Here is a 55,149-nt window from a genome sequence, read left to right as displayed (position 1 = left end):
TGCTCGTGGAGGGCACCGTCGAGCAGGCCCGGACCGCTGGCCTGCTGCATCCGGGGTGTGGGCACAACCTGGGCGCGTACCTGCCGGGCGCGACCAAGCGCCCCCTTGTGCGCAAGCATCCGGCCGACTACGGCGACTCACAGAAGATGCGCCGCATGGAGCGCGACTTACGTGCTGCTCGGCGGCAGGCGTCGGTGGCGCTGGAGAAGAAGGATCGGGACAGAGCTGATCGTCGGGCCAAGGCCCTGACGGAGCAGATCCGTGAGCACGCCAAGGAATCCGGCCTGCCGATCCGCAGCGATCGGCAGCGAGCCAAGGTGCTGCCGAAGAACCTGAAGAAGCGGTCGGATGAGGAGTTGGCCGCGCTGCTCGGACAGCGCGGCGACGACCCTGGGGCAGTCGCACGGATCTCGCAAGTGCTGGAGCAGCGCGACGTCGACCGGGAGCAGCAGCGCAGCGAGCAGGTGCGCGCGGCCGTCCGCGAGCTGCCCGAGGACTTCACCCAGGTCACCGACGAGCAGGTTCTCGAGCTCGTGGAGCGCTTCTCGCAGGCCGGGGATGACGTGGCGCTGGAGCGGCTGCTGGCCGAGCTGGACCGTCGCGAGCAGAACCCGGACTGGCGCTACGACCTGGAGGAGACGCCCGAGGATCGCGCGGTCGCCGACATGATCGACGACGGCATGGACGAGTTTCAGGCGTACGCGCTGGTGTACGGGCTGGACCCGGACCTGCTGCGGCGGGAGGAGTCCCGCGCTCATGTCGAGTCGCAGCGCATGCTTGGCGAGACGGTCGACCAGGTGGTTCGTCGCCTGTTCGATGAGTGGATCGAGGTCCAGTACATCGCGGCCGAGAACTTCACCCGCGGGGTGATGGTGAACGCCGAGGGCCGGCGCCGTGGTGTTGACGGCCGGTCGCTGCTGTCGGGCAGGCAGGACGTCGCGTACAAGTGGGCTTCCGACGAGCTGAAGGCGTGGTGGGAGAAGCACCCGCGGATGACGCTGACGGAGTTCCGCGCCCAGTTGCTCGGCCGCGCCTCCGATATGAGAGCGGCACGGCGGACCAGGGAGGACCGCAGGTGACGCTATCCGAACTTGATCACAGGGCGGCCGTCACCACGGCGCGGTGGGCGGCGGTTCAGCGCCGCCCGGTTACCAAATGCCCGTACGACCCCGCAGGGGACGCCCGCAACAGGGCGCTTGCTGTGCTGTGGGTTCGTATCTACCGCAGGACTCAGTCAGCCGGGCGCTGACCTGGGGTTCTGTCCGTTCTGTAGGCCCGCCTGGCGCGGGCCTTTTCCATGTCCGGCTCCGGGAGGGCCAATGTTCAAGGTTCACACGCTGCCGACGACGCCTGGCGCGATCATCGGCTACCGCAAGGACGGCCGCCCCATCAGGGCGATCGCTGGCGGTGCTCCTGTTGAAGGCGAAGGACGCGAAGGCCAGCCGCAGGGCGATCCGCAGAGCGGTGGACCCGAGGCCGGGGTCACGCCGCCCGCTCAGCAGGCTCCGTCTGGCCCTGATCCTCTGGCTGCCGCCCGGCAGAAAGAGGAGCAGGTTAACCCGGACGCGCTCCGCGTGGACCAGCTTCCGGAGTGGGGTCAGAAGCTCTTCCAGAACCTGCGGAAGGAGGCGGGCGACTACCGCGCCGAGCTGCGTGATGTGCAGAAGGCGCTGGAGGAGGCCAAGCAGACGCAGGGGCCGTCCCGCGACGAGATCGCTCAGCAGGTGCAGGCCGATTTTGTGCAGCAGATCGGCAAGGCTCTCGGCCTGGTCGGCGATGAGCAGAAGGAGCTCACGCCGGAGCAGGTGATCGAGACGCTGACCGCTGAGCGGGATACGACTGCGAAGGAACGCGACGAGGAGAAGGACCGGCACCGTCGCGCACTGATGGAGCTGGCCGTGCACCGGCAGGGCCTGAAGCTCGGCGCTGATCCCGACGCTCTTCTCGATAGCCGCTCGTTCCTGAAGAAGGTCCGTGACCTGGATACCGACGCGCAGGACTTCGCCGCCAAGCTCGGCGAAGTGATCGAACTCGCGGTCACGGAAAACCCGAAGTTCAAGGCTGGCTCCCTGGCGGGGCCGCCCTCTCGCTCGGGGGGTGAGTTCGCCGGCGGGCCTGGCGGACGTACGCCCAGCTCCGAGCCGTCCATCGACGACTTCCGCAAGCAGAGGGCGAAGAGGTCGTCGCAGTAGCCGCCAGCGGTACCGCTGCCGGTTTCCCATGTCTGGAGATAAGGCCCGATGGCTAACACGTTTCTGACGCCGTCCGTGATCGCGCGGCAGGCGCTCGCCAACTTGTACGAAACCACCGTGATGTCCCAGCTCGTCTACCGCGACTATGAGGAGGAGTTTGTCTCGCGGATCGGCGACACGATCACGATCAGGAAGCCCGCGAAGTTCGAGGCAAAGAACTTCAACCGGACAACCGGGATCGAGATCCAGAACGCTACCGAAGGTTCGATTCCGATCACGCTGGATAAGTTCGCCGACGTCTCCTTCGCTGTGACCAGCGAGGAACTCACGTTGGACATCATCGACTTCAATCAGCAGCTCTTGGCCCCGGCGACCGAGGCGATCGCGCAGAAGATCGACCGGGACATCCTCAGTCTGCGGAACGACGTCGTGCAGAAGGTCGGCCTCAACGCCGACGCTGCCCCGTTCAAGTACGCCAACCCGCGCGTGGCCATCGCTGCGCGGCGCGTGCTCAACCAGAAGAACGTGCCTGCCACGGACAGGTACATCGTGGTCGGCCCGGAGCAGGAAGCGCTGTGGCTGTCCGACGAGCTGTTCCACAGGGCCGACGCGCGCGGCGACACCGAGGGCCTCCGCGAGGCCAACCTGGGTCGCAGGGTGTTCGGCTTCGACAGCTACCAGACGCAGAACATCCGCGAGCCGGAGTTCCTGCCTGCCGACCCGCCCGGCGCGACGCTGCCGGACCACGAGATCGGCGTCGCATTCCACCGGACGGCGTTCGCCCTGGTCACCAGACCCCTGGTCCTCCCGCAGGGCGCAGCAAACGCGCACGTGGAGAGCTACAAGGGCTTCGGGTTGCGCGTGGTCATGGACTACGACATCTCGAAGAAGCAAGACGTGATCAGCATCGACACCCTGTACGGGATCAAGACGCTCGACCCCGACCGCGCGGTGGTCATCACGACCGGCGCCACCAAGGCGAAGCCGTAGGCGGCCGCATGTCCTGGATCTACCACAACAGCAACACCGGGCAGACGGTGACGCTGCCGGAGCGGGACCTGATTCTGGAGTGCTGGCCGAACTGGGTAATCCTGTCTCGGCCCACCGATCCGGTTGCTCCGGCTGTACCGTCCGGGCCCGAGCCTGCCGTCGCGCAGGCTCCGGCCGGCCCGGCCCCCGTCCTTCCGCCTGGTCCTCCGCCTGAGGGTGCGAACAAGGCCACGTGGGTCATCTATGCGGTGTCGCGCGGTATGGCTGAGAAGGACGCGCGGGCCCTGTCGAAGGCAGCCCTCATCGAGGAGTTCGGCCAGGAGGAGAGCGATGGCTAGGGAAAACCTGGCGGTCACGGAGATGGGCCGCGCTGGCGTGAACCTCAATGCCGCGCTGACACCCGCGCACGCGGACGGGCACGCGTTTGGCTTCTCGGCCCGTCGTCAGGTCCGCCTCATCAACGCCGGGGCGTCGCCCCGGACAGTGACGGTGGTCATGCCTGGCCAGGTGGACGGACAGGAACTGCCTGACCGGCCGTACGTGCTGGCCGCTGGCGCTGACCTGCTCGTGCCGCCGTTCCCGCCGATCTACCGGCAGAGCAACGACAGCGTGTGGATGAACTACGACAACCCGGCTGACGTCCAGGTTGCGGTGTACGAGCTGCCCGCCTGATCTGAAACCCGTAATCGCCAGCGGTACCGCTGGCGATTACTCATGTCTGGGAGAGGAGGCCCGTGGTGGTGGTGTACGCGACGGCCGACGATTTCTCGACTTTCACGGGCAAGCCCGCCCCGGAGGGGATCGCTGCGTCGCTGGCCCGCGCCAGTGAGCGGGTCGACGAGCTGTTGATCGGCGCGGTCTACGACACCGACGAGGTGACGGAGATGCCGACCGATCCGAAGGAGCGGGACGCGGTGATGCGGGCGACGTGCGCGCAGGCCGCTTGGATGATCGCGACGGGCGACCCGTACGGTGTCGCTGCCACGTTCAAGGACGTGTCGATCGGCAGCGTGCGGCTGTCGCGCGCTGGTGGCGGTGGGTCTGGGCCGGCCCGGCACGCGCCGGACGCTGGCCGCATCCTGCACACCGCGGGCCTGTTGCCGGGGTACGCGTTCGACACGGCGGCGTGGTGATCGCGTGCTTCCTGACTGGCTGCTCAGGCATACCGCGTCTATCGAGCCGTTTCAGGGTGACGGCGCGTACGGTCCGCTCTACGGCGCTGCGGTGACAGTGAGGTGCCTCGTTGACGACGAGCGGCGTCTCGTCCGCGACGCCCAGGGCGCCGAGACCGTCTCCGACACGACGATCTTCTTCCCACCTGGTACTCGCTGCCCCGAGGGCAGCAGGGTCACCGTCAACGGCAGGGTCACCACCGTCATCGCGTCGTACGCGCGCGACGGCGGCGGGCTGCCCACTCCGGATCACGTTGAGGTGGTGTGCCGCTGATGGGCAAGGCGAGCGTGAAGGTGAAGATCGACGTTCGGCTCGACCTCAAGCTCGGGCCCGACATCATCGAGCACGAGCTGAACGAGGCGGCCGCGCGGGGCGTGTATCTGGCGTCAGAGCACGTCCTGACGGAGGCGGCGTCGCGTACGCCGTGGCGTACGGGTGACCTGCAGAGGTCTGGTGACCCGCGTGAGCGGCCGGGCTCGATCGCGGTGGACGAGGGCCAGCTGAAGGCCGCCCTTGGCTACGACATCGCGTATGCGGCCAGGCAGCACGAGGAGCTGCAGTGGGATCACCCGATCCAGGGTGAGCCCAAGTGGCTGGAGAAGACGCTCCGCGCCGAGGCGGACACCGTGCACCAGATCATCGGCACCCAGTTGGAGAGGGCGATGCGCGGATGAGCGAAACCTTCAGCCGCGATCTGCTCACCGGCCTGGCGGTGCTGCTGGCTGAGGCTGGCGTAGGCGACTGGGATCCGGTCGGCGCCTACACGGAGTCTCAGCGGGCGATCACACTCGGTGGTCTGCCGAGCAAGCCCGATGAGGCTATCGCGCTGGCCATCTACGGAACCGGTGCGGGCGGTGACGACCCCGAGCAGTCGGATTCGACGGTGCTGGTGCAGGCCCGGATGCGGACCGCGACAGACCCGCGCGTCGTTGGCGACTACGCCGACGAGGTGTTCGCGACGCTGCACGGCAGGTCGAATTTGACCTTGTCCACGGGCGTGGTCGTGCTGCTGATGCAGCGGACGATCGTGGCCGCGCTGGCGCGTGACTCGTCCGGCCGGTGGGAGCGGCCGGACTCCTACGAGCTGATGGTGGTCTGGCCGACGCTGTACCGCGACTAACTCCCCCCTTTTCTTAGCGCCGTCTCGCTGATGCAGGGCGGCGCTTTCGCATGCACCCGAACAGGAGAGATCATGGCGCTGCGAAGCCTGCTCGCGAGGGACTGGCGGCTGGAGGTGGACACGGCCGCGCCGGGCGCGCCCGTGCCGACCTGGACCCCGGTCAAGGGCCTGACCTCGTTCGAGCGCAGCTCGGACGACAACACGGAGGAAGACGGCGACTTCGACGACGAGGCCGGTTACGGCAGCTCGGTTGTGACGCAGCGGACGTGGCAGATCGAGGCCGAGGGCCGCCGCAAGCGGACCGAGGCCGCAGTGTTCACTCCGGACCCGGGCCAGGAGAAGATCCGGCAGGCCGCGGGGGTCGTCGGCTTCTCGGCGAACATCAAGGTCAGGTGGTTCAGACGCGATGGCGCGCCCGACGCGTACGAGGGCGTGTGCACCGTCACCGAGTACACCTCGGGCGGTGAGGTGACGGACCTGGAGCCGTTCAGCTTCACGCTGCTCGGCCAGGGCGCTCCGGTCGAGATCGACAACCCGGTGGCTCCCTGATGACGTTCAAGGACCTCGACGAGTTCTTCGACCCGACCCTCAAGCTTCCGGTTGGCGGGAAGACGTACGTGATCCCGCCGCCTTCCGGTGAGGTGGGACTGCTGTGCCAGCGGCTCATGCACGCCGGCCTGGCCGCGCAGACCGGGCAGGACGTTGACGAGGAGGGCCTGACCAAGCTCGCCGAGGCGGTGCTCGACGACGACCAGGAGAAGGACCTCTACCGGCGCATCCTGGGCCCGGTCTGGGACGAGCTGTTTACGGACAAGGTGCTATGGCCCAAGATTCAGCACGTCGGGCAGACGGCGCTGATCTGGGTCGCGGCCGGCTTGGAGGCCGCAGCCAAGCACTGGGAGTCCGGCCCGGAGGGGGAAGCACAGGCCCCGACTCGGACGGCAGCCTCGGCGGCGACATCGACCCGAGCACGGGGCTCCGCGACTGGTACGACCCGGAAGACGGCCTCTCGTGGCAAGGCGGCCGGGTCACGTGGCATGACCTCCTGACCAGGTGGGGGCTCGTCGAGGCTGATCTCCACAGCGAGTTCGGGATCGACATCGACGAGCCCGGCCTTCTCAGTCGCCGGTCGTGGCGGTGGTTGCAAGCCCGCATCATGGGCCTGCTGACCGCTGACACGCGGATCGCGCGGGCTCTCGACCCGGGCGACGACGACGCAGGCCGCCGCAAATTGCGCTAAGCGCCAGCGGTAGCGCAGCCATATTGCCGCCTTCTCCCCTCGCCTCCCTTGTGATCGCGACTCCCCGAGAGGTGGCTCATGGGCCTCAACGTCGGCGAACTCTTCGCCACGATCCTCGTCAAGAACCGGTCGGGGCCGCCGATCAAGAAGTTCGTCAACGATCTCGATGAGGCGGCCAAGAAGTCCCAGTCCAGCCTGGGATCGGTCGCGGCGAACGCGGCCGCGATGAGCGTCCGCCTGACCGCGATGGCGCTGGCCGGGTCGGTCGCCGCGGCCGGGCTGGCGACGGCCGCCCAGGGTGGCGTCGCGTTCGTTGCGGTGCTCGCGCCCGCGGTCGGAATCGTGTCTGCGTGGCCGGGCGTGATCGCGCTCGGCGTGGCCGCGTTGGCCACGCTGAAGGTGGCCTTGTCCGGGGTCGGCGAAGCCTTTTCCGCAGCTCTAGGCGGTGATCCAAAGAAGTTCGAGGAGGCGCTGGCGCGGCTGTCGCCGGCCGCGCAGACGGTCGCTCGCGAGCTGCACGAGGCCAAGCCCGCCATCGACGGGCTCCGATCGGCGGTCCAGGATGATTTCTTCGGCCCGCTGATCGGCCGGATCACGCAGGTCACAACTGTGCTGTCCGGGCCGCTTCAGGCCGGCATGTCGGGCGTGGCCAGGGAGTTCGGCTTTGCCGCTGCCCAGGTTTTGCAGTTCGCCGCGTCGTCGGCCTCAGTGTCCGCTGTCACGGCGATCTTCGGATTGCTTCAGTCGGCGGTCGCCGCCTTCGAGCCCGCGATCCAGCCGCTTCTGGCCGGTCTGCGCGACGTCGCCGTGGTGGGTGCGCAGTTCTCGTCGGGTCTTGCGCCGGGGATTGCCTCGGCCGCGCAGCGGTTCGGTGAGTTCTTGTCCAACGCCGCCCAGTCCGGGAAGGCGCTCGGCTGGATGCAGGGCGCTCTGCAGGTGTTCCAGCAGCTCGGCGGCATCCTAACCAACGTCTTCGGCATCCTGCGCGGGGTGTTTGCCGCGATGGAGACCGGCGGCACCGGAGCGCTCGGCGTTGTAGGTCAGCTCCTGGGGAAGATCAACGAGTTCGTCAACTCGGCACGGGGCCAAGAGATCTTGGTCACGATCTTCCAGAGCCTGTCGCAGGTCGGCTCCGCCCTGTTCCCGATCTTCACGGCGCTGGGCGGTGCGGTCGCGCAGATCGCGCCCCACATCGCGAACATCGCGACCGCCCTAGGTCCTGGGCTCTCCGCCGCGGTGTCCGCCCTCGGGCCAGCCCTGGCCGCGCTGGGACCGGGGCTGACCTTGATCGCGGAGATGCTGTCCAAGGCGTTCGCTGATCCGGCACTTCAGGCTGGGCTGCTCGCGCTCGGTCAGGGAATCTCTGCGGCGCTGGCGGCGGCGGCTCCGCTGCTGCCGGTGATCGGTCAGCTTGCCGGGATCTTGGGTCAGGTCCTGGGGGCTGCGCTGAGCAATCTGGCGGCCGTGCTGGGGCCGGTGATTGAGGCGCTTGCGTCAAGTTTGCAGCCGATTCTTCCGGTTTTGTCCGGCGCGGTGTCGCAGCTCGCGGCCGCGACAGCCCCACTGGCGGCTCAATTCGGACAATTCCTAGCACAAGCACTTAAAACGGTCCTACCGCCCTTGATCAAACTGGCGATGGACCTGCTCCCGCCGATGCTGGACCTGGTCAAGGCGCTGATCCCCTTGATCACTTCCTGGGTCGGCGAGCTGTCCAAGATTCTCGGCGTAATTCAGCCGATCATAGGACCTTTGGTTGAGATTGGCACGGTTCTCCTGCCTTTCTGGATCAAGATCATCACGGCCGTCGTCAAGCTGCTCAACGGCGATTTCCGGGGAGCTTTCCAGTCGATCATGTCGGCGATAAAGGGCTTCGGCGACACGATCATGAACGCCGGACGCGCGCTCATGGAGGGCCTATGGAACGGCATCGTCGCAGCCGGAAACATGATCAAAGACAGGATCGTCGGCTTCCTCCGGTCCATCCTGCCCGACCCCGTCCTCGACTTCCTCGGCATCCACAGCCCGTCCCGACTCTTCATGAAGATCGGCAAGCAAGTCCCGGCCGGACTCGCACAGGGCATCACCGCGGCCGGAGGCATGGTCCGCACTGCTGCCCAGCGCATGGCGGGAATCGTCTCCGGAACCGGCATTCCCGACCTGGCCGCCCCTGGCGTCAACGTGCCGAACGGGCTCGCCGGGGGCGGCCTCGCCAACGCGCGGACGGTGATCCATCAGACGAATTACTACCCGCAGGCCGAACCAACCAGCACGACCGTCAACCGCGGGCTCCAGCTCGCTGGCGCCTTGGGGGTGATCTAGATGCCGTCGTACTCGGTGGATGGTGTGCTGCTAGATCACCCCGCTGGGTGCTGGAGATTGAAGCGCGGCACGCAACGCAGGCCGCTGCCGGGCGCCCGTGCCGTTCGCGTCGCGGTCACGGGCCGCGCCGGCGAACTGCCGATCGTCGGCCTCGATCATGAGGCGACCAGCTTCTCGCTGACGTTCGTGATCACGGGCGCGACGCCTGCGGGCGCGGACGGCGGCTACCCGCAGATGGAGCACAATCTTGAGGCCCTGACGGCGCTGCTCGGAGTCCGCAACCGGCTCATGAGCCTGCGCTACCAGGCCGGATCCATCGTCCGGGTTGCCGACGTGACTGTGACGGCCGCGAGCGATCCTGAAATCAACGTAGGCGCAGCCCGCACCCGGCTGACAGTGGTGGTCGAGGTGCCCGGCGTGTACTGGCGAGACGAGTCGGTCACGACCTGGGCGGGCAGCGCGAACGCCGCCAACCAGGTGGTGACCACGCTCGCCGGGGCCACCGCGCCCATCACGGACGCTCTGATCCGCGTCACGGGGCCGGCCACCAACATCACGATCACGGACGTGGCCAGCGGCGGCAGCGTCGGCCTGCTCACGTCCGGGTCAAACTCGTTGACGGCGGGTCAGCGGCTGCTGATCGACGCGAACGCGATGCGGGCCGCGCTGGTCACCACGGACACGTGGGACCTGGCTACGGGCACGGACCGGACAGGCGTGATCAGCGTGTTCGGGCCGTTCTCCGCGAACAGGTGGATCCACCTGACGCCGGCAATGGCCGTGCTCGACCCGTTCAGCCGGGCTGTGCTGATCTCGTGTACGGCGTCCGGCACCACCGTGGCGTCCGCACTCGAGGTCCGGGCTCGCCGCGCCTACCTGTGAACGTGAAAGGGGCGACGGTGCCGTTCGACATTCGCTTGATCGCCGTCGACCCAAACGGCGACCGGCGCGGCCTGCTTGCCCACCCGATGCACATCCAGGTGGCGTTCCCGTTCAACGACATACCGTCGCTGAAGTTCTCGTACAGCATGAATGCGCCCGGCGCCGACATGATCTCCACGCCATGCGAGATCGGGCTGCAGTGGTCGTCGGACGGCAGCACATGGTTCGAGTTCTCCGAGGGCCGGTTCCTGCTGATTCAGCGGCAGGGTGACCAGATCGACCAGGCCGGGGTGTGGCAGTTCGATTGCCCCAGCTATCTGTGGGTGTTGCAGAAGGCGGTCACGTTCGCCAACGCCAGCATTGAGCCTACGAACGGGCAGCGGGTGTTCAACGCCACGGCCACGTCCGGGTTCATCATGCAGACGCTGTTGAACGACGCCGTGAACAGGGGAGCACTGACGGGGTTCTCGTGGACGTTCAACTCCTCCACGGACTCATCGGCGGCGGCCTGGGGTAACCCAATGGCGATGGGCATCCCGCTCGGCACGGACCTGCTGGCGGTGCTGCTGCGGCTCGTCTCGTACGGGCTGATCGACTTCCGGATGACGGGCGCCCGCCAGCTTTCTGCATACATGCCGAATACGACGCTGCTGCGCGACTTCTCCACCGGAGCGTCTCCGGTGGCGTTGCGGGCCGGCCGCGATGTGACGGCCGCTCCTGACGTGGCCACGTTGGAGGACATGGCGTCGGCCGCGTACGTCGTCGGTGACAACAACATCCGGCAGGAGGTCGTCAACGTCGGTGCCGTGATGCCGTGGGGCCGGTGGGAGGTGGGCGTGCGCGAGGTCGGCATCACCTCGACGACCTCGGCCAACAACATCGGCACGACCGTCGTGTTGCGCGGGGTGCAGCAGCATGTGCAACGCACACGCGAGATCACCATGTATCAGGCGCGGCATCTGCCGCTGCGGGACTACCGGGCGGGGGACATGATCCTCGCGCCTGGTGACGGCGGAGGGCTGGAGCCGATGCGGGTCAGGCAGATCACGCTCACGCGGTCCGCGCGCGGTGTCGTCGCCGGAAATCTGATCCTGGCCGATCGGCGGGAGGACTACCAGTTGCGGGTGGGGCGGCAGATCGCCGCGCTGTCCGCCCGGCCCTGACGACGGGGGAAGTAGTGCAAGTCATTATTCCTGGCCAGGCGCAGCAGTTCGCGCTGCGGCTGGTGGCCCACGAGCCGAACGGCAGCCGGCTCGGGACGCTGCCGCATCATCTCGGCTTCGAGGCCGGGCTGCCGTTGAACGACACCCCGTCGCTGAAGGTCACCTATCCGGCTGTAGGTGTCGGCGCTGCGTGGCTTGAGCAGCCGGTCGAGATCGCTGTCGAGTACGCCGTGGAGGGCGGGCTCTGGGTGGAACCGGACGGCGGCAGGTTCATCAGGATCAAGCGCGGCGCCGACGTCACCGACCCGGGAGGGACGCGTACGTACGAGTGCCCGGCCTGGTCCTGGATGTGTCGCAAGCTGATCATGTACGCGGGCGGTGTCATGATCGAGGGCAAGCGGCAATTCTCGGCTGTCACGCCGGGCGCGCTCCTGCGCACCCTCGTACAGGAAGGTCAGGCCCGCGGCACGCTGCCCGGACTGGTGATCAACTTCACGTCCACGCACGACAGCGCCGGGCAGGCGTGGGACGTCAACAAGCGGCTCACGCTTGAACTGGAGCCCGGCGTCGACCTGCTCACCTTGCTGATCAACCTGTCCGAGCAGGGCGTGCTCGATTGGACTATGACCGGCCGCGAACTGCGCGTCTACCGCGAAGGGACCGTCCTGGGCCGCCAGCTCGCCACCGGCGCCGGGCCGGTCGATCTCAGATTCGGCCGCGATATCGACGAGGCGCCCGACACTGGCACCCTGGAGGACTTCGCGACCGCGATCCTGATCAGGGGCGAGAAGGGCCTCCATGTCGAGGTCACCAACCCTTCGGTGGTCGCGCCGTGGGGGCGGTGGGAAACCTCGCAGTCGCAGGGTGGCGTAGCCGACCAAGGCACGGCGACCCTGCTCGGGCAGAACGCGCTGGAGCGCGCCAGCCGCGAACGTGCTCAGCTCACGCGTGGCATCCGGGTCGAGGCAGCACGCTGGCTGCCGCTCGCGCACTACCGGCCGGGCGACTTCATCAAGGCGCCGGGCGATGGCGGGCAGATGCAGGCGCTGCGGGTGCGACAGGTCACGCTGGCCGTAGACAATGACGGCGCGATCTCTGGCAACCTGGTGCTCAACGACCGGTTCATCGAACGCGAGATCCGCCTCGCCCGGCAGGCGGCCGGGATCCTCGCCGGCGGCGTCGGCTCCGGAGGGACCGGGGGCACGCCCGCGCCGGAACCGGGCGGACGGACACCGGCCAAGCCACAAGGGCTGATCGTGCAGGGGGCCGCGTACCTTGACGATTCCGGCACCGCGCGGGGGCAGATCACCGCGACCTGGTCGCCGGTGGTCGCCGATGTCAACGGCGTCGCCATCGAGGTTGACGTCTACGAGTTGTACGCGCGGGAGAACGACGCGGGCGGGATCTGGCACCAGATCGTCGTGGTGGACGACACGACCTCGACGTACTCGCCGCTGCGGGTCAACGTCGAGTACGCCTTCAAGGTGCGCGCCGTCGCCGACGCCGTGCGCGGAGAGTTTTCCGAGCAGGAGATCGTGGTCGTCCCCGACGACACCACGCCGCCACCGGTGCCGTCCACGCCCGCGCTGATGACCAGGTTGGGCATGATCCACGTGTCGTGGGACGGGCTCGGCTCTGCCGGCGAGCAGATGCCGATCGACTTCGACCGGGTACTCGTGTGGATGAAGGACCCGAGCGACCCTGACCCGGGCAGCGCGCAGGTGGTTGACTACCTCTTGGGCGCGGGCGTCATCGTGATCGGGGACCAGCCGTACGGCGCGGACCGGGAAGTCTGGCTCACCGCGCTCGACCGGTCCGGCAACCAGTCCGAGCGGTCCTCCATGATGACGATCGCCACCGCGCCGCTCGTGAACACCGACGTGATCGGCGAAGTGATCTCCGGGACGAACATCCAGCCCGGCACGATTAACGCCGCCGACAAGGTGATCGCCAACACCATCACCGGCGCGCTGATCCAGGCCCTCGCGATCGACGCAGGCCACCTGCGCGCGAACGCCGTCACCGTGGACAAGCTGGCGGCCGGATCGGTCACGGCAGGCAAGCTGGAGGCCACGCTCACGCTGTCCTCCCGCATCGTTGCTGGGTCACCTTCAGGCGCCCGGGTGGACCTGTCCTCGGCCGGGCTGCGGCAGTTCTCCGGCTCCGGCCAGGAGATCGTGACGCTGGGCACGAATGGCCAGTTCGCCCTCCGCACGGCCACCTCCGGCGCCCGCGTCGAACTCGACACCACTGGGTTCCGCGTCTTCAACAGCGGCGGCGCCCAGACGGTCGGCATCAACGCGGCGACCGGCGACGTGGACATCGTGGGCCGCTTCACCTCCACCGTGAACACCACCGGCAAACGCCTGGTGATCAATCAGGAGCCGGGAGCAGACCCGGAGATCCGCCTCTACGAGGACGTCACCACCTACCACAAGTGGTCCTCGCTGACCGGTACCAACGACACCATGCAGATGGTGTCCGTTTCCGACGGCAGCGGATACCGAGGCATGACCCAGTTGCGGCCGGCGTCGGCGGACCTGTACGCGCTGCAAAATTCGATGGTCCAGGCCGGGGTGAACTGCACCCGCGAGGGGCTCGTCCGCTTCATCGGGCGGCTGGGCACGACAGGCGGCAATTCGACGTTCGCGCGGGGCCTGGTCCAGGTGGCGGGCGCGGGCACCGGGTACGGCGTCGGCTACGGCGTCACCTACGCCACCGAGATGTTCCCCGTGATCGACTTCTTCGACGTCGGTTCCACGGTGTATGCGCACATCCTCGACGCTCGCGGGGCGTCCGGATTCGGGTGGAAGCAGTCGGCGGCGTCCAACGTGTCGCTGCACGACTGCCATTTCTGGGCGTGGAGGCAGTGATGACGGCCATCGAGCGGACCATCGTGGATGCCAACTCTTGGGTTCATCCGGACGGGGTGGACCGGTGGACGATCATGACGGTGAACCCGGACGGGAGCCTGTTCGGCTACATCCTGCCGGTGGAGGGGTTCGCCAACCACGCTGCCGAGTACGGCATCGACCCGGCCGACCTCGACACGCTGCTGCGGCTGTGCATGCTCCAGCTGCACATCCCGGCTGGGCACCACCTGGCCGCGATAGACGCCGCGATCGCCCAGGCCCGCGCGGCCCAGGGCAAGCCCACGCTCGTGCGCACGACTGCGGCCGGGCTGCCGGTGACGCTGTTCACCGCCACCTCGACCGAGCAGGCCCGGCAGGCGCACTTCGCCCGCCTGGACTACGTCGAACAACACCTCGTGCGAATCGTCCAGCCCACGCCGGGCGTGCGCCGCACACTGGCCACGGTGTCGCTGGCCGGCGACGGGGTCGAGCCGATTGTGCAGGACGTGGACGCCAAGACGCGCCTGGACACGCTGAAGCAGGTGTTCCAGCCGGACTTGGACACCTACGCGGCACGCCGTGCCGAGCTGGCCGAGCAACTGGGCAGACCCGTCTGACCTTGCCCGTCCATGACCAAACTCGCAGAGGAGATTCCTGATGGAGCTGTTCACGCCGCCCGACACCGACATGGAACTGCCGATCGGCGACGACCCCGCTGGCGGGCCGGATCTGGCCAAGGTGGACCACGCGGGCACGCTGTTCTACCGGTACGGCCACGCTGATCGCCACCCGATCTACACGGGTGGGCAGACGCTGTACCGATCAGACCGCACGTGGTTCACGTGCGTGCGTGACGCCCCGGCCGGCCAGTCGGTGAGCTGGCTGCTGTACGCCTTCGTGGACCGGGCGATCGGTATCTCCAGCTACAAGACCGAGCCGATCTCGGCGCTGGAGTTCGCGCAGGCGATGGTCGCGCAGGGCCGCACCGTGGTAGTGCGCAAGTACGACAACTACAACATCACCTACCACCTGGACGGCGAGTCGGTGCCGCTGTGACCAGTGAGGAGGTGCCGAACCTGGCACTCGCGTTGTCGGAGCTGCGGCGCCTGGTCGAGGTCGGGTTCGAGCGAACGAACGGTTCCACCGCGCTTATCCTGCAGCGCCTGGACCAGGTCGACGACCGGCACGCTGAGCTCGCGCAGCGGGTTGAGCAGGATCGTGCCGCCACTGAGACGCGGTACGTCGCGCTGGAGGCTCGTCTGGACGCTGTGGAGCGGGAGGCTGTGACGCGCACGCAGCTCGCCGATCGGACCAAGCAGATCATCGCCGTCGTCAGCGTCCTGGTCACGGTGGCCAGCGCTGTCATCGCCCTGATCAGCCTGACCCGAGGCTGATCTCTGCCGTGACCGTGTTCCCCGTCGAGGACGGCGTGCTCATCGTGCCCGCCGTGCTCCCCATTCGCCTGTCCAACGCGGACTTGAAGCTGACCGTGGCGGACTGGCTGGCCCTCAACACCCTCACCGAGGAGGACGTGATGCCCGACGACGAGCTACCGCCGCGGCCGTGGATGGACGCGGACGTGACCGAGTTCGACCCCGATCAGTCCTGGCTGCCGCAGGCGCCGGGGTCGGTAGTCGAGGACGAAAGTCCAGAGGAGGAGGTGGAAGGTGGCGAAGAAGCCTGATGACGCCATGCTCGACGTCGTCCGCTCTCAGCTCGGCTATACCGAGGCCGGGAGCGGGTGGACGAAGTTCGGCGCTTGGTGGGCCGAGCGGCACGACAAGCCCGAGTCGTGGGCGTATGAGCCGTGGTGTGACATGTTCTTGGCCTGGGCGGCCGATCGGGCCGGGCTGATCTCCGTCGTTGGGGACTCGGCCTGGACGCCGGCCACGCGCAGTGGTTCAAGGACCACGGCCGCTGGGGCCACACCCCGCGCCGAGGCGCCATCGTGTTCTTCGACTGGCAGGGGAGCAAGAACATCCCCGCGATCGACCACGTCGGCATCGTGGAGTCGGTCCGCTCGAACGGCACCATCGTGACGATCGAGGGAAACACCTCCAACCGCGTGATGCGCCGCGAGCGCTCCGGCCTGGTCGCTGGCTACGGCTATCCGGCGTACTCGAGTAAGCCCGCACCCAAGCCTGAGGTGTCCTGGACGGAGGAGATCGTGAAGACCCTGCCCCTGCTGAAGCGCGGTGCGCGCGGCTACGACGTGAAAACGCTGTTCTACCTGCTGCACGCCCGCAGCATGGGTCTGAACGACACCATCGACGACACCGTGTTCGGCGGCCCGCTGGAGGACGCGCTGCGCGCCTTCCAGAAGGCGGCCGGCCTGAAGGTGGACGGCGAGTGCGGCCCGAAGACGTGGCCGAAGCTGATGCGCGTGGACTGACCCCGCCCCGAAATGATCATGATGGCCTGCCCGACCGGGTTGGCCTTTTTTCGTGCTCGAACCCCCTTGGGAGGACCATGATGCACGCCGAACCTGTCGAGTACAGCAAGCCGCTCGTGGAGCGGAAGGTCACCGCTTCAGCGGCAGGCTCGTACCTGGGCCTGGTCGCTGTCCTGACCGTCCTGCAGACGGTCAACGCCGACCTCGACCTCATCGCGTTCCTGCCGGACTGGCTGGAGTCGCTAACGATTCCCCTGCTGCCCGGTCTGATCACGTGGGTGTCCGGCTACAAGGCCAAGCACACTCCGCGGCCCGACCTGCCGCTCGATCAGCGGTAACGTTTCGCTCCGGGACAGACCGAGCCCCGTCCATCTCCTTCGGGAGTTGGACGGGGCTTTTTGTCATTCTTGATCCAGAGCCGTGAGCCTATGCAGCCGTGTCCACCCGGCAGCCCCTTCGAGCTGGTGCAGTACACGGCGGCGGGGTGACGCGTGAGGATGGCGTACTCGGCGCCCGCTTGAGCGTCACGGGGCGCATCGTGGGCGACGACGTGCTCGCAGAGCCAAGATCAGGCGGTCGCGGACGGCATCCCTACGTTGCTAGCGAGGTCAGCCAACTCGGTTATTTCCACGACTTCAACTCCGTGGGTGGTCAACAGCTCGACGCCTTGACAGTCGGCAACGTGTAGCGCCTGGAGTCCAACTTGCGCGGCCTGTTCTGGCTCTTCGGCACCGACGTAGGCAAGCGACTCCCGAGCGAGATAAACGCCCTTGTCGCGGTGGTACCTGGCGGGGAGCTCGGCAATAGCCTTACGGAAGTCCTCGGCGGCCCGCTGATGCTGGCCAAAGGCATAGCGGCTGAGCGCGCGAGATCGGCCGGGGCGTTGCGCTCTGCGGCAGAGGGTCATTCTCGGGCGGCGCCTGCAGGCCAGATCACGGTTACCGCCAGTCCGCGCCCACGCGCGGCGGCCACCACATCGGCGGTTCCCGATCGGCTCCCCGCTTTTCCATCCCACACCGCCATCAACTCATCCACGCCGCCCAAGACCGCCTCGTTGGCTGCCTCGTAAGCGTCACGGCTGGCGTGATCATGAGCCATGATCAGCACCCGCGAGGCGCGGGAGAGGAGTGCATCGAACTGATCGGCGTGGTCCGGCTTTACCTTCGCGGCCCGGTAATCTCGCGAGGGGAGAACCACTTCCAACGCGCCGCCGACCGACAGCACCGCCTCGGCGAACACCGAGTCCGCGCCTCGCGCGAGACATGACACGCCCACAAGGGAATCGCTGGCCCGCTCGCGCAGGAGATCCCACAGCGCGTCGAACACCAGCCGCCTTGTGTCCTCGGTGATGTCCATGTGGCCGGTGACGCCGATACGCATGGTTCCCTCTCCTGCTCAGGTCTCTGGTTTAGCTTGCCATAGCGGTCCGCAGGCTTGCTCGCAGGTCGGCGACGCCAGCTGCCGACCGCTTAGCCAGAGCCTGCTCCAGGGTGCCGAGTTGGGCGCGTACCCTGTCAGATGAGACGCGCCCAGCCGCGTCCACCGCGGCGCGCCCTGCGGCCACGGTAGCGTCTAGGTCGCCCTGGATGAGGTGGGCGTGCGCCAGCCCGGCAAAGTCGAGGGCGAGGCTACGACCGGCAGAGTGGGCGCGCAGGTCGATGGCGCGGCTGATGTAGATCACGGCATCATCGGCGAACTGAGGATCGTGTTGTGCCAGGTCCAGGTATCGGCCCCCGGTGACTCCAGCTAGTTCGGCTTCGTTGAAGGACGTGCCTTCGTCGCCACTGGCGTTGGCGAACATCTCTTCGGCGGTTCCTGTGGCGCGACGAAATGCCTCAACGCGACCGAGGCCGACGTACGCCCACGCTTCGCGGGTGTGCAGCATTGCCCGGAGCCGTGCCATCTCGCTGGTACGGGTGCCGTCGAGGGCGAGCCGCACCAGTTCGAGGGCGTCTCCGGGCCGGCCGAGGTACAGCAGTTGGCGCGCCATCGACGCCAGGATGCCCGCACCGAAACGGCGATCCTTCGTGGGCTGTGCAGCCTGCAACCCCAGTACGTAGTACCGCTGAGCCACACCTTGTAGGCCCGAGTCCCACGACATGTTCGCTGCGATCTTCGCGAGTCGGGCCATCACGCCGAACAAGCGCAGCGCGATAGGGCGGGGCAGGCCATCCTTGAGCAACTCGGAGACCTCGGATAGTTGGCCGATCACTGCCTTTCGCGCAAGACCGCCGCCGTAGGAGTGCTCCCATGTGCGAAACACGTCGGTCGCCCTCTCCAACTGGGCAACTTCTTCCATGCCGATTCGGCCCTTAGCCGGCGGGTCGGGCAAAGTGCCTGCGGCGGCCGACAACCAGCGTTGGACGGGATCGATGAGAGGCAGCCCGGCCGTGACGGTCAGGGCTTTGACGGCTTGGCGCCGGTCAAGGATGAGATCACGCATGGTTGTGTCGTAGATCGCCGCGGACGTCGCGCTTGGATCCCACACCCACAGCAGGGCCGAATCCGCTACGAACGGAGAAGACTCGAAGAGCTCGTCCTCGTCGATGCCGAATGCGACCGCGTAAGTGGTGGCCCATTCGCGTGGGAAGTGGTTGCCATTCTCCCAGTCGCGGATCTGGCGGGCGAGAGAATCCACCGATCCGCGCTCGATCCCGGCCGCGCGCAGGAGCTGGCGGGCCATCTCGCGCTTGTTCCAGTTGCGGGCCTCGCGCTCGGCCTTGAGCCGTACCGCCCACTCAGGGCGTTGCCGTCCGGTCATTCGCACGCACCAGTTCGCCGGGGGCGGAGAGTCGAGTCTCCGCATGCTTCTCCGCATTATCCGCCTGGCGGGCGTGTCCGCGCAGGACTTCACTGGCGGTGACCTGCCACAGGAGTTAGGCGGCCCCGGCCGGTGCGCGAACACCGGTGCTCGGGGCCTTGATCAGGAATCGAGGTCCTGACCCATGAGAAAGCGTAGAGCCGCTACACGCCGATCGCACAGGGATCGCTCCGATATGGCCGCCGGCGAGACCGAGGGCTTGAGCCCCGAGACGGGGCGGCGGCTGGCCGCGCAGTTGCAGGAGTCGTGGGCTGGCCGTTGGCAGGTCATGTGGGAGCCCTGGAACCGTAAGTTCCGGGCGTTCCCGGCTTACGCCATGGAGGCCAATACCCCGGTGACGGGCGACACCCTCCGAGAGCTGTGGCGCAATGTCCTCGCCGTCGACCTGGATCTGCTGCGGGCGGTGGCTGAGACCATCCCGGCGCACCCTCCCATGGTCGTCCACATTCCCCCCGGCATCTTTCAGGAGGTGTTCGGGTGATCAAGCGAGACGTGGCCGGGCAGGCGGCCCCGCGTGCAGGAGGGGAAGTTACGCCACGTCTTGGCGCGGTCCGGCGCGCGGAGAGGTGCACTCCTCTTGCCGGCCGCGCGCTACGGCGCGGGCTGAACCCACCATCGGAATCCATTCCCTCCTGGCCCGCGCCGCCTACCACTCGCAGCCCACGACGGAGCCCCTGTCCGGCCGTGGGCTGCGGGGTCCAACTGCGGCCGCCCCGCGGCCTTTCCACTGACCGGCAGAGATCGACCACAGTCCCACACGGTGATCACCAATGAACCCGACAACAGTCGCCCACCTGCAACTCTCCGCTCTCCGCAGGATGTATCCCGCCTGGGAGTTCGTTCGCGGCATGGATGAGGCGGGTGGGGAGTGCTGGCAGATGCGCCTATGCGTGGAGATCACCCCGCCTATGAGGAATGCCGGGATTGTGGAGGTCGTGGAGCGGTCGGACTACGACTCCCTTGCCTACGAGCTCCGCCGTCAGGAGGCGATCCTCCGGCCCTTCCGTGCCACCCGCCTGAATCCCCGGCGCCGCGCGTACACGGTGTGACATCCGGGGACGGCGTGGCTGACCCTCGGGACGGCCCGCCAACAGCCCCCATCGACCAGTTGCCCATCACCCAAGAAGAGGGGACCACAACCTGTGACCACCGACAACGACGTCCAGGACGCCGCCGCGTTGCGTGATGCCATGACCACCGCCGTGGCGGCCAAATGCGAGGAGTGGGGCTTCCCGCTCCCCGTGCGGGTCGAGGCCGCGTTCCGCACAGTTCCCCGGCACCTCTTCGCCCCCGAGGTGGCACCAGAGGCGGCGTACGCTCTGGACATCGTCGAAGTCAAGCGCAGCGAGCACGGCGCGCTGATCTCCACCATGTCCGCGCCCGAGATCCAGGCCATGCAGCTCGTGCAGGCCGATATCAGCCCCGGAATGCGCGTGCTGGAAATCGGCTCAGGAGGCTACTTCGCGTCCCTGCTGTCGGAGCTGGTTGGCCCGACAGGCCAGGTCACGACCATGGACATCGACGCCGACGTGACCAGCCGCGCCAGGGATTGCCTGCACGCCGCCGGGTATCCGCAGGTGCGGGTGGTCACGGCTGATGGCGAACACGGCTGGGAGGCCAACGCCCCATACGACCGGATCATGGTCACCGTGGGCGCGTGGGACATCCCCCCGGCCTGGCGCGAGCAGCTCGCCAAGGGCGGCAGGATCGTCATCCCGCTGCGGATGAAAGGCATCACCCGCTCCCTGGCCCTCGAACGCACCAACGACCACCTGGTCAGCTTGTCGCAGGGAGTCTGTGGCTTCGTCAAAATGCAGGGCGCCGGTCAGCACGACGAACACCTGTGGCTCCTCAAAGGCGAGAAGGTCGGGCTGCGCTTCGATGACGGCAACATCGCCGACCCGTCCAAGCTGGACGGCGTCCTCACCGGCGAGACCACCGCAGCCTGGTCGGGGGTGACCGTGGGCCGCCCCGAGCCGTTCCCCGACCTGCCCCTATGGATGGCGACAGCGCTGCCCGGCTTCTGCAACCTCACCGTGAACACGCCTGAAGGGGAGGACCCCGGGATCGTCTCCGAGCAGGGCGGACGCTGGTTCCCCTACGCGGCCGTCGAGAACGACTCGTTCGCCTACCTGTCAGTCCGCCCGGCCGGCGAGGGCATCGTCGAGTTCGGCGCGCACGGCTACGGCTCCCACGGCGGCAAGGTTGCCCAGGCCATCGTGGAGCAGGTCCAGGTCTGGGACCGCGACTACCGCGGCGGACCCGGCCCGCGGTTCTCGGTCTGGCCAATCGACCACCCTGTCCAGGTCCTGCCCAAGAGCGTGGTCATCGCCAAGAAGCACACTCACGTCGCGATCTGCTGGCTAGACGCGGGCCGACCCGTGACCGGCGTGATCATCGACAACGACGTCGAGGAAGCCGCCGCGCCGTCGCGCAACGGCTGATCGGTCGCCCAGAGCGCGCCGCAGTGGGAACGCGATCGACTGCAGTCACCGCCGCTGCATCACTGCCGCGCGCTAGAAAGCCGCCTCCGCACACGCATTCGAGTGACTTCACCGCCTCGAACTTGGAGGACCTTCATGCAGCACCACCCCACATACCCCAGGTCAATCCACTCGCGCATGGTCGTCACCGGTGCGGCCGGCTTCATCGGCTCGCACCTGGCGGATGCGCTCCTTGCTGCGGGGAACACGGTCATCGGTGTAGACCGTCGCAGCCCCCAAGCGGATGTTGACGCGATGGGCAACCTTGCCGGCGCCTTGAGGCATCCCAGCTTCACGTTCGTGGCCGCCGATCTCAGGACCTGCCCTCTTGAGGCCCTGTTCGTCCACGCCGACGTGGTGTTCCACCTCGCGGCGCAACCCGGCGTCCGCGCTTCCTGGGGTGAGCAGTTCGCCGACTACAGCTCCTGCAACGTGTTCGCCACCGAGCGCGTGCTGACCGCTTGCGAGAACGTTCGCGTCCCCCGGCTGGTGTTCGCCTCTTCCTCCAGCGTCTACGGCACCACCGACGGCACACCGATCACGGAGGACGCCCTCCCCGCGCCCGAGTCTCCGTACGCGGTCAGCAAGCTCGCCGCCGAACACCTGTGCCTGTCGCACGCCGGCAAGCCCGACTCCCGGCTGTCAGCCGTGGCACTACGGCTGTTCACCGTCTACGGCCCTCGGCAGCGGCCAGACATGCTGATCGGCCGGGCCCTGGCCGCATCGCTCGGCGGCCCACAACTGGACCTGTACGGCGACGGCACCCAACGCCGCGATTTCACCTACGTCGGCGACGTGGTTCACGCCCTCATCGCCGCAGCGACCACCCCCATCACCTCGACCGTGCTCAACGTGGGCGCTGGCGCGAGTGTCAGCGTGCTGGACGTGCTGGCCGCCATCGAGGCGTCGACGGGGCAGCCCGTCCCGGTGACCAAGCAGCCGGCACAAGCCGGTGACGTGCAGGCCACGCTCGCCGACCGCTCCAAGGCCGCGGACCTGCTGGGCTGGACGCCCAGCACAGCCCTGGCCGAGGGCATTTCCCGCCAACACGCCTCGTTCGCCGTACCCGCGCAGCCCATCGGCGCCTGACCCCCATCCTCTGCCCAACGGAGCCATCATGTTCGTCACCACTGCCGACAGCGCCAACGAGCTGTTCACTCGCGCCAGCAAGACGATCCTGAACGAGGGCCGGCCCGTGGCCCCTCGCGGCATGGCCACCACCGAGCTCATGGGCACCTATCTCAAGCTGACCGATCCGGCAGCCCGGATGGTCGCGCTCCCGGCCCGCACTCTCAACCCGGCATTCGCCGCGGCGGAGACCGTGTGGATCCTGTCCGGCTCCGACGACAACTGGATCTGCGACTTCAACAGCCGCCTGGGGGCCCTCACCGACCACGGCACCCTGCAGGGCGCCTACGGGCCTCGCCTGCGCCGCTGGCACAGCCAGGACCAGCTCGACTACATACGGCTGCAGCTCATGAACGACTGCCAAAGCAGGCGGGCGGTCATCCAGATCTTCGATCCCTGCCGGGACACCGCCGGGTACAAGGACGTCCCCTGCACCTTGGGATATCGGTTCTACGTACGCGAGAACCGGCTGGAGATGCACACCAGCATGCGCAGCCAGGACGCATGGTTGGGCCTGCCGTACGACCTGATCACCGCTACCGTGCTGCAGGAACTGATGGCCGGCTGGCTCGGTGTTGACGTCGGCGACTACCACCACCACGTCGACTCCCTGCACCTGTACGCCCAACACCAGGACGCGGCCAGGGATCTAGCCGACGACGCTCCCGCCTCCACACGCTGGCAGCCGCTGGCCGTCCCCTGGTCGGACTTCGACCAGGTGCTGAAGCACGTCATCGAGGGTGAGCCGGTCGGCCACCCAGTGTGGGACGGGTTCGCCGCGGTGTTGGCCAGCTACCGGCTGTGGAAGGCTGGCCGGCGCGACGAGGCACGCAGCAAGACCACGGCGCCTGGGCTGTTCCCGCAGGCGCTCGCCGCCTGGTACGACCAGCGCGACCAGCACCTGCCGCTGGCCGCGATGCCCGCCCCCGTGCCGAAGGCCGGGTGAGCAGGCATGACGATGCGTCCCATCAACGTCTTGGGCATGTGCTCCTACACCCACGACTCGGCTGCAGCCCTGATCGCAGACGGCAAGCTGATCGGGTTCGCCGAGGAAGAACGGCTCAGCGGCATCAAGCACGACCGCAGCTACCCGGCCAGGGCCATCGACTGGCTGCTCGCCGAGGCCGACCTAACTCCCACCGACATCGACATCGTCGCCTACAACTTCCGCCCGAACCTCTACCTGCGCGCCCTCCGCGGCGCTGCCGGCCACCTGACGCGATCGGCAACGCGGCGCCGTGCTCTGCCGCGCGCCCGGTCTTTCGCCCGGGTCGCTGCCAACACCCGGACCCGCTTGGGCCTGTTGGCCGACCAGTTTCCGAATGCTGCCGTCCAGCCGGTCCTGCACCACCGCGCCCACGGCCTGTACGCCTTCGCCGCGTCAGGGTATGAGGATGCCGCCGTTCTCGTCGTCGACAGCCTCGGCGAAACGCAGACCACGACCATCGGGCACGCCCGCCGCAACGGTGACGGGTGCGCTTACCGGATCGTGCAGGCCCTCCACGACCCGGCGTCGTTGGGCTATGTCTACGGCGCCGTCACCGAACATCTGGGCTGGCGCCGCGGCGATGAGGAGGGCACCGTCATGGCGCTGGCCGCGCTGGGCGACCCTGAGCGTTTCCGCTCCCTGTTCGCCCAGGCCATCCGCCTGGCCGATGACGGCTTCGTGCTGGACCCCCGGCTGGTCGGCCTGCGTGTCCTGTCGAGCCGCTACCCGCGGCTGACGCCCGCCTTCACCGCGCTCACCTGCCCGCCCCGGCACCCCGACGAGGAAATCGCTCCGGTGCACGCCGACCTGGCCGCCGCCCTCCAGGAACGCACCGAGCAGGCGATGCTGCATCTGGCGCGGCTGGCCCGCGACCGCACCGGAGTCCGGCTGCTGTGCGTGGGCGGCGGAGTGGCGATGAACTGCGTCAGCATCGGAGAGATCATCGAATCGGGATGGTTCGACGAGGTCGCCGTCCCGCCCGCTCCTGGCGATTCAGGGACCGCGATGGGTGCCGCCGCAGCCGTCTACCTCGACGGCCACGGCCATCTGCCCGAAGGGCTCGCGAACGCTTGCTACCTCGGGCCAAACTTCCCCGAACTGCATCTGAAGCCCGAGCCACGGCCGGGCATGACCGCGCGGCGCCTGGACCACCCGGCCGAGTTCGTCGCCCGGCATCTGGTCGACGGCCACATCGTAGGGCTGTTCCACGGGGCGTTGGAGGCAGGGCCGCGCGCCTTGGGGCACCGTTCGATCCTCGCCTCGCCCCTTGAGCCCGATGTCGCCGACCGGCTGAACGCGAAGGTGAAGTTCCGGGAGCCGTTTCGCCCGTTCGCCCCGGTGGTGCTGGCCGACCACGCCGCGGACTACTTCACCCTCGGCCAGGACTCGCCGTTCATGTCGGTGGCCGCTCCGGTCACCGATCTGGCCCGTCAGACGATTCCCTCGGTCGTTCACGTCAACGGCACCGCCCGGGTACAGACCCTCGCCCCCCGCGACAATCCGCTCCTGGCCGACATCCTGGTCGCCTTCACCCGGATCACCGGGGTTCCCGTGCTGATCAACACCTCTCTCAACATCAAGGGCAAGCCGATCTGCGGAACGCCGGACATGGCGCTGGACTGCCTGACCGAATCCGGCCTGGACGCGCTGCTCATCGAGGATTGGTGGGTGACCGCGTCATGAGGATCGGATACAGCTTCTGGGGGTTCCTCGGCCCCGGGGTCACCGACACCCCCGATGGCGGCCGAAGCCACCGTCGCGTCCTCGTGGACGCGCTCATCGCCGCCGGGCACGAGATCGTGTTCCTCCAGCCGAACCGCGACCTGGACGAGGCCGGCACCGACCTGACCGCCACCTACACCTGGGACGCCGGGTTGCCGCCCGTGGACGTCCTGTTCCTCGAATGGCGCTGGCCCATCCCCGGCCGCAACACCACACCCTGCAGCGCTGCCGGCCACACCTGCGACCTGCACCGCCAACAGCAGCTCCTCGATCACTACACCCGCCAGCTCGCCACCCTCACCGTGCTGTGGGACAAAGACCAGCAGCTCCCGCCCGGCGACCCGCTGCGCACCCTAGGGCACGTCACCGTGTGTGAGCCAGCCCTGCATCCTTCATTCGGCGCGGTGAGCCTGCTGTTCCCCGTCGCCGACGACGCCATCAACCAGGCCGATCCTGCGGCACTGGCCGCCGAAGACCGGCCGCTGCCTCTCGTCTACATCGGCAATCAGTACGACCGCGATACCGCGTTCACGACCTACTTCGCCCCGGCCGCCGCCCACGTCGCCCACCGGGTGGCCGGAAAGTGGACCGACACCGGCCGCTGGCCGCACGTGAACTTCACCGGCCGCATCCCCTTCACCGAGGTCGCCGCCACCTACAGGGCCTCGGTGGCGACCGTCCTGCTGGCTCCCGACCGGTATGCGCGCAGCGGCCAGTTCACTCAACGGCTGTTCGAGGCCGTGCTCGCCGGCTGCCTGCCGCTCGCACCCGCCAGTCTGCGCTCGGCCGACCGCGTCGTCCCCCCTGAGCTGATCATCTGGGACGCTTCCGACCTCGTGGCCACCTTCACCAGGTTGACCCGCATCACGGCAAGCAGGACTCATGCCGACCTGATCGCCCAGTGCATCGAGCGGCTGGATCCGTTCCGGCTCTCGCGCCAGATCCGAACCATCACCGCCGTCCTGACCGGCGCCCCCATCCCGCTGCCGCTGCTCCAAGGAGGTTCCGCATGAACACCCCGACGTCCGTCCTGCCCGGCATCAGACGAGTGGACAAGCTGTACCTTGAGCTGCTGTTTCGCTGCAACTTCTCCTGCACCATCTGCTACCACGGCGAGGACCTCAAGCGGCCCGACACCGTGACCATCGAGCAGGCCATCGGCGCCCTCGCCTACTTCTCCAGCGTCTTCGACTGCCGCTCGGTGTGCCTGCTGGGTGGCGAGCCGCTGCTGTTCGACGGCCTGCCCCTGGTGCTCGGAGGCGCCCGCGCGCTCGGCTACCAGACCGAGATCTGCACCAACGGCTACAAACGCCGCACGATGCTGGCCCAGTGCGCGGATCACCTGGACATGCTGCGAGTGTCTCTGGACGGCGGCATCGCCTCCGTCCACGACAGCATCCGCCGGCCCGGTTCCTTCGACGCGGCGTTCGACACCCTCGCCTGGGCCGCCCCCCAGATGCGGATCGGCGCCACCTGCACGCTCACCGCCGACAACATCGCGACCGTGCCCACCCTCGCCGAGCGGTTGCGCGACCTGGGCGCCCGCGATCTCTACCTGCACCGGGTCCGGCCGGTCGGCAACGCCGCCCTCAGCGGTGTCACGCCGGTCACTTGGGACCAGACGCAGCAGTTGCACGAGCAGCTGACCGGGATGGACTTGGCGCCGCTGTCGGTGAACACCGACATCCTCCTGCCGGAGCGGTGCCCGGCGCCCAGCGATGTCGTCGAAAAGCTGGAGATCGCCCCCGATGGCCGCGTCTACCTGTCGTGCGCGGAGGTCGCCGGTCCCGGCCGCCCCGTCCGATTCGACTTCGACGCCGCCGCCCTGGTCACCGCGTGAACGACACGACGCAACCACGGCTCGGCGCCTCTTCCACCTCGGTAACCTCTTACGACATGCACAGGATCGCCATCATCGGCTGCGGCGGCAGCGGCAAGACGACCGTGGGGCGCCGGCTCGCCGCTCTCATCGACGCCCCCATGACTCACCTCGACGCCGTCTACTACGACGATGACTGGAATCCACTGCCGCCGGAGGAGTTCGCCGCCATCCAGGAGAAGCTTGTCGCCGAGCCCCAATGGGTGATCGACGGCAACTTCGCCTCCACCTTGCACATCCGGCTGGCGAACGCCGACACTGTGATCTTCCTCGACATCCCCCCGCTTGTGTGCCTGTGGGGCATCCTCCAGCGCCGCTTGCGCTACCGCGGCGGCCAGCACGCCGAGCAGGGCGTGTACGACCGCATCCACTGGGGCTTCATCCGCTATGTCCTCGGCTACCGGCGCCAGATGCGGCCCAAGGTCCGCGCCCTCATCGCCGAGCACGCTTCCCACGCCCGCGTCATCACCTTGACCAGCCGCCGAGCCGCCCGCCGCTTCCTGGCCGGGCTCCCCGGCTCAACATGACCTGACCCCCGTCCCCGGGAAGGCCCCATGACCGCCAACCCGTTCCTCGATCCCAACTCCATCCGCAGCAACCTGTACGGCGATGCCGCCCGCATCACCCAACGCACCACCGCGCTTAGACGCGCCAAAACCGCCGGCCGCCATCCCGCCGACGTCATCGCCGACCTGGCCTCCACCGGGCCGCGCGGCACCGTCGTGGACATCGGCTGTGGAAGGGGCACCACCACCCTCACCCTGGCCCAACGGCTCGCCCCACCCCGCCTGATCGGCTTCGACCAGTCCGCAGCCCTGCTCACCGTGGCCGCACGCCGGCTCGCCGGACACGGATGCGTGGAGTTCCTGCAAGGCGACTTCCACGCCATCGCCCTGGCCGACGCCAGCGCCATGGTGACCGTGGCCGCGTTCTGCCTCTACCACTCGCCCTGCCCGGCCTCCGCGGTCGCCGAGATCGCCCGATGCCTGGCCCCCGGCGGGATATCGATCACGGTCACCAAATCCGCCGACAGCTACCAGACGCTCAACGAAGCGATCACCGCCAGCGGCCTGGACCCCGGCGCAGGGGACCGGCCGAGCCTGTATGCGACCTTCCACAGCCGCAACCAGGCCGATATCGTCGCCGGCTCCCTCCAGGTTCAGCAGGTCATCCACGATGAGCACCGCTTTCGCTTCGCCGACGCCGACCACATCGCCGCCTATGCCGCCACCACTCCTAGATATGAGCTCCCCGGCACCCCCGCCGAGATCGCCGAACGGCTGAAAGCCTCCATCGGGAACGGCCCGCTCGAGACCACCTCCACCGTCACCTACGTGGTGGCCACCCGCTCATGAGGGTCTTCACCAAGGCGTACGCCAACCCTCGTGCCCGGCAGAGGGCCCAGGAACATCACCGGTGGATCGCGCACGCCACACCCGGCATCCGGATACCGGCCATCGTCGACGCCCGCCCGACAGAGATCGACTTCGAGTACCTGCAGGGGAGACACGGCGGCCCCGGCGACCTGCTCCACCTGGCTGACCTGCTCGGCCGCCAGCACGCGGCGGCCTACGCCGGCGCTCTCCACGCGGCACGCATGAACGAACCCCACACCACGGCCGGTGTCAGCATCGCTGCGTTCGCTCAGGACCGCCGCGAACGCCTTCACGAGCTGCTTGCCGCCAACGCGATACCGCAGCCCCTCCTCACCGCGGAGGCCGTCGACGCCTGGATCGAGGAAGCAGCCGACCTACCGGCCGCCTTCTACAAGGACGCCAACCCGCGCAACTTCCTCATCGTCGGCACGGCCATCACTGTCGTCGATTTCGACTCGCTCACTCTGGCGCCCTTCGGCTACGACCTGGCCAAACTGATCGTCACCACCGCCATGACGACGGGCCCCCTCGACGAGGACATCGTCCAGCAGGCCCTGGACACCTACAACAGCCACCTGAACGCCCGGAATCTGAGCCGATGCTCAGCCCGCCAGTTCGCGGCATGGACAGAGTTCCACCACATCCTGACCACGCCGTACATGGACACCAACGGATACTGCTTCGGCTGGCATACCGTCCGGCCGCCCTGGATCATCAAACAGCTCCTGCACCATGGAGGAAGGAGCCCTCACCATGGCGAACCCCGCCGTGATGAACAGCCGCAACGCGGTCTGCGTGATCGTGCACGACCAAGAGCATGACACCATCGCCGCTATCTATCGAGCCGCCTCGAACTGGGTGCCAGCCCCCGTCTGGATGATCCCCGGCGGCAAGGCCGAACCTGGGGAACCCCTCGACGACGCGGCAGCCCGTGAGCTCAAGGAGGAGACCGGGCTGGTTGCCGATCCGGTCGATCTCCACCTCGTCCACGTCGTTCATGCAGAACAGAGCTGGGACGGAGCCGGGCAGTTCGTCTTGTTCGTGTTCGCCACCACAGCTTGGACGGGCGAACTCGTCAACACCGAGCCGGACAAGCACCTCACGGCGCGGTGGGTCCACGCTGAACAACTGCCCGATCCCGCGTTCCCTCCGGACGCGCAGGCGATCGCCGCATACCGCAACGGGGGTCCCGCCTTCTCACGCCACGGCTGGCAGCCTTCCATCGCCTGATACTCCAGAAACGCTGCTGCTGTCCTGAGAAGCGCCACATCGTGCCTGGCATCGGATCGCTGAGCGCCGTCCCACGGCCCTTCCTACCCGCGGCTCGTCCCTAGCCGAAGGACAATGCGATGCCCCTTCCTCCTCCCTCTCCTGAGGGCTTCTACGGCTGGGTGCCCCCGGGCGTCGAGCCTCGATGGCGGTGGTTGGAGAAGCTGCTGCAACGCCTCAGCCGGGTCTCAACATCGGTAGAGCCGACCATCCCACTGGCGGTGCCAACCCGTGGACGATGGGCCGGCGGTCGCCATCAGACCTGCGGGAACAGGTGCGGGCGAGCATGAGGTATTCCTATGTCGCCGTGGACTACGGTGGCACCCTCTTTGACCGACACGCGCCCGTTGATCCCGTGCTCAGGCAACGGCCCGTGGACCCCCGCGCGGCCATGACGCTACACACGCTGCGTGGCCGCGAAAGGCGCTGATCAGCCACAGCGTCATCCAGGAGGACGAGCCGAAGTCCAACCACCTCGCCGTCGTGGGCGAGGTGGCGATACCCACCTCTTAGGCCCGGTCCTCGGCCGCATCGCTACAGAGCTACAGAGCGACTTGCTCGTCCACGAACCTGATCCGGGCTGGGTTGGCCACGAACCGCATCAGTTCGATCCGCGTTCCCTCGCGGTCGGCGATCACTTGTTCATAGGTGAGGACGAGCGCGCGCCGCACGAGCCTCAGAGCCTTGGCCTCCGCGTCGGTGGCCTGGCGGTTGGCGATAACGCGCCGCACGACTTTGTGCGGCTCTAGACCGGCGCTGGCGAGGGCTCGGTAGACGCCGCCCGGGACTTGGCCGCGTCTGGTGAGCGGGGTGTCGTGGACGAGCCGGTGGGGGTAGATCGCCTCGTCGAGGCGGACCACGGTGTCGCCGATGGTGGCGCGACGGTTGCGTGTGATCACCTCGTCGCCGACGTCGACGCCGAGAAGTACGGCGAGGTCGGGGGCGGCCTTGCTGGTGGCCACCTTGCCGGTGACCATTGCGCCTTCGGTTCCGGAGCGCTCGCAGCACTTCGCCCAAGGCAGCGGTCCGTGTCCGTGCGGCCCATGCAGGACGAGATCCACCACCGTGAGCGGCGGCTGCACGATCATCCCTTCGGCCGCGTGGCGGATGACGAGCTGCTCGGCCTTCAGAGTTGCGAGCGCTTGAGAGACGGTGCTGAGGGAGACTCCGTGCTCGATGGCGAGGAGCTGGGAGTGGGGCAGTGGTTTGCCTGCCGGATAGGTTCCGTCGAGGATCTTGGCTCTGAGGTCGTCGGACACCTCTTCATGGCGGACCATGTGAGCATGTTATCCGGAAAACAGACAGTTAGATCGGGGGTTCCTGATCAGTGCTGGATCAGTTCCGGCTCTGGCATACGGGGGGAGACCTGCCACAACTGCTCCGGCCGCTTGCGCGGCCACGATACGGGCGCAAACACGTACAGGTTCTCGTCGTCCGAAGCCGTCCGCTTCAGTATGGACAGTATGTGCATCAGATCGGCCCGAGCCCACAACGCGTCATCGCCGGGGCACGTCGCAGCGCACATCATGACGCCGGCGCGGCTGCCGACCATCAGCTGAACCTCGCGGGCGCGGGCCAGCCGCTTGGTTGGGTGCTTGCGCGGATCGGGCTCGCCGGGGACGACCAGGCCGACCGACGCGATGTCGTCGATCAGCACCAGATGTAGCCTGTCCTCGGACATCAGCCATGCCGACATACCAGCAAGCGTGAGGCACCGCCGCGGCGGTGCGCAACCATTCTCGGGCTCCGCGTTCATGCTGGGTCGTAGCGGTAGATCCGCTCTCGACGGCTGCCCACGACCACCAGGTGTGTCACGTCGATAATGCGGCCACGCCGATCGTAGGAGCGGCGCCAGATCGTCAGCACCGGCTCGGCCGCGCCGATTGCGAGCGCCGCCTGCTCGACGCTGTTGGGCAGGCGGCAGGTCACGGCCTCCTCGAACGTGGCCACGGGCCGGCCCGCCTCCTCCAGGCGCGCGTAAATGCCGCCCGGCCCGGTATCCACCTCGGTCAGGCTCGGCACCAGCTCGACGACCTCCCGCGGCAGGTACGTGACCGACATCTGTACGGGCGGGTCGCCGGCGACACCCTGAACTCGAGTTCGCCGCAGCAGCAGTGTCGCGGCCGGGACGCCGAGCCGGTGGGCGGTCTCGGCGTCAGCGTGGGTCTCGTCAACGGTGGTGGAGAGGGTGGCCGGTTCGCGGCCGGAGGCGATGCGGGCGTGCTGGGCTCCGGGATCGGAGACCTGAACGCCTTGCCGTGGCCGACGGGTGACGAGGCCCTGGTCGGCGACAAGAGCGATGGCGTTGCGGATGGTGGACCGATCTGCCTGGTGCGCGCGCGATAGATCTCGTTCGGAGGGCAACCAGCTTCCAGGCGGATAGTCGCCTCGCCTGATGGCTTCGGCGAGCTCATCAGCTATGGCCTGGGCCTTCGCGGGCGGGATCGGCATCCAGTCTCCATGTGCTCCTCGGGCGGGTCATCCGGCCTGTGGTGCCAACTTTAGGGGCATCCAAGATCCGTCCGGGAGCGTGGGCGAATGATCAGGGCGCGGCAGAGATCTACGACTTGCGGTAGGGTCTTGGTAGCCCTACCATGAACCTACCAACAGGATAGCGGGCGATCACCACTACACCTGGCGCCCTTCCGCCAGAAATCCCCGGTAAAAGCCAGCGGCCTGAGAGTGATCCGGGGGCCGCCGCATCGACACCTTCTCCTTGCGACAGAAATCAGGTGACCGATGAGCACCACCATGACACCGTGCGACACGACCGCCGACCGCGAGACCGTCAAGCCGCCCACACCGCCCCCGCCGCTGGAACATCAGCTACGCGCCGAGGTCCGCACTCTGGCCGAGAAAGTCAACGAGGGCGGCATCTGTGTCGGCAGCCAGGACAACCGCTGGGTTGAGCAGGGCCTGACCCGGCGCAAGGCCCGCCTCCTGTGCGAGCCGTGCGAGCTGCGCACCGACTGCCTGCGTATGACCATCATCGAGGAGGCGCTGTCCCTCTACGTCTACGGGGGCTCGATCCACAGCCTGCACGGTGCGCGCGGCGGCCTCCTCGGATCCGCCCGGGCCAAGCCCGTCAAGGAGCTGGTGGAAGCGATCAAGGCCGACGCAGTCCGACTGAAGGTCGATGCGGCCCGCCGCAAAGCCGAGTCTGGCAAGGAATCGGCGTGACCGCCCCGCACGCATCCCCGGACGGAGGCGCATGTCACCTGCTCGGGCACGGCCGGCACGGCGTGATCCGCACGTACGGGAACGTCGCGTGGGAGGCGATCGGCCGCGACACCTGCCCGACCCCGGTGACCATCGGCCTGTTCGAGTGCTTCGCCTGCGGCGCGTCCAGAGTGCCCGGTGACGCGTTCGTGGCCGTCCAGCACGCGCAGACGTGCCCCTGCCTTCTGCATGATCATCCCCTGATTCGCTAAAAGCGACAGCGGTACCGAAACCACATTAGGAGTTTTCTGATGTTGCTACTCAAGGCCGACCCGGAGAAGGAGAAGCGGGCTCTCGAAGCCGAGCGTTTCCGGATCCAGCGTCGCCGCCTGGCCGAGGAGGCCCGGCGAGCCGACGCGCGGTCGGCCGACGCCGACCAGCGCGACCGCGACGAGGCTGCTCGCACAGCCCGCGACGAGCGCCGCCACAAGGCGTTCAAGCGGTGGTCGGCCCGCGCCCAGACTGCGGGCCGGCTGGCGGTCATGTCGATCACGAACGTCGGCGTCAACGTGGTCGCCGTCGCGGGCCAGTTCCTCGTGTTCCAAGCCATGGGTTGGCCGACGCTGCTGGCTGTGCTCGGCGCCGCGATCGTGGAGTCGGTTGCCGTGTATGTGTCATGGCACGCGCACGTCGCGCTGCGCGAAGGTGACTCCGCCTGGTGGCAGCGGATGACGTCGTATCTGATCGGCGCGGCCGCGGGCTACCTGAACTTCACGCACGTGCCCGAGACGCCGGAGCTGTTCGCAGCCTGCTCGTTGGCCAGCCCGTGGCTGTGGTCAATGCACTCGCGGCACCTGCACCGCAAGGATCTGCGGCAGAAGAAGCTGATCGACCCGCGGGCGCCGAAGTTCTCGCCGCTGCGCTGGGTGCTGCACACGGGAGAGACGTTCGCCGCATTCCGGTGGGCGGTCGGTGAGGGCATCCAGTCGCCGACCGCAGCCGTGCAGGTGGTGCGTCAGGCCCGCCGCGTGGAGATGACGTGGCGGTCGGTCGCCCACGCGCAGGGCGCAGTGATCAGCGCGCAGCGGTCCCAGCTTCAGCTCACGCTCACGCGGATGGCCGCGCTCGCGGAGGAGACGCGCGGCCTGGGCCCGGACGCCGAGAAGGCGATGCACGACGCGGCGGTGTTCGTGAACGAGGTGGGCGCCGGCCTGGTGCCGCGCTACCGGCCGTCGCTTGGCCCGGTCGCCGCGGTGGACCGACCGGACCACGAACTGGCCCAGACGCCGGTCCGGCAGACCGGACCGCGGTCACGCTACCGGACCAGGATTCGAGATCACTTCCGGCTGCCGCGCCTGGCCAAGAACCGGATCAGAAACCGGATCGCAAGGCGTGCCGCTGGTCCGGTCAGCGCACCGGACCAACCGGACCAGACGCCCGGCGTCGACGTTCCCGGTCCGGTTCCGCGCAACCGGACCAACCGGACCAAGAAGCGGCCGGTCCACACCGGACCAACCGGACCAGCGGACCGAGTGAACGCGCTGCTCCCGCTGGGTCGGACGATTGCCGAACAGCTCACGCGGTCCGGTCAGAAGGTCACCCGCCGCACCCTCCAGGCCGCGCTTCGTGAGGCGGACCAGACCGTCTCAACGGCGGTCGCCAACGACCTGGTCCGCCTTCTCACTGGACCGGACCGACCTGACCAGCGGACCACCCGAGCAGGCCGCACTACCGGACGAAGAACCGGACCGGCGGACCAGACGCGCGACCAGACCAGCGGGCCGGACCAACACGCCGACCGGACCAACCAGAACACCACGGCAGGAGACGCAGCATGATCGCCAACACCGCCGACGAGATCGACGTCTGCTACATGCCAATCCCCACTTGGGACCACCTCACCGACGCCAGCACCGTCGTCATGGTCGAGATGGTGTTCCGGGCCGACAGCCCGTTCCACGTCCGCCTCACCGCCGAACGCCGGCCCGGCGTGGACGTGCCGCTGGACGTGCTCACCGCGGGCGTGACCGGGCGGGCCGAGTGCGCGGCGCTGACCGCGTTCCCGCTGGATTGGGAGTTCGGACGGTGGGACGTGCGGGAGCCCGGGTGCGAGCCGATCGCGCTGCGGGTGCCCCGGTCGCTGCTCGTGTGGCACCTGCAGACGCTGCCGGAGATCGCTCGCGAGCCGGACTGGGATGCGTTCGCGCGGGCGTGCGCCGGGGGCTTGTCGTGACTGTTCGTAACTGCGCTCGGGTGCGCCAGGCGCCGCTGGTGAGGCCGAGGCCGGGGGAGCGGGGGTTCCAACGCGTGGGCGTGCTGCGCGTTGCGCGTTGCGCGCGCGAGGCCACGCTAACACAGCTCACGCATAGTGACGGAGGACAGATGGTGTCGAATCGCGCCGCGAATCGGCGCACCGAGCACGTCGCGCTCATCGCTGCGGCAGCCAAGGAGACGTCCAAGCCGTGGCGGCTGTACTGGCGAACGGCCTGCTGGCTGATGTCGGAACTCTCCGAATTGCACAAGCGCGACTCTCGCCGGGCGCAGGCAGCATGCGTTGACCTGGCCAAGCAGACACGACAGTTCGCCGAGGCGCTGAACACCGAAGCGGGCGGTGGTCAGTGATGTTTCAGTACTACCAGCCGACCGGCCTGCCTGCCGACAAGCCTGAGGAGGAGACGGCCGAGCAGCCGGCCCCCGCGGCCGACTCGCAGCCCCCCGCGCCGGCGCGGCCCTCGTGGGTCGAGGTCCTGGAGGAGCGGGCGCGGATGCGCGGGCTCAGTACGGCCAGCCTCCCTTCGGTGGCCACGGCGCGCGCGTACCACCGGGAACGCGAGTACGTGCCGTTCGAGGCTGGGCTGCTGGACTGGTTCGCGCGCGTGCACGGCGTGTTTGCCGTCTGCTGGTGCTTCGTGTGCACGTCGGCCGCGTTCTTCGGCGCGGGCGACTACCGCCGCCGCCTGCGGAAGTTTCGCGAGGAGGGACTTCCCGGCCTGTGCCACGCGCAGCTCCCGCCGCTCAAGACGCTGTCCGGATTCCCCCGCGTGTGGGTCGCCGCCTGGTCCTCCCTCTGCTGGCCTGGCCTGAAGTTCTGGGGGCCGATCACGGTCGGCTCCTACCTGTTGATGATCTCTCTTCCCCTCCTGCTGTCCCTGCTCTGAAAGGCAACCCCTCATGATCTGGTTCGTGATGTCCGGTGGCGCCTGCCTCGGCCTCGGCGGCGTGTTCGCCGGTTTCCGCAAGAAGGACAAGCTGCCTGAGAAGGCCATGGGCGTCTTCGCGTCCCTGCTGCTACTGGCCTTCTCGGCCAGCATGTTCCTGCTGCCGGTTGGGCGCATGTTCGTCAACTTCGGCGCGTGGCTCGTCGAGCTTGCAACCGCGGGCAGCGTGAAGACGGTCTTGGGGTCGGTGACGCTGTTCATGGTCACCGTTGCGTTCTTCGCCATGGTCGGCGCTGTGCTCAAGGACTGCCTGAAGGACTCCAAGCCTGATCGGCCCACGTTCGTCGCCTGCTGCATCCTGTGGATCTTCGCCGGGATCGCGTTCGGCGCGCTCAGCGGGCCCGTCGAGTATGACCGGTTCACCGCCGACGTGATGCGCGAGACGGTGGAGAGCTGGGGCCGATGAGCGACTACATCGGTGCCGTCTTCGCCGTGATGGTGGGGTTCGCGCTGCTGTGCGTCGGCATGTGGTTCCTGTTCCGGAAGCCGGACCCTGAGCAGCCGCAGGTGGAGCCGCCCGAGTACACCGCCGAGCAGACGTTCACCGTCAAGACCACGAACATCGCGCTCGTCTGGTTCAGGCGGGCGCTCGGGCCGGCCCGGTCCGAGCGCCCCGGCGACACGGGCGGCAACCAGCGTGCGCGCGATGACCAGGGTGACGACCAGGCCGACGACGAGACACTGCGCCCGGTCGTACCCGTCGTGGTCGAGCAGGTGCGGCCGCAGCAGGTCTCGCCGCCACCGCCGCAGCCTGTGGCGCCTGCTCGTCCTACTCTCGCCCCGCCACCCACACCGACGATCGAGGTCACCGTCGAGCGGTCACGCCCGGCCAGGCCGGCCGCGGTCGAGGCCGAGCCGGTCGGCGATCAACTCCACAACCCCGTACCCGCACCTGTGGAACTCGAAGGAATCGACATGTCGCAGGCCCCCCTCGTGCCTGCCGGTAATGGCACCACCACCCCTCTCCCCACCGTGCCCCAGCTCCAGGAGGCGTTGGCCACGGGAGGTTTCGACAGGTTCATGGCGTGGCTGCGCGCGTTCTTCAAGGCCAGTGGCGCTCTCGAGACCGACGCGCGCCGAGCGCATGACGACTTGATGGACGTCGCGCACCGGGCTCGCAACAAGTACTTCCTCGCCCTGCAGGCGTTCCACGCTGTGCAGGCCGACGAGCTGGACGCGCGCACGGTCAGCCACATGTGGGGCGTCCTGGCCAGCGCCCAGCAAGAAGCGCACGCCGCAGCGCTGGCCACGCAGTACACGGCCGAGCTGGTGACCGCGTGTGGCGGGTCGCCGCCCGCCGTGGCGTCGGCGATCCGTGCACTCGACGACGGACACGGCGACATCGCCCGCTCGGTGAAGGCCGCGCCCGTCCGGGTCGTGCGCAAGTTCAGCTTCTACGAGAACTAGCAAGGAGCACGACGTGGCCCGCCACACCACGCCCGAGCAGCAGCCCGACGAGAAGCCCGAGCAGGACGACGAGCAGGCGCAGGCCCTGGCCAAGACCGCGGCAACCTTCGCCCGCAAGACCGCGTTCCGCTACCGCCACGCCATCGCCCCACACGCCACCGTCGCCAGCGTGTGGGGCACAGGCGTGGTCCTTCACCTCGCGGATGTGCCCGCGTGGCACGTTCTCGCCGGCGAGGCCACCGTGTACGCCGCGGCTTCGGCCGTGCGCGCTCTCATTCCGAAGACGCGCGGGCCTCTCGCCGTTCGCTGGTGGCAGGCCGGCGCGGGAGTGTGGCTGCCTGCGGCGGCCGAGCTTGGCGCGACCGGCGCGATGCAGAGCCTGTACTTCGCGGCCGCGGGCCTGTGGACAGTGCCGTACGTGTGGCGTAACCGCGACTACATCGTCCGGCCGGAGCGTAAGCGCCCGGCATTGACAGCGGCGCAGCAGGCCAAGGCTCTGGAGGCGGACCCGATCGTCAAGCGGTGGATCGCCAAGACCGCAGGCAAGCGAGGCTCACTCCCCGGGTCGGTGCTGAGTGGCCGACAGGAGTTTGCCCACAGCGGCGCCGAGGGGGTCCGCTATCGCATCGTGCTGGACGGGCAGACGACCGAGGACGCCATGGCCGCGCGCAAGCGGATCTGCTCCGATTACGGCAAGGCGATCAACTACGTGCACGTGGAAGAGCCGGACGACGGTGCCCAGAACGCGGCCGAAGTGACGTTCCTGAAGAAGCTGGCCGTCGAGGACCCGGAGCTGTGGGCTGAGCCGCTGCTCGACCTCGCGACGGGCGTGTTGCCGATCGGGCCGTTCGAGGACGGCGCGGGCGACTCGGCGTTGCAGGTGTGGGAGCCGGGGTCGGGGCCGCTGCCGGTCGGGATCTTCGGGTCGATGCGGACGGGCAAGAGCTCCATCCTGAAGATCGCCGTCGCGGAGTTCGCTCGCACCAGAGGCAAGATCGTGCTCGACTATCTGGACCCGCAAGGCGGGCAGAGCTGTCCGTCGCTGCTGCCGTACACGCCGCACGCACGCGGCATCGACGAGATCCGTGACCGCCTGTACGCCTACCGGGAGGAGATGCGCCGCCGGAACGCCTACCTGGCCACGGTCGAGTGGACCGATGAGGACGGCGAAACCCAGCTCGGCGTCCAGTCCTACGACTACCCGGGCGCGCACAATCTGGACCTGCGGATCATCGCGATCGATGAGTTTCACAAGGTCGCCCGGCACGAGGACCTGGCGCAGATCGTGTACGACATCCTCGCTGAGGGCTCCAAGTGCGGCATGACGGTGTGGGTGCTCGACCAGAACGTGTACGTCAACAGCCTGGGCGGTGGCGACATCCTCGCTCTCGTCACGTCGGGGAACGTGGTGGTGACCCGCAACAGCGACGCCCGCATCGCTTCGGCGACATTCGGTCAGCGGATGACCGCGTACCCGCACCTGATCAAGATCAACTTTCCCGGCACCACCAAGACGACGAAGGGCTGCGCGTACGTGCTCGGCGCCACGTCGCGGCCGGTGATGACACGCGCCCGCCACATCCCGAAGATGCGCACCGTCATGCAGGACATGTCGCCTGCGGGCCTGACATGGATGGGCGGCGCATCGGCGGACCCGTCCGGGCCGGCCCAGACGGAACAGGGAGAGGCGGCGGACGAGGTGGTCGTCAGCCTCGACGCGCCCGTACGGATCGAAGCCCTGGATCCGGTCGACGTTGCCGCGGCGCAGGAGTCGGTGCTGTCGCTCCTGGCCGATGTCAGCGAGGGCCTGACCGGGCCGGAGCTGACGGTTGGATCGGGTCTGCCGTTGCCGGTGGCGTTCCGAGTGGCGGCGTCGTTGGTGGAGCAGGGTCGGGCGCGGATGGCCGGTGACCGGTACGTGATCGCGGACAAAGAGCGGGTGTCGTGATGGGCGCGATGGCGCGATTGCTGATCATGCTGGCGTGGCTGTGCTCATCGCAGGCGGCGGCACGCGCGGTGGGAGTGAGTGCTGACCTGGCTGTGGTGGTGCCTGCGGTGGTGCTGCTGTCGTCGGCCCTGGTTCCCCTGCTGGAGATCGGCGCTCGTCTCCTGCCTGTGGCAGCAACGGTCACCTCAGCCTGGCTCTTGGCGGCGCTGACATGGGGCGAGGGGCGGGCGTCTGCGCTGGTCGCGTCCGCGTTGGCGCTGGTGCTGTGGCTCTCGCGGGAGGGTGGCGGCCAGAAGTGACAGTGGCCTAGAGACAAATGCGACATAAGTGCACTGATATGCGCATGTAGATACTGACGCGATTTGACGCGACATGGTGGACAAAACGCATCATTACGCTAATGTGTCCATGTCACGACTGTAACGAAAGTCATGACAAGAGAGATATTAGCTCTTCGCCAGTCACCGAGAACACCCAGACCGGAACGGTAGCCGCTGCTACCGAGCACGACCGGCCCCGGGCGAACGCCTGCCAGCAAACCCGCCCGGGGCCGCACTCCTGTCCAGTTCTTCGACATGAAAGGAGCGCTCCTATCATGGCGCGTCACAGCGCAACCAGTTCCACGCGTCCTACCTCCACGAGACCCAAGGGCCGCGCCACAACCACCGCCAGCAGCGACGACGAATGGCTGACTCTCGAAGAGGTTCTCAAGAAACTGAGGGTGTCTCGCCGGACCTGGGACCGCTGGCGGGAGAGGGGCGAAGCCCCCCGAGCCATCCAACTCCCCGGCGACAAAGGCCCTTACCGGATCCGGCCCGAGTGGCTGCAGGAATGGATCGACGCCCGGGAGCAGGCGGCGTCGTGAAGACCTACGACGTCAAGTTCTGGAGCATCCAGGTCCGCAAGGACAAGCGCAAGCCATACTCGGTCCGCTGGGTCGTCGACGGCCGGACCTTCACCAACACGTTCGCGAAGAACGGCCTGGCCGACTCCTTCCGCGCCGAGCTCATGGCGGCGGCCCGGAAGGGCGAAGCGTTCGACACCGAGACGGGCCTGCCGGAGTCGATGCACCGGGAGGACCAGGACATCACCTGGTTCCAGCACGCGATCGACTACGTAGCCGCGAAGTGGAAAAAGGCGTCCGCGAACTCCCGGCGCTCCATCGTCGAAAGCATGACCGCCGTGACCCCAGCGCTGACCCGCAACCTGCGTGGCGTGCCCGACGACAAGACGCTGCGCGAGGCCCTCAGGTGGGCGTTCATCCAGACCCGGCGGGAGGAGGAACAGCCTGACGAGGTGCAGGCGGCGCTGCGCTGGTTGCACAGGGCATCCTTGCCGCTGCACGCCCTCACAGAACGCAAGGTCGCGGCCAAGGCCCTCGACGCCTGCGCCACACAACTGGACGGCCGAGAAGCGTCTCCGGAGTACTACCGGCGGCGCCGCCGCGTCTTCTACAACTCTCTGCGCTACGCCGTACTCGAGGAGCGGCTGAGGGCGAACCCGCTCGACGACAAGGCGCTCAAGAGCGACTGGAAACAGCCCGACGTCGACGACGCAGTGGACCCGCGCGCGGTCGGCAACCCGCGCCAGATCGCCGAAGCGCTCACCATGTGCAGCTACATCGGCCGCCGCCAGGGCCCGCGCTTTGCCGCCTTCTTCGGCTGCATGTATTACGCGTTGATGCGCCCGGCCGAGGTGAGCCGGCTGCGCCGGGCCGACTGCCACCTGCCTGAGTCCGGGTGGGGCAAGCTCATCCTGGAGGCGTCCAAGCCCGAGGTCGGCAAGGACTACACCGACAGCGGGGAGCTGCACGACGACCGCGCGCTGAAGGGGCGGTCGAAGAAGACGGTCCGTGCGGTGCCGATCCCGCCCGAGCTGGTGGCGTTATTACGCGAGCACATTGCTCGGTTCGGGGTGGCCGAGGACGGCCGGGTGTTCCGCTCCGAGAGCGGACGTCCGGTCCCGAAGTCCACCTACGCACGGTTATGGAAGAAGATTCGGCCGTTCGCGCTCGCGCCTGAGGAGCTTGTCACGCCGTTGATGGGCAGGCCCTACGACCTGCGGCACGCGGGAGTCACCTGGCGTTTATCGACAGGGGTCCCCGCGGCTCAGGTCGCTCAGTGGGCCGGGCACAGTGTGGAGGTCCTGCAGCGGATCTATCACCGTTGCATGGCCGGTTACGACGAGGTGTGGATCGAGCGAATGGATCGCGCCCGAGGGGATGGTTAGTGGAATGCGGATCGCGAATGACTCGCGAAAATCGTCGCAATGTGGCGTACGGCGTCGCAAGGTGGCGTAGGCACGTGATCATGGATAGAAGCGAAAAGCCAGGTCAGACGGCGTCTGGCCTGGCTATCGAGAGTGCCCCCTGTAGGATTCGAACCTACGCACCCGGCTCCGGAGGCCGGTGCTCTATCCCCTGAGCTAAGGGGGCTCGACGAGTCAAAGGCTATCAGCATCGTGGCAGTAGTCTGCACCGGATAACGCTCGTCGAACACATCCTGTGAAAACCGCCCGTGACCGCCCCGCTACAGGTTAACTTTGCGCCCGTGGGCGAGGTTCTTGGCAAAGTACTGGTCGTGGACGATGACGAGGTCATCCGTCAGCTCATCGCGGTCAACCTGAACCTGGAGGGGTTCGAGGTCGCGACCGCCACCGATGGGCAGGATTGCCTCGATCGCGTGCGGGACGTCATGCCGGACGTCATCACGCTGGATGTGATGATGCCCTACCTGGATGGGTGGGCGACGGCGGAGAAGTTGCGTACGGAGGAGGACACCAGTCACATCAAGGTCGTGTTGATCACGGCGCGGGCGCAGGATGACGACAAGCGGCGGGGGCGGGGGATCGGGGTCGACGCCTACCTGACCAAGCCGTTCGATCCGGCGGAGTTGATCCAGGTGGTACGGGATCTGGCGGCGGGGTCGTAGGGCGGGACAAAGTCGCGGTCGGCCGATGAGGCGCATGCGCAGGTGTTGCTCTTCTTCCGTACGCTGACGGCAACACTCTCCTTCGAAGGGTTGAAACGTGCGTAGCTCGATTTTCGGCAACCTCGACGGCCAGTCGCTGCCCGGCGGGTTCGTTCTGGAGAACGGCAAGATGCTCCGGGTGCAGTTGCCCCACGAAGTGCTCGCCAAGCAGGGGTCGATGGTCGCCTTCCAAGGGCAGATGGACTTCGACTACGAGGGCTCCGGGGGGCTCGGCAAGCTCTTCAAGAAGGCGGTCACCGGTGAGGGCGCGTCGCTGATGCGGGTACGCGGCGAGGGCCTGCTCTTCCTCGCCGACAACGCCGACGACATCCACCTGTTCTACCTGGAGAACGAAGGGCTGACCGTCAACGGGCGCAATCTGCTGGCCTTTCAGCCGCAGCTCACCTGGGACATCCAGCGGGTTCAGGGGGCCGGGGTGGCGGCGGGCGGGCTGTTCAACACGACCGTCACGGGGACCGGGTGGGTGGCGGTGACCACGCACGGCACGCCGGTCCTGCTCGACGTCGCTCGCATGCCGACGTTCGCCGATGGGCAGTCGGCGGTTTGCTGGAGCACGGGGCTGCAGGTCGGGGTCAATCGGACGATGAAGGTGGGGGCGTTGATCGGACGGGGGAGCGGGGAGGCCATGCAGTTGGCGTTCCGGGGGCAGGGGTTCGTGTTGGTGCAGGCCAGTGAGGGTGCGCCGATACCGGCCGCCTCCTGAGGGCCTCCGTGTCCGCGGAGCTGCTCCAGGCGGAAGGAGCCACGACCCAGGAGCCAGGAGCTAGGAGCAGGTCGGCGTGGGAGCGGTGTTGGTGCCGTTCCACGAGGCCAGGAAGCCGAACATGGCCGTCGCCCCGGGCGCCAGGGCACCGTTCCAGCTCACGTTGCGCACGCTCACGTCAGATCCGCTCGCGCTCAGCGTGCCGTTCCAGATCTGGCTGATCTGCTGCCCGTCGGCGAACGTCCACCGCACCGTCCACGCGCTCATCGGTGCCGTGCCGGTGTTCTTGACCGTGACCTCACCCTGGAAGCCGCCCTGCCACTGACCGGCGTTCTTGTACGTGGCCGTGCAACCACCACCCACCGTGGGGGTGACCGTGGGGGTGACGCTCGGGGACGGCGTGACGCCGGACAGGGCGTTCACCAGGGCCGGGTACCACTTGTCGGAGATCTTCTGGTCGCCCGCGGCGTTCGGGTGCACCCCGTCGTACGTGTCCGCGCTCGTGCTGAACCCCGTCCACTGGTCCACCACCGTGATCGGCGACTGCTGGGTGGAGGTGGCGGCGGCCCAGCCGGGGATGGCGTTGTTCAGGTTCACGGCGCGTTGGGCGCAGTCGGCGCAGCTGGACGGGTTCATCGGGATGATCTTGGCGACGAGGATCTTCATGGCGGGGTTGCTGGCGCGCATCTGGTTCACCAGCGTGGTGTACGCGCTGAGGATCGTGGCCGGCGCGATGTTGCTCCACACGTCGTTGGTGCCGAAGTGCATGATGACGACGTCGGGCTTGGTCGCGTTCAGCCAGCCGGGCAGCTGGTTCTGGTTGGCGACGTTCGTGGCTAAGAAGCCGCCGTGTCCCTCGTTGTCGCCGTCGTACGAGACCGAGCAGCCCTGCGCCGGGAGGGTGCCGACGAAGTCGATGTTCGTGTAGCCGGTGCTCTGGAGCCGGTTCCAGAGCAGGGCCCGCCAGCAGCCCGGGGATCCGGTGATCGAGTCGCCCAAGGGCATGATCCTCGTGGCGGCGGCGCCGGCCGGCGTGGTCGTCAGGAACATCACCGCGCCGGCCAGTGCCAGCAACGCCGCAAGCAGGGCGCTGGTCTTCCGCATCGTCTGCTCTCCCGTCGTAGCTTGCGCAGATCGTAAGGAGAGCGCACGGGAGGCGGGAAGGAAGTGGTCCGCGCGGGGGCACGCGACCTGCGGCGATGCGCGATCAGGGATGTAACTTTCAGTGGCGGACCACGGCGAGCGGGCACGGCGCGTGGTGGAGCAGGGCCTGGCTGATCGAGCCGATGATCATCCCGGCCAGCTGCCCGTGGCCGCGCGACCCCACCACCAGGAGGTCGGCTCTCGCCGCAGCCTCCTTGAGCACCTCGACGGGATGCCCGTGGACGACCTCCGCCACCACGTCCACGCCCGGATGCCGCTCCCGCCGCCCGGCCACCAGCCCCTGCAGCGTCCGCAGCGCGTTCTGCTCGCTCTCGCTGTCGGCCGGCTCGAAGCCGGTCAGCTGCGGCCAGGCCCACGCCTGTACGGCACGCAGCCGCGTACCGCGCCGCTCGGCCTCGGCGAAGGCGAAGTCGAGCGCCCGCAGCCCGCACGCCGAGCCGTCGACCCCGACGACCACCTCACCGCGCGGCGGCCTGGGCAGCTCGTGGACCAGGACCACGTCCGTGCGGGCGTGCGCGACGACCCCGTGCGCAACGGACCCGACCAGCAGCCCGCGTACGCCGCCGACTCCGCGACTGCCCACGACCAGCAGCTCGGCCCCCTCGGAGGCGTTGATCAGCGCGGTACGGGGATCGCCGGGCAGCAGCTCGGAGGTGACCTCGACGTCCGGATGCTCCCGGCGTACCCGATCCTCGGCTGCGATGAGCACCGTGTTGGCGCCCTCGCGCAGCCAGTGGCGGATCTCGGCGTAGCGGCCGTCGCTCTCCTCGTACACCCATCTCGCCACGGCGTGGGCGACGGTCAGTGGCGTACGGCGCAGCGCGGCCTCGTCGGCGGCCCATCCGACGGCCTCCAGCCCGGTACGTGAGCCGTCCACACCGACGATGATCATGTCGTAGACCCTTCAGACCAGCACGTAGCACTCCACCTCGGCGCGGCGGAACGACAGTCCCTGGTCCGTGGAGTCCTGCGTGCACTCGCGCTCGGCCCTGCTGAGCTTCAGCGTGCCGCACACGGAGATGCCGGAATACGTGCGGCAGTCGAGCGTTGTGTCGGTTTTGCCGATGCGGTACCTCGCCCTGACCTCCGCACGGCACTCCGCTCGCGCCTTCCCCGTGTTGGCGTAGCGGCACTGGGCGATCAGGGTCTGGTACTGCTCTTTGCTTACTTCGTGCTGTTCGAAGCCATCCCCGGCAGCGGTGGGCCCCCCGAACGCGGCCACCACCACGAGTCCTGCGACAGCGGCGATCTTGTTCATATTTCCCCTGATGGGGTCCGTACCGCTCAGGGCGATCGTCAAACCTCGCGGCGGAGCGCCAGCACGCTGAGCCAGGTGCGGTGAGTGGTCAGCAGATTGTGCTCCAGCACTTCGAAATCGGCCGATTCGAGCGCCGCCAGCAGCGTGTCCGGGTCGCGGTGCACGAACCAGCGGGAGACTTCGGCGCCGTGCGAAACGTGTTCCCATGCCTCGCCGTCGCCGGCCGAGGTGCTCATCCCCAGCACACCTCCCGGCCGCAGCGCAGCCGACCAGGCACGCAACGTCACCTCGGTCTGCGCGGCGGGCACGTGCAGAAGCGCCGCCATCGACCACAGCCCGGCCAGCGAGCCGGGGGCCAGCGGCGGCCGGCGCAGGTCGCCCAGCGCGGCAGGCACCCCGCGGGCGGCGGCGAGCCTGGCCATCTCGGCCGAGCGGTCGATGCCGACGACCGTCAGTCCCTGCTCCCGGAACCACGCCGCGTCGCGCCCCGGCCCGCACCCCAGGTCGGCGACCCTGCCCCCGGCGGGCAGCGCGTCGGCGAACCGCCGGCGGAAGGCCAGGAACCAGGCGCTGACGTTCTCGGTGCGCTCGGCGTAAACGGGTGCGAGGCGGTCATAGCCGGCTGTGGTGCGGATGATCTCATCGTCCATCACCTCGATCATGCCAGGTTTGGCGCGGCGCCCGGCGTGGGTACGTTCCCCGCCAGTCCAACGCGGGAGCCCGGTGCTGACCGGGCTGAGAGGACGGCTGACAGCCGCCGACCGCCAGAACCTGCTCCGGATAATGCCGGCGAAGGGAGTTTGCGCGATGAGTGACGCGCGTTTTACCAAAATCTACACCGGTGACCTCCGCGTGCCGATGCGCCAGGTGCGCCTGTCGGACGGCTCGGCGGTGACGCTGTACGACACGTCGGGCCCGTACACCGACCCGGCCGTCGAGACCGACGTCAGGCGAGGGCTGCCGCGCCCGCGCGAGCAGTGGGTACGCGACCGCCGCGCGGCCGGCGAGCCTGTCACCCAGGTCGCCTGCGCCAGGAAGGGGCTGGTCACCAAGGAGATGGAGTTCGTGGCCGTGCGCGAGGGGCTCGCCCCCGAGTTCGTTCGCGAGGAGATCGCGGCTGGCCGCGCCATCATCCCCGCCAACGTCAACCACCCCGAGTCCGAACCGATGATCATCGGCCGCAACTTCCTCGTGAAGATCAACGCCAACATCGGCAACTCCGCCGTGACGTCCTCCATCGAGGAGGAGGTCGAGAAGATGACCTGGGCCACCCGCTGGGGCGCGGACACGATCATGGACCTGTCCACCGGCCCCGACATCCACGAGACCCGCGAGTGGATCATCCGCAACTCGCCCGTCCCGGTCGGCACCGTGCCCATCTACCAGGCGCTGGAGAAGGTCAAGGGTCGTCCGGAGTCGTTGTCGTGGGAGGTCTACCGCGACACCCTCATCGAGCAGTGCGAGCAGGGCGTCGACTACGTGACCGTGCACGCGGGGGTGCGGCTGGCGTACGTGCCGCTCACCGCCCGCCGCAAGACCGGCATCGTCTCGCGCGGCGGCTCGATCATGGCCGCCTGGTGCCTGGCGCACCACCGCGAGAGCTTCCTGTACGAGCACTTCGACGAGATGTGCGAGATCCTGGCCCGCTACGACGTGTCGTTCTCGCTCGGCGACGGGCTGCGGCCAGGCTCGATCGCGGACGCCAACGACGAGGCTCAGTTCGCCGAGCTGCGCACGCTCGGGGAGCTCACCAAGATCGCACGCCGGCGCGACGTCCAGGTCATGATCGAGGGCCCCGGCCACGTGCCCATGCACAAGATCAAGGAGAACGTCGACCTGCAGCGCGAGCTGTGCGACGACGCCCCCTTCTACACCCTGGGCCCTCTGGTGACCGACATCGCGCCCGGCTACGACCACATCACCTCGGGCATCGGCGCCGCCATGATCGGCTGGTACGGCACCGCCATGCTCTGCTACGTCACCCCCAAGGAGCACCTCGGCCTGCCGAACAGGGACGACGTCAAGACGGGCGTGATCACGTACAAGATCGCCGCCCACGCCGCGGACCTCGCGAAGGGGCACCCGCGGGCGCAGGCGTGGGACGACGCGCTGTCGGACGCGCGGTTCGAGTTCCGCTGGGAGGACCAGTTCGACCTGTCGCTCGACCCCGACACGGCCCGCGCCTTCCACGACGAGACCATGCCCGCCGCGCCCGCCAAGACCGCGCACTTCTGCTCGATGTGCGGGCCGAAGTTCTGCTCGATGCGGATCAGCCACGACGTGCGGCGCTACGCCGACGAGCACGGGCTGGCCGCGGAGGAGGCCCTGGAGGCGGGTCTCGCCGAGAAGGCGGCGGAGTTCACCAGCCGTGGCTCCTCCATCTACCTGCCCCTGGCCGACTAACCCGGTAGCGTCTCGCCGCCGACCGGGGCCGGCACCTCGCCCGTGCAGTACGACGACAGCCGCGCCGCGGCGAATCCCATCGGCGGTCTCAGAGGGACTTGTTGCCGCGCAGGCCGTTGATCGAGGAGGTGTTGACGATCGCGCTCCCCTCCCGCAGGTGGGGGAGTGCGGCCTCGGTGACGCGGTAGTAGCTGTGGATGTGATCGGGTATGCCTAACGCCCTGGCCTGCTCAGACTGCGGTGGCGTGCCGGCGCACGCGCAGGCTGAGGACGATCAGCATGATCCCGGCCAGGATGGCGTAAATACCGATGATCAGCGCGATCGTGAGCGCCCCGGTCGCCGGCCAGATCAGCACGAGCGCGCCGAAAAGCACCGACAGCGCCCCCGACACGAGGTGCAGCCACTCGCCCTGGACCTCCCTGCGCATCCTGATCGCCGCCATGATGTCCATGACGCCGGTCACGATCGCCCAGATCCCGATCAGCAGCGTGACGACCAGCACCGTCAGCCCCGGCCAGATCAGGCACATGATCCCGAACAGCAGTCCGGCGACGGCCAGCAGGATCAGCGGCGCACGCTGCCCCTTGGCTGCGCGGGTGGCGGCGACCGCGGCGAGCCCGCCGTCCACGATCGCGTACGCGCCGAACACGATGGCCAGCACCAGCAGCGTGATGCCCGGCCAGGCCACGGCCATGACGCCGAAGATCAGGGCGAGTACGCCGCGCAGGGTGAGCACCCACCAGTGCCCCAGGTAGTCATCGATCACGATCGTGCTCCTTCCCGGAGAAGGGATCGGGCGATCCTGCGCGTACTCCCGCAGGCTCGTCGCCTGGTTACTTACCGTAATATCAGCCGACCTAACGCCCTTCGAGTGATCCAGATCTTGATGCTCCGCGTCACCGGGCAGTTCGGCGACGTACGGCTCGACGTCGCCGAACGTCCGCGCGCCGAGCACCCCACTCAACCGCTGCTGGAGCTCCTCCAGCGTCAGCCGCCCCCCCGCCGACCGCGGACCGCGGCCGGTTGTCAGCCTCACCGTGGCCGGGTGCGAGGGGAACGACGCCCTATCGTGAAGGGATGTTGACGGTCGGCATCGATCTCGCGGCGGAGGCGGTGCGAACTGCGGTGGCGTGGCTCGACTGGTCGGCCGGCCGTGGCCGGCTGGTCAGGGTGGAGGTCGGGGCGGACGACGCCCTGATCGTCGAGGCGGTGATGGGTGCGAGCAAGGCAGGGGTCGACTGCCCGCTCGGCTGGCCCGACAGGTTCGTCGACTTCGTCACCGCCCACCGCGCCGGACACGTACAGGTGCCGGAGGGGCTGGCGGGCCGGGCCTGGCGGCGGGATCTGGCGCTGCGGGTCACCGACCAGGTGGTGCACGCGCAGACCGGGCTGACGCCGCTGAGCGTGTCGGCCGACCGCATCGGGCACGCCACCATGCGCTGCGCCGCTCTGCTGGCCGAGCTTGCGCGGCGGGGCCGGCCGGTCGATCGGCGAGGCGGCGGGGCCGTCGTGGAGGTCTATCCGGCGGCGTGCCTGAAGCGGTGGGGGCTGCCGTACCGGGGGTACAAGCGCGCCGCCAACCTCACCGAGCTGGGCCGGCTCGCGGACCGGCTTCTGGAGGCGGCGCCGTGGCTGGAGCTGGGTGGGTACGAGCCGCTCTGCCGGGCCTCGGACGACGCCATCGACGCCGTCGTGTCCGCGCTCGCCGCACGCGCATCGGCCCTCGGCCTGGTGACCGTGCCGGCGGGGGAGCAGGATGGCGTGGCACGTACGGAGGGCTGGATCGCCCTGCCCACCACACCCCTGGACCATCTCGCCACGGACGGGTGAGGAACACCTGCGACCTGTCCCCGGATCCCGGAAGGGAGCCGAGCCACCGGTGCCGGCTCACACCATGGCCAGGTAACCGGCCAGCTCGTCGGATGAGTCTGTGGAGATCCCGACATATCCGTCCGGCCGGATGAGCGTGTGGCGCGCCCCGCCGTACGGTTCGGCCGGCGCGTGCGCGCGCACCTGTGGGCCGTTCGGCACGCGCGGCGCGGGGTCCGGCGACAGCAGCGTGAAGTGCGGCCCCCGCAGCAGGTCGAACATGCGCGCCCGGCTGCCGTCGGCCAGGAGAAGCGGTCCGTCGGGCACCCGGTCCCCGCCGCCTTGGGCCAGTGACCCGCCTCGGTAGCTGAGCTGCAGCTGGTAGGTCTCCTCATCGCGTTTGTAGGTCTTCTTGTCGTGCAGGTACGTGCTGAGGCCGAGCATGCGGGCGGCGAGCGGGCGGCGCTCCTCCTCGTAGGTGTCGAGCAGCGACTGCGGCGCTCCGCCGAGCACACGGGCGAGCTTCCAGCCCAGGTTGTAGGCGTCCTGCACACCGGTGTTGAGTCCCTGCCCACCCGCGGGGGAGTGCGCATGGACGGCGTCTCCGGCCAGGAAGACGCGTCCGGCCCGGTATCTGTCGGCCAGGCGGATGTTGACCCGGTACAGGGAGGACCACAGCAGCTCGGTGATGCGCACTCCCCGCAGCATCGACCGTTCGGCGAAGAGCTGCTGGTAGCCGGGCAACGTCAGGTCCGGCCTCACGCCCGCCTTGATGGGGGCGAGCAGCTGGAAGGCGTCGGTGCCGGCCATGGGGTACAGCACCACCATGCCCTTGCCCGGCCGGACCCACACGTGAATGTGGTCCCGGCCGAGCCCTTCGACGCGCACGTCGCCCAGCACCATCCGCTCCTCCTCGCGCGTCTGGCCGGTGAAGCCGATGCCGAGCGCCTTGCGTACGGTGCTCTTGCCGCCGTCGGCGGCGACCAGGTAACCGGCCCGCAGCGTCGCCCCCGTGCCCAGCCTGGCCGTCACGCCCCGCGCATCCTGCTCGAAGCCGGTCAGCTCCGCGTCGTGCTCCACCTTCCCGCCCAGCTCGGCCAGCCGCTCGCGCAGGACCGCCTCGGTGCGCCACTGCGGATGCATCATCACCATCGGGTACGGCACGGCGTCGGTCGCCGTGGCGGGCTTGTGCATGCGCCCCTGGTACACCGGCACCGGGCCGATTCTGACCCGCAGCGGCGGGTAGACCGTCGCGGACGCCAGCACCCGGCCGATCACCTCCAGGTCGTCGAAGATCTCCAGTGTTCGGGGCTGCAGGCCCTTGCCCTTCGAGCCGAGGGCGGGCTCCGGCGCCCGTTCCACGATGCGGTGGTCGATCCCGCGCCTGGCCAGTTCCACGGCGAGGGTGAGCCCCGTAGGGCCGCCGCCGACGATGAGCACGTCCGTCTTCTCAGTCATGGCCCGACCGTGCCAGGCCGCGCTGCCATATCTCTGCCGGGCTCTGCCGGGACCGCCCGGAGCCGGAGCGAGTGCTGGTCTGCCATCGGGTGTGGGGCCGGCTTCCGACGAACTGCAGTAGAACAAAGCCTCAAGGTCTTGGTCTCATCCCGGCGAAGCCTGCGGGAGGCCGGCGCCCCTGCACGACCTGGGTAACTCCGGTAAGCACTTGGTTCGGCGATGAGGAAGTCTGGGGGAGTGATGTCGTTCAAGGACGATCAGATCGCGAGGCTGGCCGAGTCCGGATGGGCTCGCTGCGCGTCGGTGGCCGAAGCGGTGGCACAGGCCGGGCTGCCGGCGGTGACGCCGGACTACCTGGCGACGGCCTTCCCCGGCGAGCTGTGGGCCGCCGCCGAGCGCGCGGTGCTCGCCCTCCGCGGCCACTTCGCCTCGGCTCGCTTCGCCGACGAGACGACGTACGGGATCCTCCTGGTGCCGGACCCCGGCAAGCTGGACACCCGACGCCCGACGGCCGCAGCGGTCAGGGCAGACCAGCTCGGCTCGCCTGCGAACGACGTGTTCGACGAGCGGCTGCCCGCGGGAGTCCTCGGCGTAAGGAACGGCACGCCCTGGACCATGGTCGCCACGGTCACCGGCGCCTATGGGCCGTCTCTGGGCAGTCACAACCAGATCGTGGACGGGCCGGCGGCGGCGTTCACGGTGGACGGCGTCGACACCAGGACGCTGATGATCCGGCAGCTCTGGGGAGCGCGAGTTCTGCAAGGCGGCCCGGAGCTGCCTGACTGCGAATCCAACCAGAGGTGGACGTTCACCCTGTTCCCCGGCGAAGGTCTCACCGAGGGCCTGGCCGAGTCCGGCACCGTGCTCAAGGGCAGGGTACGTTTCCGGCTCGGCAAGCCCGATCGCGGCATCGGATCCGCCCGCGTGGCCCCTGCCATCGCCGTCACCTAGCGAGCAGGGCCCGGCGTCGATCCGGTCCGGCGGGGGCGCCTAGTCGCTCTCGGGCGCGTGTTGGTTGGAATCTGTGACTGAACAACACGTTGGAGCGGCTCCAAGGCGATCGCCACGACGACTCGATGATCAGCGCGCCGGCCGACGACAACCGGGTGCCAGGACGGGCATCGCCACTGCGGGGCGGGGAGCGCGAACACTTTTGGGGTCATCGGTGAAGGAAGGACGATGGATTCGCACTAGGGAAGGCGGCCGATGACACCCAGAGCGATGGCGAGAGCCGTGATATGACCCCGGTGACGGAGCAGGCGGATAATGACGCCACTGACGCCATGATCATCGAACGGTCCTTACGGCAGCCGGAATGCTTCGCCGCGCTGTTCGACCGCTACTACTCCTCGATTCACGGCTACGCCGAGCGGCGGCTGTCCCGCCCGCTGGCCGACGATATCGCCGCCGAGACGTTCCTGATCGCGTTCGACCGGCGCGACACCTACGACCTGTCCCGATCGGGCGCCCAGCCGTGGCTGTACGGGATCGCCTCGAACCTGATCTCCCGCCACCACCGGGCCGAGATCCGGCAATACCGCGCGCTGGCCAGGACGGACTCGGGGGACGTCGCCGAGGACCACGCCGAGCGGGTCGTGGACTCGCTCGACGCCCTCGGCACCCGCGGTCGGTTGGCGGCGGCGCTGGCCGAGCTGACGGACGGCGACCGGGACGTGCTTCTGCTTGTCGCCTGGGCCGAGCTGACCTCCGACGAGGTCGGCAGGGCACTCGGCGTGCCGGCGGGCACGGTCCGCTCGCGCCTGCACCGTGCTCGTACGAAAATCCGGGCCGTGCTGGATCCGGCTCTCACCAGGAAGGAGCGCTGATCATGAGCGAACTCTCGCAGGCTGATCTGGAGGCCCTGCGCCAGGCCTGGCCACAGCCCGCCTCGCCGTCCCCTGACGCCTATTCCGCCGCAAGGGGCGCGCTCCTCCGGCGGGCCGCGGCGGTGGCGCCCCGGCGTGCCGGTGGCTTCCGGCTGCCCAGGGCCGGTCGGCGGGCGGTCACGGTCGGCGTGCTCGCCGCCGTGATCACGGCGGTCGCGCTGGTGGCCGACCCCGTGGGCGTCGAGGCGCCGCGTTCTGTCGTGCCCGGCCTGGCGGTGCCGGCCGCCAACGCGCAGGCGCTGCTCGGCCGGGCGGCCCAGGCCGCTGGGAACCGGGCGTTCACCGCTCCTCGCCCTGACCAGTGGGTCTACATCGAGACGCGCATACAGGGGGTTGGGAAGGCCGCCCCGGGTGAGGTGCAGACTCCCCGAACGCCGCTGGAGACCCGCGTGGACCGGTCGTGGACGCGGGCCGACGGCAAGGAGCTGGCCCTCTTCGAGGACGGCGAGCTGGTCCGTTCCCCCACCGGCGGCGCCATGCCTCCGCAGGACTATGCCACCGTGGCGACACTCCCCACGGACCCCGACGCGCTGCTGGCCTGGATGTACGCCGCCATGGGCGGTCGGCACGGCTCCGAGGAGGACCGGGAGATCACGGCCTACCGGCTGCTCGGCTCGCTGCTGGCCAACAACCTGGTGCCGCCGGCGCAGGAGGCGGCCGTCTACCGGGCCCTGGCCAAGATCCCGGGGGTGACGGTGAACCCGGACGCGGTCGACGTCGAAGGGCGTCCGGCGGTGGCGGTGGCCCGTGTCGAGGGCGGCTGGGTGAGCCACGAACTGCTGCTCGACCGCGTCACCTACACCTACCTGGGCGAGCGCGCGGTCGCCGGCGCCGACTACACCGCTCCAGGACCGGGCGTCCGCACGGAGGATGGCCGGAAGATCATCAACATGGGGGACTCCCACACGATCAAGAAGGGAACGATCCTGACGCTCGCCGTCCGCCTGGACATCGGGGTCACCGACCGGCCCGGGGTACGGCCCTGAGCGGTGGCGGCCGGCGCGGGCGGGCGCTGACCGCGGCGTTGCTGCTGCTGGCGCTCCCCTCGGCCGCCAACCTGGCCGATGGGCTCACCTGGATCTGGACGCCATCGCTCCCGCTGCCGCTGCTCGACCTGCTGGCGCGGGCACAACTGCTCGGCGCGTGGCTGGTGGCCGACCTTCTCGCCGCCTCGGGCGCCTTGGGGGCGGCGGGGGTGGCGGCATTGCTCGCGCGGGAGCGGGCCGCCGGCACGGTGACGCTCGCCGGGGTTTCGGCGATCAGCCTTGCCGCCGCCGTGATCGGGGGTGGATGGCTCCCCGCATGGTACGGCGTGGCATACGCTGTGGCGTTGATCCTGTTGCGAACCTCCCGGGCGGCGTGACCGCGACCGCAACCACCAGGCCGGGCAGGACGGGTGATCGCCCGCACGCCCGGCTGCGACCGGAACAAGCAACGCGTTCGCGACCGTAGAGTTGACGAGTTCACCCGGCTGTGGCATTCTGAAGGCGGCAGCGAGGTTGACGCTTATAGTATGTGTAGACATACGTTTGCGGTTTGCGTTATGCTGCTTCCTTGCGCTGCCTTTCGACGCCCCGGATTCCGTCGGGGCGTTTGGCGTGCGCGCAGTTCGATTCCATCCGTGACCTCCGGAAGGACATCTGTTGGCAGCCTCGCGCAACGCCTCCGCCGTACCCGCTGGTCCCAGTCGCGTCTCATTCGCGCGCATTCAGGAGCGCCTCGAAGTTCCTGACCTCCTTGCCCTGCAGACCGAGTC

63 protein-coding genes, 1 tRNA gene, 1 pseudogene and 1 riboswitch (1 of these 66 only partly in view) are annotated in these 55,149 nt (G+C 68.5%); of the genes and pseudogenes, 53 read left to right on the top strand and 12 right to left on the bottom strand.

Features of this window, described 5'->3' with window-relative positions:
* The 21 genes from EJK15_RS06820 to EJK15_RS06720 form a co-directional block, all read left to right on the top strand.
* On the top strand, positions 1–1,079 hold the 3' portion of the coding sequence (locus EJK15_RS06820; RefSeq protein ID WP_138709516.1) for a phage minor capsid protein. It extends 796 nt beyond the left edge of the window; only the last 1,079 of its 1,875 coding nucleotides appear in the window; its start codon lies off the left edge, out of view; its stop codon occupies positions 1,077–1,079.
* Between the two features lie 240 nt (positions 1,080–1,319).
* Positions 1,320–2,192 carry a hypothetical protein gene (locus EJK15_RS06815; protein ID WP_138709515.1) on the top strand — a complete coding sequence of 291 codons (873 nt, stop codon included), beginning with the start codon at positions 1,320–1,322 and terminating at the stop codon, positions 2,190–2,192.
* A gap of 48 nt (positions 2,193–2,240) precedes the next feature.
* A complete protein-coding gene (locus tag EJK15_RS06810) occupies positions 2,241–3,182 on the top strand; it encodes a phage major capsid protein (protein ID WP_138709514.1) in 942 nt (313 codons plus the stop codon).
* Between the two features lie 8 nt (positions 3,183–3,190).
* Positions 3,191–3,520: a hypothetical protein gene (locus EJK15_RS06805; RefSeq protein WP_138709513.1), complete on the top strand. Its 330-nt coding sequence runs from the start codon at positions 3,191–3,193 to the stop codon at positions 3,518–3,520.
* The gene (locus EJK15_RS06800) at positions 3,513–3,854 is read left to right on the top strand and encodes a hypothetical protein (protein ID WP_138709512.1); all 342 of its coding nucleotides are present in this window, start codon (positions 3,513–3,515) and stop codon (positions 3,852–3,854) included. The genes EJK15_RS06805 and EJK15_RS06800 overlap by 8 nt, the downstream gene beginning before the upstream one ends.
* 62 nt (positions 3,855–3,916) lie before the next feature.
* Positions 3,917–4,315, top strand: a complete 399-nt coding sequence (locus EJK15_RS06795; protein ID WP_138709511.1) for a hypothetical protein — start codon at positions 3,917–3,919, stop codon at positions 4,313–4,315.
* A 91-nt stretch (positions 4,316–4,406) separates the two neighbouring features.
* Positions 4,407–4,628 (top strand): hypothetical protein, encoded by a 222-nt coding sequence (locus EJK15_RS06790; protein WP_206060699.1) that lies wholly within the window; start codon positions 4,407–4,409, stop codon positions 4,626–4,628.
* The gene (locus EJK15_RS06785; protein ID WP_138709509.1) at positions 4,628–5,029 is read left to right on the top strand and encodes a hypothetical protein; all 402 of its coding nucleotides are present in this window, start codon (positions 4,628–4,630) and stop codon (positions 5,027–5,029) included. Before EJK15_RS06790 ends, EJK15_RS06785 begins: the two co-directional genes overlap by 1 nt.
* The gene (locus EJK15_RS06780; protein ID WP_138709508.1) at positions 5,026–5,475 is read left to right on the top strand and encodes a minor capsid protein; all 450 of its coding nucleotides are present in this window, start codon (positions 5,026–5,028) and stop codon (positions 5,473–5,475) included. The genes EJK15_RS06785 and EJK15_RS06780 overlap by 4 nt, the downstream gene beginning before the upstream one ends.
* 72 nt (positions 5,476–5,547) lie before the next feature.
* Entirely contained in the window at positions 5,548–6,024 is a 477-nt protein-coding gene (locus EJK15_RS06775; protein WP_138709507.1) for a phage tail tube protein, read from the top strand.
* Positions 6,024–6,524, top strand: coding sequence for a DUF7426 family protein (locus tag EJK15_RS70260; RefSeq protein ID WP_171074152.1), 501 nt, complete (start codon positions 6,024–6,026; stop codon positions 6,522–6,524). The genes EJK15_RS06775 and EJK15_RS70260 overlap by 1 nt, the downstream gene beginning before the upstream one ends.
* Positions 6,525–6,793: 269 nt before the next feature.
* Positions 6,794–9,034 carry a phage tail protein gene (locus EJK15_RS06765; RefSeq protein WP_138709506.1) on the top strand — a complete coding sequence of 747 codons (2,241 nt, stop codon included), beginning with the start codon at positions 6,794–6,796 and terminating at the stop codon, positions 9,032–9,034.
* A 57-nt stretch (positions 9,035–9,091) separates the two neighbouring features.
* Complete coding sequence (locus EJK15_RS06760) at positions 9,092–9,916, top strand: hypothetical protein (protein WP_138709505.1); 825 nt, start codon at positions 9,092–9,094, stop codon at positions 9,914–9,916.
* A gap of 17 nt (positions 9,917–9,933) precedes the next feature.
* Positions 9,934–11,079 (top strand): hypothetical protein, encoded by a 1,146-nt coding sequence (locus EJK15_RS06755; protein WP_138709504.1) that lies wholly within the window; start codon positions 9,934–9,936, stop codon positions 11,077–11,079.
* Between the two features lie 14 nt (positions 11,080–11,093).
* Positions 11,094–13,952: a fibronectin type III domain-containing protein gene (locus tag EJK15_RS06750; protein WP_138709503.1), complete on the top strand. Its 2,859-nt coding sequence runs from the start codon at positions 11,094–11,096 to the stop codon at positions 13,950–13,952.
* Entirely contained in the window at positions 13,952–14,548 is a 597-nt protein-coding gene (locus EJK15_RS06745; RefSeq protein ID WP_138709502.1) for a hypothetical protein, read from the top strand. The genes EJK15_RS06750 and EJK15_RS06745 overlap by 1 nt, the downstream gene beginning before the upstream one ends.
* Before the next feature lie 40 nt (positions 14,549–14,588).
* Entirely contained in the window at positions 14,589–14,987 is a 399-nt protein-coding gene (locus EJK15_RS06740; protein ID WP_138709501.1) for a hypothetical protein, read from the top strand.
* Positions 14,984–15,325, top strand: coding sequence for a hypothetical protein (locus tag EJK15_RS06735; RefSeq protein WP_138709500.1), 342 nt, complete (start codon positions 14,984–14,986; stop codon positions 15,323–15,325). Before EJK15_RS06740 ends, EJK15_RS06735 begins: the two co-directional genes overlap by 4 nt.
* Before the next feature lie 8 nt (positions 15,326–15,333).
* Positions 15,334–15,615, top strand: a complete 282-nt coding sequence (locus tag EJK15_RS06730; protein ID WP_138709499.1) for a hypothetical protein — start codon at positions 15,334–15,336, stop codon at positions 15,613–15,615.
* Between the two features lie 144 nt (positions 15,616–15,759).
* Entirely contained in the window at positions 15,760–16,323 is a 564-nt protein-coding gene (locus tag EJK15_RS06725; protein WP_338089850.1) for a CHAP domain-containing protein, read from the top strand.
* A gap of 77 nt (positions 16,324–16,400) precedes the next feature.
* On the top strand, positions 16,401–16,661 hold the full coding sequence (locus EJK15_RS06720; protein ID WP_138709497.1) for a holin: 261 nt from the start codon (positions 16,401–16,403) through the stop codon (positions 16,659–16,661).
* A 565-nt stretch (positions 16,662–17,226) separates the two neighbouring features.
* Here EJK15_RS06720 and EJK15_RS06715 read toward each other — a convergent pair.
* Together EJK15_RS06715 and EJK15_RS72635 are read right to left on the bottom strand one after the other, a co-directional pair.
* The gene (locus EJK15_RS06715) at positions 17,227–17,703 is read right to left on the bottom strand and encodes a hypothetical protein (protein WP_138709496.1); all 477 of its coding nucleotides are present in this window, start codon (positions 17,701–17,703) and stop codon (positions 17,227–17,229) included.
* Between the two features lie 28 nt (positions 17,704–17,731).
* The gene (locus EJK15_RS72635; RefSeq protein ID WP_206060698.1) at positions 17,732–19,084 is read right to left on the bottom strand and encodes a helix-turn-helix domain-containing protein; all 1,353 of its coding nucleotides are present in this window, start codon (positions 19,082–19,084) and stop codon (positions 17,732–17,734) included.
* Between the two features lie 235 nt (positions 19,085–19,319).
* Between EJK15_RS72635 and EJK15_RS06705 the strand changes: the two genes are divergently transcribed.
* The 12 genes and pseudogenes from EJK15_RS06705 to EJK15_RS06650 all read left to right on the top strand — a co-directional run bounded on the left by EJK15_RS06705 (position 19,320) and on the right by EJK15_RS06650 (position 29,950).
* Complete coding sequence (locus EJK15_RS06705; RefSeq protein ID WP_138709495.1) at positions 19,320–19,625, top strand: hypothetical protein; 306 nt, start codon at positions 19,320–19,322, stop codon at positions 19,623–19,625.
* 289 nt (positions 19,626–19,914) lie between these two features.
* Positions 19,915–20,193, top strand: a complete 279-nt coding sequence (locus EJK15_RS06700) for a hypothetical protein (protein ID WP_138709494.1) — start codon at positions 19,915–19,917, stop codon at positions 20,191–20,193.
* Positions 20,194–20,286: 93 nt separating this feature from the next.
* Positions 20,287–21,588, top strand: coding sequence for a methyltransferase, FxLD system (gene fxlM, locus EJK15_RS06695; protein ID WP_138709493.1), 1,302 nt, complete (start codon positions 20,287–20,289; stop codon positions 21,586–21,588).
* 135 nt (positions 21,589–21,723) lie between these two features.
* A complete protein-coding gene (locus EJK15_RS06690; protein WP_138709492.1) occupies positions 21,724–22,716 on the top strand; it encodes an NAD-dependent epimerase/dehydratase family protein in 993 nt (330 codons plus the stop codon).
* Between the two features lie 28 nt (positions 22,717–22,744).
* On the top strand, positions 22,745–23,701 hold the full coding sequence (locus EJK15_RS06685) for a thymidylate synthase (protein ID WP_138709491.1): 957 nt from the start codon (positions 22,745–22,747) through the stop codon (positions 23,699–23,701).
* Positions 23,702–23,707: 6 nt separating this feature from the next.
* Complete coding sequence (locus EJK15_RS06680; protein ID WP_240776807.1) at positions 23,708–25,426, top strand: carbamoyltransferase family protein; 1,719 nt, start codon at positions 23,708–23,710, stop codon at positions 25,424–25,426.
* On the top strand, positions 25,423–26,478 hold the full coding sequence (locus tag EJK15_RS06675; protein ID WP_138709490.1) for a glycosyltransferase family protein: 1,056 nt from the start codon (positions 25,423–25,425) through the stop codon (positions 26,476–26,478). The genes EJK15_RS06680 and EJK15_RS06675 overlap by 4 nt, the downstream gene beginning before the upstream one ends.
* Complete coding sequence (locus tag EJK15_RS06670; protein WP_138709489.1) at positions 26,475–27,305, top strand: radical SAM protein; 831 nt, start codon at positions 26,475–26,477, stop codon at positions 27,303–27,305. Before EJK15_RS06675 ends, EJK15_RS06670 begins: the two co-directional genes overlap by 4 nt.
* Before the next feature lie 56 nt (positions 27,306–27,361).
* Positions 27,362–27,871: a P-loop NTPase family protein gene (locus tag EJK15_RS06665; protein ID WP_138709488.1), complete on the top strand. Its 510-nt coding sequence runs from the start codon at positions 27,362–27,364 to the stop codon at positions 27,869–27,871.
* A gap of 27 nt (positions 27,872–27,898) precedes the next feature.
* Positions 27,899–28,699: a class I SAM-dependent methyltransferase gene (locus tag EJK15_RS06660; protein WP_138709487.1), complete on the top strand. Its 801-nt coding sequence runs from the start codon at positions 27,899–27,901 to the stop codon at positions 28,697–28,699.
* Positions 28,678–29,541 (top strand): annotated as a pseudogene (locus tag EJK15_RS06655) (phosphotransferase); the annotation flags it as partial. The gene EJK15_RS06660 and the pseudogene EJK15_RS06655, both read left to right, overlap by 22 nt.
* Positions 29,516–29,950, top strand: coding sequence for an NUDIX domain-containing protein (locus tag EJK15_RS06650; RefSeq protein WP_206060696.1), 435 nt, complete (start codon positions 29,516–29,518; stop codon positions 29,948–29,950). The pseudogene EJK15_RS06655 and the gene EJK15_RS06650, both read left to right, overlap by 26 nt.
* A 581-nt stretch (positions 29,951–30,531) precedes the next feature.
* Here EJK15_RS06650 and EJK15_RS06645 read toward each other — a convergent pair.
* From EJK15_RS06645 to EJK15_RS06635, 3 genes are read right to left on the bottom strand one after another with little or no spacing between them, the layout of a single operon-like run.
* Positions 30,532–31,266, bottom strand: coding sequence for a GntR family transcriptional regulator (locus EJK15_RS06645; RefSeq protein ID WP_138709484.1), 735 nt, complete (start codon positions 31,264–31,266; stop codon positions 30,532–30,534).
* A 47-nt stretch (positions 31,267–31,313) separates the two neighbouring features.
* Complete coding sequence (locus EJK15_RS06640) at positions 31,314–31,685, bottom strand: hypothetical protein (protein WP_138709483.1); 372 nt, start codon at positions 31,683–31,685, stop codon at positions 31,314–31,316.
* 56 nt (positions 31,686–31,741) lie between these two features.
* Positions 31,742–32,440: a GntR family transcriptional regulator gene (locus EJK15_RS06635; RefSeq protein ID WP_138709482.1), complete on the bottom strand. Its 699-nt coding sequence runs from the start codon at positions 32,438–32,440 to the stop codon at positions 31,742–31,744.
* A gap of 288 nt (positions 32,441–32,728) precedes the next feature.
* Between EJK15_RS06635 and EJK15_RS06630 the strand changes: the two genes are divergently transcribed.
* The 12 genes from EJK15_RS06630 to EJK15_RS06575 all read left to right on the top strand — a co-directional run bounded on the left by EJK15_RS06630 (position 32,729) and on the right by EJK15_RS06575 (position 41,950).
* Complete coding sequence (locus EJK15_RS06630) at positions 32,729–33,169, top strand: hypothetical protein (RefSeq protein WP_138709481.1); 441 nt, start codon at positions 32,729–32,731, stop codon at positions 33,167–33,169.
* On the top strand, positions 33,166–33,420 hold the full coding sequence (locus EJK15_RS06625; protein WP_138709480.1) for a hypothetical protein: 255 nt from the start codon (positions 33,166–33,168) through the stop codon (positions 33,418–33,420). The genes EJK15_RS06630 and EJK15_RS06625 overlap by 4 nt, the downstream gene beginning before the upstream one ends.
* 39 nt (positions 33,421–33,459) lie before the next feature.
* Complete coding sequence (locus tag EJK15_RS06620) at positions 33,460–34,986, top strand: hypothetical protein (RefSeq protein WP_138709479.1); 1,527 nt, start codon at positions 33,460–33,462, stop codon at positions 34,984–34,986.
* The gene (locus tag EJK15_RS06615) at positions 34,983–35,381 is read left to right on the top strand and encodes a hypothetical protein (protein ID WP_138709478.1); all 399 of its coding nucleotides are present in this window, start codon (positions 34,983–34,985) and stop codon (positions 35,379–35,381) included. The genes EJK15_RS06620 and EJK15_RS06615 overlap by 4 nt, the downstream gene beginning before the upstream one ends.
* 74 nt (positions 35,382–35,455) lie before the next feature.
* Positions 35,456–35,770, top strand: a complete 315-nt coding sequence (locus EJK15_RS06610) for a hypothetical protein (protein WP_171074151.1) — start codon at positions 35,456–35,458, stop codon at positions 35,768–35,770.
* Positions 35,770–36,306 carry a hypothetical protein gene (locus EJK15_RS06605; RefSeq protein WP_138709476.1) on the top strand — a complete coding sequence of 179 codons (537 nt, stop codon included), beginning with the start codon at positions 35,770–35,772 and terminating at the stop codon, positions 36,304–36,306. Before EJK15_RS06610 ends, EJK15_RS06605 begins: the two co-directional genes overlap by 1 nt.
* Positions 36,307–36,319: 13 nt before the next feature.
* A complete protein-coding gene (locus EJK15_RS06600) occupies positions 36,320–36,772 on the top strand; it encodes a hypothetical protein (protein WP_138709475.1) in 453 nt (150 codons plus the stop codon).
* Positions 36,769–37,773 carry a hypothetical protein gene (locus EJK15_RS06595; protein ID WP_138709474.1) on the top strand — a complete coding sequence of 335 codons (1,005 nt, stop codon included), beginning with the start codon at positions 36,769–36,771 and terminating at the stop codon, positions 37,771–37,773. The genes EJK15_RS06600 and EJK15_RS06595 overlap by 4 nt, the downstream gene beginning before the upstream one ends.
* A 13-nt stretch (positions 37,774–37,786) precedes the next feature.
* A complete protein-coding gene (locus EJK15_RS06590) occupies positions 37,787–39,721 on the top strand; it encodes a hypothetical protein (protein WP_138709473.1) in 1,935 nt (644 codons plus the stop codon).
* An 8-nt stretch (positions 39,722–39,729) separates the two neighbouring features.
* Entirely contained in the window at positions 39,730–40,020 is a 291-nt protein-coding gene (locus EJK15_RS06585; RefSeq protein WP_138709472.1) for a hypothetical protein, read from the top strand.
* A 101-nt stretch (positions 40,021–40,121) separates the two neighbouring features.
* Complete coding sequence (locus EJK15_RS77435; protein WP_420847023.1) at positions 40,122–40,586, top strand: helix-turn-helix transcriptional regulator; 465 nt, start codon at positions 40,122–40,124, stop codon at positions 40,584–40,586.
* Positions 40,583–41,950 carry a tyrosine-type recombinase/integrase gene (locus EJK15_RS06575; protein WP_206060694.1) on the top strand — a complete coding sequence of 456 codons (1,368 nt, stop codon included), beginning with the start codon at positions 40,583–40,585 and terminating at the stop codon, positions 41,948–41,950. Before EJK15_RS77435 ends, EJK15_RS06575 begins: the two co-directional genes overlap by 4 nt.
* 133 nt (positions 41,951–42,083) lie before the next feature.
* Here EJK15_RS06575 and EJK15_RS06570 read toward each other — a convergent pair.
* A tRNA-Arg gene (locus EJK15_RS06570) sits at positions 42,084–42,155 on the bottom strand.
* 115 nt (positions 42,156–42,270) lie between these two features.
* Between EJK15_RS06570 and EJK15_RS06565 the strand changes: the two genes are divergently transcribed.
* Positions 42,271–42,651 (top strand): response regulator transcription factor, encoded by a 381-nt coding sequence (locus tag EJK15_RS06565; protein WP_138709469.1) that lies wholly within the window; start codon positions 42,271–42,273, stop codon positions 42,649–42,651.
* 97 nt (positions 42,652–42,748) lie between these two features.
* Positions 42,749–43,414 carry an AIM24 family protein gene (locus tag EJK15_RS06560; protein WP_171074150.1) on the top strand — a complete coding sequence of 222 codons (666 nt, stop codon included), beginning with the start codon at positions 42,749–42,751 and terminating at the stop codon, positions 43,412–43,414.
* A gap of 60 nt (positions 43,415–43,474) precedes the next feature.
* Here the strand turns inward: EJK15_RS06560 and EJK15_RS06555 are convergent, their stop codons facing one another.
* From EJK15_RS06555 to EJK15_RS06540, 4 genes are all read right to left on the bottom strand, one after another.
* The gene (locus tag EJK15_RS06555) at positions 43,475–44,518 is read right to left on the bottom strand and encodes a cellulose binding domain-containing protein (RefSeq protein WP_138709468.1); all 1,044 of its coding nucleotides are present in this window, start codon (positions 44,516–44,518) and stop codon (positions 43,475–43,477) included.
* Positions 44,519–44,636: 118 nt separating this feature from the next.
* A complete protein-coding gene (locus EJK15_RS06550) occupies positions 44,637–45,470 on the bottom strand; it encodes a universal stress protein (RefSeq protein WP_138709467.1) in 834 nt (277 codons plus the stop codon).
* Positions 45,471–45,482: 12 nt separating this feature from the next.
* A complete protein-coding gene (locus tag EJK15_RS06545; protein ID WP_240776806.1) occupies positions 45,483–45,836 on the bottom strand; it encodes a hypothetical protein in 354 nt (117 codons plus the stop codon).
* 38 nt (positions 45,837–45,874) lie between these two features.
* A complete protein-coding gene (locus tag EJK15_RS06540) occupies positions 45,875–46,486 on the bottom strand; it encodes a class I SAM-dependent methyltransferase (protein WP_171074149.1) in 612 nt (203 codons plus the stop codon).
* A gap of 52 nt (positions 46,487–46,538) precedes the next feature.
* Positions 46,539–46,651: riboswitch (TPP riboswitch) on the top strand.
* Between EJK15_RS06540 and thiC the strand changes: the two genes are divergently transcribed.
* On the top strand, positions 46,644–48,239 hold the full coding sequence (gene thiC, locus EJK15_RS06535) for a phosphomethylpyrimidine synthase ThiC (protein ID WP_138709465.1): 1,596 nt from the start codon (positions 46,644–46,646) through the stop codon (positions 48,237–48,239). (Overlaps the previous riboswitch by 8 nt.)
* A 230-nt stretch (positions 48,240–48,469) precedes the next feature.
* Here thiC and EJK15_RS06525 read toward each other — a convergent pair whose 3' ends face one another.
* Positions 48,470–49,276 carry a DUF308 domain-containing protein gene (locus EJK15_RS06525; protein ID WP_138709464.1) on the bottom strand — a complete coding sequence of 269 codons (807 nt, stop codon included), beginning with the start codon at positions 49,274–49,276 and terminating at the stop codon, positions 48,470–48,472.
* A 41-nt stretch (positions 49,277–49,317) separates the two neighbouring features.
* On the opposite strand from EJK15_RS06525, the gene EJK15_RS06520 reads away from it, so the two are divergent.
* Complete coding sequence (locus EJK15_RS06520; protein ID WP_138709463.1) at positions 49,318–50,070, top strand: DUF429 domain-containing protein; 753 nt, start codon at positions 49,318–49,320, stop codon at positions 50,068–50,070.
* A gap of 57 nt (positions 50,071–50,127) precedes the next feature.
* Here EJK15_RS06520 and EJK15_RS06515 read toward each other — a convergent pair whose 3' ends face one another.
* Entirely contained in the window at positions 50,128–51,507 is a 1,380-nt protein-coding gene (locus EJK15_RS06515; protein WP_138709462.1) for an FAD-dependent oxidoreductase, read from the bottom strand.
* Positions 51,508–51,726: 219 nt separating this feature from the next.
* Between EJK15_RS06515 and EJK15_RS06510 the strand changes: the two genes are divergently transcribed.
* The 4 genes from EJK15_RS06510 (at position 51,727) to EJK15_RS06495 (ending at position 54,756) form a co-directional block, all read left to right on the top strand.
* A complete protein-coding gene (locus tag EJK15_RS06510) occupies positions 51,727–52,458 on the top strand; it encodes a hypothetical protein (protein WP_138709461.1) in 732 nt (243 codons plus the stop codon).
* A gap of 287 nt (positions 52,459–52,745) precedes the next feature.
* Positions 52,746–53,333 (top strand): RNA polymerase sigma factor, encoded by a 588-nt coding sequence (locus tag EJK15_RS06505; protein WP_138709460.1) that lies wholly within the window; start codon positions 52,746–52,748, stop codon positions 53,331–53,333.
* Positions 53,334–53,335: 2 nt separating this feature from the next.
* On the top strand, positions 53,336–54,379 hold the full coding sequence (locus tag EJK15_RS06500; protein WP_138709459.1) for a CU044_5270 family protein: 1,044 nt from the start codon (positions 53,336–53,338) through the stop codon (positions 54,377–54,379).
* Positions 54,380–54,417: 38 nt separating this feature from the next.
* Positions 54,418–54,756 (top strand): hypothetical protein, encoded by a 339-nt coding sequence (locus EJK15_RS06495; RefSeq protein ID WP_138709458.1) that lies wholly within the window; start codon positions 54,418–54,420, stop codon positions 54,754–54,756.
* Positions 54,757–55,149: the final 393 nt, after the last annotated feature.

Origin of the sequence: Nonomuraea basaltis, from assembly GCF_005893125.1 — a bacterium.
Lineage (GTDB): Bacteria > Actinomycetota > Actinomycetes > Streptosporangiales > Streptosporangiaceae > Nonomuraea > Nonomuraea basaltis.
The sequence above is the reverse complement of the archived record's forward strand: the minus strand, read 5'-3'. Positions and strand labels throughout refer to the sequence as shown.

What these genes read in the sequence shown, in the direction of transcription:
- EJK15_RS06660 (WP_138709487.1), top strand. Translation starts at nt 27,899, where the DNA reads ATGACCGCCAACCCGTTCCTCGATCCCAACTCCATCCGCAGCAACCTG.
- EJK15_RS06555 (WP_138709468.1), bottom strand. Translation starts at nt 44,518, where the DNA reads ATGCGGAAGACCAGCGCCCTGCTTGCGGCGTTGCTGGCACTGGCCGGC.
- EJK15_RS06510 (WP_138709461.1), top strand. Translation starts at nt 51,727, where the DNA reads ATGAGGAAGTCTGGGGGAGTGATGTCGTTCAAGGACGATCAGATCGCG.
- EJK15_RS06805 (WP_138709513.1), top strand. Translation starts at nt 3,191, where the DNA reads ATGTCCTGGATCTACCACAACAGCAACACCGGGCAGACGGTGACGCTG.
- EJK15_RS06540 (WP_171074149.1), bottom strand. Translation starts at nt 46,486, where the DNA reads ATGGACGATGAGATCATCCGCACCACAGCCGGCTATGACCGCCTCGCA.
- EJK15_RS06635 (WP_138709482.1), bottom strand. Translation starts at nt 32,440, where the DNA reads ATGCCGATCCCGCCCGCGAAGGCCCAGGCCATAGCTGATGAGCTCGCC.
- EJK15_RS06505 (WP_138709460.1), top strand. Translation starts at nt 52,746, where the DNA reads ATGACCCCGGTGACGGAGCAGGCGGATAATGACGCCACTGACGCCATG.
- EJK15_RS06630 (WP_138709481.1), top strand. Translation starts at nt 32,729, where the DNA reads ATGAGCACCACCATGACACCGTGCGACACGACCGCCGACCGCGAGACC.
- EJK15_RS06675 (WP_138709490.1), top strand. Translation starts at nt 25,423, where the DNA reads ATGAGGATCGGATACAGCTTCTGGGGGTTCCTCGGCCCCGGGGTCACC.
- EJK15_RS06715 (WP_138709496.1), bottom strand. Translation starts at nt 17,703, where the DNA reads ATGCGTATCGGCGTCACCGGCCACATGGACATCACCGAGGACACAAGG.
- EJK15_RS06615 (WP_138709478.1), top strand. Translation starts at nt 34,983, where the DNA reads ATGATCGCCAACACCGCCGACGAGATCGACGTCTGCTACATGCCAATC.
- EJK15_RS77435 (WP_420847023.1), top strand. Translation starts at nt 40,122, where the DNA reads ATGTGTCCATGTCACGACTGTAACGAAAGTCATGACAAGAGAGATATT.
- EJK15_RS06705 (WP_138709495.1), top strand. Translation starts at nt 19,320, where the DNA reads ATGGCCGCCGGCGAGACCGAGGGCTTGAGCCCCGAGACGGGGCGGCGG.
- EJK15_RS06585 (WP_138709472.1), top strand. Translation starts at nt 39,730, where the DNA reads ATGGCGCGATTGCTGATCATGCTGGCGTGGCTGTGCTCATCGCAGGCG.
- EJK15_RS06520 (WP_138709463.1), top strand. Translation starts at nt 49,318, where the DNA reads ATGTTGACGGTCGGCATCGATCTCGCGGCGGAGGCGGTGCGAACTGCG.
- EJK15_RS06765 (WP_138709506.1), top strand. Translation starts at nt 6,794, where the DNA reads ATGGGCCTCAACGTCGGCGAACTCTTCGCCACGATCCTCGTCAAGAAC.
- EJK15_RS06685 (WP_138709491.1), top strand. Translation starts at nt 22,745, where the DNA reads ATGTTCGTCACCACTGCCGACAGCGCCAACGAGCTGTTCACTCGCGCC.
- EJK15_RS06780 (WP_138709508.1), top strand. Translation starts at nt 5,026, where the DNA reads ATGAGCGAAACCTTCAGCCGCGATCTGCTCACCGGCCTGGCGGTGCTG.
- EJK15_RS06810 (WP_138709514.1), top strand. Translation starts at nt 2,241, where the DNA reads ATGGCTAACACGTTTCTGACGCCGTCCGTGATCGCGCGGCAGGCGCTC.
- EJK15_RS06515 (WP_138709462.1), bottom strand. Translation starts at nt 51,507, where the DNA reads ATGACTGAGAAGACGGACGTGCTCATCGTCGGCGGCGGCCCTACGGGG.
- EJK15_RS72635 (WP_206060698.1), bottom strand. Translation starts at nt 19,084, where the DNA reads ATGACCGGACGGCAACGCCCTGAGTGGGCGGTACGGCTCAAGGCCGAG.
- EJK15_RS06800 (WP_138709512.1), top strand. Translation starts at nt 3,513, where the DNA reads ATGGCTAGGGAAAACCTGGCGGTCACGGAGATGGGCCGCGCTGGCGTG.
- EJK15_RS06720 (WP_138709497.1), top strand. Translation starts at nt 16,401, where the DNA reads ATGATGCACGCCGAACCTGTCGAGTACAGCAAGCCGCTCGTGGAGCGG.
- EJK15_RS06545 (WP_240776806.1), bottom strand. Translation starts at nt 45,836, where the DNA reads ATGAACAAGATCGCCGCTGTCGCAGGACTCGTGGTGGTGGCCGCGTTC.
- EJK15_RS06700 (WP_138709494.1), top strand. Translation starts at nt 19,915, where the DNA reads ATGAACCCGACAACAGTCGCCCACCTGCAACTCTCCGCTCTCCGCAGG.
- EJK15_RS06740 (WP_138709501.1), top strand. Translation starts at nt 14,589, where the DNA reads ATGGAGCTGTTCACGCCGCCCGACACCGACATGGAACTGCCGATCGGC.
- EJK15_RS06775 (WP_138709507.1), top strand. Translation starts at nt 5,548, where the DNA reads ATGGCGCTGCGAAGCCTGCTCGCGAGGGACTGGCGGCTGGAGGTGGAC.
- thiC (WP_138709465.1), top strand. Translation starts at nt 46,644, where the DNA reads ATGAGTGACGCGCGTTTTACCAAAATCTACACCGGTGACCTCCGCGTG.
- EJK15_RS06665 (WP_138709488.1), top strand. Translation starts at nt 27,362, where the DNA reads ATGCACAGGATCGCCATCATCGGCTGCGGCGGCAGCGGCAAGACGACC.
- EJK15_RS06690 (WP_138709492.1), top strand. Translation starts at nt 21,724, where the DNA reads ATGCAGCACCACCCCACATACCCCAGGTCAATCCACTCGCGCATGGTC.
- EJK15_RS06550 (WP_138709467.1), bottom strand. Translation starts at nt 45,470, where the DNA reads ATGATCATCGTCGGTGTGGACGGCTCACGTACCGGGCTGGAGGCCGTC.
- EJK15_RS06680 (WP_240776807.1), top strand. Translation starts at nt 23,708, where the DNA reads ATGACGATGCGTCCCATCAACGTCTTGGGCATGTGCTCCTACACCCAC.
- EJK15_RS06670 (WP_138709489.1), top strand. Translation starts at nt 26,475, where the DNA reads ATGAACACCCCGACGTCCGTCCTGCCCGGCATCAGACGAGTGGACAAG.
- EJK15_RS06745 (WP_138709502.1), top strand. Translation starts at nt 13,952, where the DNA reads ATGACGGCCATCGAGCGGACCATCGTGGATGCCAACTCTTGGGTTCAT.
- EJK15_RS06815 (WP_138709515.1), top strand. Translation starts at nt 1,320, where the DNA reads ATGTTCAAGGTTCACACGCTGCCGACGACGCCTGGCGCGATCATCGGC.
- EJK15_RS06640 (WP_138709483.1), bottom strand. Translation starts at nt 31,685, where the DNA reads ATGTCGGCATGGCTGATGTCCGAGGACAGGCTACATCTGGTGCTGATC.
- EJK15_RS06785 (WP_138709509.1), top strand. Translation starts at nt 4,628, where the DNA reads ATGGGCAAGGCGAGCGTGAAGGTGAAGATCGACGTTCGGCTCGACCTC.
- EJK15_RS06645 (WP_138709484.1), bottom strand. Translation starts at nt 31,266, where the DNA reads ATGGTCCGCCATGAAGAGGTGTCCGACGACCTCAGAGCCAAGATCCTC.
- EJK15_RS06620 (WP_138709479.1), top strand. Translation starts at nt 33,460, where the DNA reads ATGTTGCTACTCAAGGCCGACCCGGAGAAGGAGAAGCGGGCTCTCGAA.
- EJK15_RS70260 (WP_171074152.1), top strand. Translation starts at nt 6,024, where the DNA reads ATGACGTTCAAGGACCTCGACGAGTTCTTCGACCCGACCCTCAAGCTT.
- EJK15_RS06600 (WP_138709475.1), top strand. Translation starts at nt 36,320, where the DNA reads ATGATCTGGTTCGTGATGTCCGGTGGCGCCTGCCTCGGCCTCGGCGGC.
- EJK15_RS06605 (WP_138709476.1), top strand. Translation starts at nt 35,770, where the DNA reads ATGTTTCAGTACTACCAGCCGACCGGCCTGCCTGCCGACAAGCCTGAG.
- EJK15_RS06500 (WP_138709459.1), top strand. Translation starts at nt 53,336, where the DNA reads ATGAGCGAACTCTCGCAGGCTGATCTGGAGGCCCTGCGCCAGGCCTGG.
- EJK15_RS06595 (WP_138709474.1), top strand. Translation starts at nt 36,769, where the DNA reads ATGAGCGACTACATCGGTGCCGTCTTCGCCGTGATGGTGGGGTTCGCG.